Raw genomic sequence first — 42,054 nt, 5'->3', positions numbered from 1 at the left:
CTGCGTTTCAGTTCCGTGGGCCGTTCTCCCTCTCCCCCAGGCGCCGCTTTGCGCCCCTGCATGCCACAGGGTGTTCCAGCGGGCGAAGCCATGTTTCATTTTTCCGCCTTCGTCCCGCGAGGGGATAGGGGAGAAAAACACCGCTTGTTCGGAGGGGGCCGCTTTCTCCTTGCGCTCCGGCGTGTCCTGGCTCATCCCTTCTTCCCCACGGTTTGCAGCGCGTTCCGCGCCGCGGTGATGCGTGCGTCCAGCTCGGCCGCCCAGTAAACCTCGATGTGGTCGCGCAGCGGATTGCTCACCGGCGCCGCGGCTTCCTCGCGCGTTGCGCCCGGCGTGCGTTCCGGGAAGGCGAAGGTTAGGCGCAGGTCGGCGTCGGCCTGGGTGGCCTCCGGGATGGGGGGCGCGGAGAGCAGGGCGCGCGCTGCGCGGATGGCGGGATGCTGCTTCAGTCCGGCGGCCTCGGCGCGGTGCACTTCGGCCCACAGCCCGGCCAGTTCGGCGTGGCGGCGCACCAGGGCGCTTTCGAACAGCGCGGCGACCAGGCCGTGGCGGGCGCGGGCGAGCTTGCCGTCGTAGCCGAGGTTGCCGGCGGCGAAGGGCTGGGCGGGCAGTTCCGGGTGGGCGTCGTACAGCGCCTTGCGCACCGGCAGGCGGCGCACGTCCGGGTGCATCAGCAGGCCCTGGCCCTGGGCGGAGAGGACGAAATCGACGAAGGCGCGGGCGTTGGCCGGGTGCGGCGCGTCGGCGAACACCGCGACCTGGGCCGGGTTGTAGGCAGTCTTGCGCGGGTAGGCGAAGCCCATGGGCGCGCCGTTGGCGATGGCGGTGGCGGCGAAGAAATCGATGGTCATGCGCGCCGCCTTGCGGCCGCTGGCGACTTCGTCGGCGGCGGGCGTGTTGTCGCCGCTGCCGCCGAAATCGGCATTGCCGGCGATCTCGCTGAGCAGGGCCCAGCCGCGCTCCCAGCCGTAGCCCTGCAGCACGGTTTCGATCAGCACCGGAGCGAAGCCGATGCGGCCGGGGATGGGAACCTGGATGAGACCGGCGTAGGCGGGATGGGCGAGGTCCGCCCAGTCCCGCGGCGCCGGCAGGCCGAGGCGGCGCACGGTGTCCTTGTTGTAGGCGATGCCGTGGCCGGCGAGTTCGAAGGCGGCGAAGTAGTCCTCGGGATCGGAGATGGGGCTGCCGCCGATGTTGCCGGGCAGTGCCTTGTGGTCCAGTTTCAGGCGGGCGAAGCGGCCTTCCTCGCGCAGCGCGGCGAAGTTGCCCGGCGCCGGTGTCCAGTAGACATCCACCTCGCCCCGGCTGCGCTTGAGGTAGGCCATGGCGTCGGCCGACTGCCGCCACAGGATTTCCACCCGCTTGCCGGGGTACTGGCGCTCGAAGGCGGCCTGGAAGCGCACGGTGAGCTCTTCCGGGTAGCTGGTGAGCACCACCACCTTGTCGATGGCTGCGCCGGCGGTAGCGTGGCTGGCCGGATGGGTTACCGCCGCATCTGCCGCGATCGCGCCTGTCGCGCCCAGCGCCAGCCCGGCCGCGAGGGCCAGGCCGGCGAGGCAGCGAAGGGCGTCTTTAAATGAAATTCGCATTTCGCCCTCCGTGGATCAGAACTGCAGCCGGGTGGCGAGCACGAAGTTGCGGCCTTCCTGCGGGTAGCCATCGACCACTTCGTAGTTCTTGTCCAGCAGGTTGCGGCCGGTGAGGGAGACGTCCCAGCTCGGTGTCAGCTTGTACTCCAGCTTGAGGCCGAGCAGTTCGTAAGCGCCGGTCTGGGTGTAGCCGGTGCCCACCGCGCGGCTGGACCAGCGGCTGTCGCTGATTTCCAGGCTGGGAATCACCGTCAGCTTCTCGACCGGCCGCCACTTGGCATAGAGGAAGCCCTTGTTGCGCGGGGTGGTGGTGAGGCGGGCGGTGGAGTCGTTGGGATTGTCCACATCGGTGTCGATGTAGCTGTAGTTGCCGCCGACTTCGAGCTGGTGGGAAAGGCGGGCGGTGAGGCTGAGTTCCAGGCCCTGGAAGGTGGCCTTGCCGACGTTCTGGCTCTGCGAGTAGGTGTTGCCGTTGTAGAGGATGTTCACTGACTGGATGGCGTCATCCACTTCGCTGTGGAAGAGGGCTGCGCTGCCCTGTACGCCCGGCAGTATCTGGTCAGCGATGCCCAGTTCCAGATTGAGCGCGCGTTCCGGCTTCAGCCAGGGGTTGGAAAGGGCGCCACCGAAACGCGAGGAGAAGCGCTCGAACATGGTGGGGAAGCGGGTGCGGTCGGAGGCGGAGAGATGAGCCTTGCCGGTGTCGCTGTAGCGATAGATGACGGCGGCCTGGTAGTTGGTGGCCCAGCTATCCGAGCGCGGCTGGTCGAACAGCACGTTGCTCGCATATTCCTCTGCCTTGCGCGAGAGGCGCGCGTCGCGGCTGATGCCGGCGACTAGGTCCCATTTTGGCGTGATGTGCACCGTGTTCTCGAATGCGGCGGAGAAGACTTCCTCGGTGGTCTCCTGCTTGGGCTCGGTGAATCCACTGCTATGAGTCAGCTGCCATTCCTTATGCTGGTCACGCCGCCAGTACACCGCTGCTTTCATCGTGTTGTAGGGAACGAGGTCGGTGCCGAACTCCACGCTGACGCCGCTGGCGTTGTCGTCGTAGTAGCTGGTCCAGTTCTTCGCGCTCAGGCTGGCGTTGGTGTAGGCCACCAGGTCGTTCTCGAACTTGTTGTAGTAGGCCTTGGTATTGAGATAGCTCTTGCTGCCGAGCTGGGTGTGGGACAGCCAGTACAGGCTCCAGGTATCCCACGTCGGCCAGTCCCAGGTGCTGACGGGTGAAGTGCCGGTGACCGAACCGGCGCCGTGCTTCTCGCCGCTTTGCTTGACGAAGTTGAGGGAGTACTCGTCGGTGGCGTTCGGCGTGAGTGCCGCCTTGAGGTTTACGCGCCAGTCCTTCTTCGAGGTGTTGTTCCGCTCACCTTTGTCCTGTACGGCGGTGGGCTTGAAGTCGTCGGAGAGCGACCAGGAGCGCGAGTCGCGCTGCTCCACGCTGCCCTGCACGTAGTACATCTCTTGCCGGCTGCCGATACTGGCATAGGTGGTGTTGCCGTTGTAGTCGCCGTCGTTGGAGAAAGCGGCCGAACTGCGCAGCTCCGCTTCGAAGGGCTTGACCGGCTTGCGGGTGACGAGGTTGATCGCACCGCCCATGCCGTCCGGCCCGTTCAGCACCGAGACGTAACCCTTGGAGACCTGGATCTCGGCGAGATCGGGCGTCAGGAAGCGGTCGAAGTCGATGCGGTTGTCGGCCGGCAGGTAGAGGCGGATGCCGTCCATCATCAGCGGTACTTGCCAGCGATCGAAGCCGCGCACGCTGATGACCGTTTCGTTGCGCTGACCCGAGCCGGGAGTGGTGGCCACGCCAGGGATCAGGTTGAGCGCTTCCGGCAGGCTGTCCCGGTTGAAGTCCCACATCTGCTCGCTGCTGACCGTAGCGGTTCCAAGCGGGGTTTCGTCCTCCGGGGCCGCGGTTACGGTGATCTGGCCCAGGGTGAAGACTTTCTTGTCGGCGGCAGAAGTGCTTGCTTCGGCGGCAAGGGCCGAGCCGGAAAAGCCCAGGGCGATGGACAGTGCCAGCAGGCTGAGACAGGGGAGACGATTCATGCTTGTTGCTTCCTTGAGGAGGGTGGCCAACATTCGGGGCAGGCTGGTTGCGGGGCGTGCCACGGATTCAGTGCTGGTTGCGCAATATATGTACCAATACAGCGAAGGGCGAGTGCCTTCCCGACCGGATGTTGCCTGGTCGCATGTCGATTTCATTCTCATGAAGGCGCGGCGCTTTTCCGCCCTGGGCGGACGGTGATCAGCAATCCATGCAGGAGAGGCTGGTCGAATTCCTATGTCTTATGGACAGGTGTCGGCCTGCGCTCACGCCTGCGTCCGCAGCTGGCGGGAAGCTGACATTCTAATCACATCGTTGTTAACTTTGTTACATAACGATGGAGGTGTTCCTATCGGGAGTCGTAGCGGAAAGGTTGGGTTTCAGCGCGCTGGAATGGGTTTCGAGCGCGGCTTTCCGCTTTCCTTTGGCGAGATCAGGCGGCAAGAATGCAAAAACCCGCTGTCACCAGCAGGTAACAGCGGGCTAGGCAGAAGGCGGGGAGCCCCTGGCGAGCGGCCTTACTGACCCGAGATCTTGGGAAACACCGCCTCGCGGATCTTGGCCTCGGTGAGCGCGGGCGCGCAGCACTCGATGAAGCGCAGGGCGTAGCCGCGCAGGTAGTGGCCGCGGCGCAGGGCGACGCGGGTGGTGTTGAGTTCGAACAGGCCCTTGCCGTCGATCAGCGTCAGGCCGGCGTCGCGCTGGGGATGGAAGGCCATGGCGGCGATGATGCCGACGCCCAGCCCCAGCTCCACGTAGGCCTTGATCACGTCCGCGTCCAGCGCCGACATGACGATGTCGGGCACCAGCCCGGAGCGGGCGAAGGCGGCGTCGATGCGGTTACGGCCGGTGTAGCCCTCGTGGTAGGTGATGATGGGGTACTCGGCCACCGCGTCCAGCGTCAGCGGGTTGAGGCGGGTCAGCGGGTGGTCTTCCGGCACCACCAGGGCGTGCTGCCACTGGTAGAAGGGGAAGGTGACCAGGTCGTCCTCGTCGCCCAGCGCCTCGGTGGCGATGCCGATGTCCACCTGGCCGCCGCGCAGCAGGGAGACGATCTCCTTGGGGCCGCACTGGTGCAGTTCCAGGTGTACCTTGGGAAATTCCTGCTTGAAGCGCGTCACCACCGGCGGCAGGGCGTAGCGCGCCTGGGTGTGGGTGGTGGCGATGGCGAGGTGGCCCTTGTCCTTCTGCGCGAACTGCTCGCCCAGGCGCTTGATGTTCTGGGTGTCGAGCAGGATGCGTTCGACGAAGGGCAGCAGCTCCTTGCCCGGCTCGGTGAGGCCCAGCAGGCGCTTGCCGCGGCGGATGAAGAGCTCGATGCCGAGCTCGTCTTCCAGGTCCTTGATGTGCTTGGAAACGCCGGATTGCGCGGTATAGAGCGCGTTGGCCACCTCGGTGAGGTTGAAGTTGCGCTTCACCGTTTCGCGCACGATGCGCAGCTGCTGGAAGTTCATGATCAGGCTGCCTCGCGCGGGAAGACGCGCAGTTGGGAGGGCACCAGGCGTACCCGCTGGCCCTCGGTGAGCGCCAGCTCGGCCAGGCGCTCGCGGCCCAGCACCACCTCGTAGTGGCGCGGCTGGCCTTCGGTGCCGGCGATGGCGTCCAGTTCCACCCGCACGCTGGCGCCGAAGGCCAGCACGCGGGCAACGGTGGCCTCCACGCCCTGGGGCGAGGCGAGGTCGGTGACGATGTCCAGTTCATGCGGGCGGGCGAAGCCGACCACGTCCACGCCGTGGGCGGCGTCGCGGCCGTCGTGCGGCAGCACCGCCTCGCCGACGCGCACATGCTCGCCGTCCACCCGGCCGTGGAAGAGGTTCACCGCGCCGAGGAAGCCATAGACGAAGGGCGTCGCCGGATGCTCGTACACCTGCTGCGGGGTGCCGACCTGCTCCACCTTGCCCTTGTTCATCAGCACCACCCGGTCCGCCACTTCCAGTGCTTCTTCCTGGTCGTGGGTGACGAAGATGGAGGTGACGTGCAGCTCGTCGTGCAGCCGCCGCAGCCAGCGCCGCAGCTCTTTGCGCACCTGTGCGTCCAGCGCGCCGAAAGGCTCGTCCAGCAGCAGCACCCGCGGCTCCACCGCCAGCGCGCGGGCCAGCGCGATGCGCTGGCGCTGGCCGCCGGAGAGCTGGGCGGGGAAGCGGTCGGCCAGCCAGTCCAGCTGCACCAGCTCCAGCAGGCGATGCACCCGCTTCTTGATCTCCGCCTCGTTCGGCCGCTCCTTGCGCGGCTTCACCCGTAGCCCGAAGGCCACGTTCTCGAACACCGTCATGTGGCGGAACAGGGCGTAGTGCTGGAACACGAAGCCCACCTGGCGCTCGCGCACATGGGTGCCGGAGGCATCTTCGCCTTCCAGCACCACGCGGCCGGAGTCGGCGGTTTCCAGCCCGGCGATCACGCGCAGCAGCGTGGTCTTGCCGCAGCCGGAGGGGCCGAGCAGGGCCACCAGCTCGCCGGTGGGAAAGTCCAGGGAGACCTGGTTGAGGGCGGTGAAGGCGCCGAACTGCTTGTGGATGTTTTCGACCTGGATGCTCATGGCGGACTTCCTTATTCGCTTTCCCTGGACTGCTGGCCGGCCTTCCACTCGATGAAGGACTTCAGGCCCAGCGTCACCAGCGCCAGCAGCGCCAGCAGGGAGGCCACCGCGAAGGCGGCGGCGAAGTTGTATTCGTTGTAGAGGATTTCGACGTGCAGCGGCATGGTGTTGGTCTGGCCGCGGATGTGGCCGGAGACCACGCTGACCGCGCCGAACTCGCCGAAGGCGCGCGCGTTGCACAGGATCACCCCGTACAGCAGGCCCCATTTGATGTTGGGCAGCGTCACCCGCCAGAAGGTCTGCCAGCCGGAGGCGCCGAGCACGGTGGCGGCTTCCTCCTCCTCGCGGCCCTGGGCTTCCATCAGCGGGATCAGCTCGCGGGCGACGAAGGGGAAGGTGACGAACACCGTCGCCAGCACGATGCCGGGCACCGCGAAGATGATCTTGATGTCGTTGGCCGCCAGCCAGCCGCCGAACCAGCCGTGGGCGCCGAACAGCAGCACGTAGATCAGGCCCGCCACCACCGGCGACACCGAGAACGGCAGGTCGATCAGCGTGGTGAGGAAGTGCTTGCCGCGGAACTGGAACTTGGCGATGCACCAGGCGGCGGACACGCCGAACACCAGGTTGAGCGGCACCGCGATGGCGGCGGTGATCAGCGTGAGCTTGATCGCCGACAGCGCATCTTCGTCCGACAGCGCGGTGAGGTAGGTCACCCAGCCCTTGCGCAGCGCCTCGGTGAACACCGCCACCAGCGGCAGCAGCAGGAACATGGCAAAGAAGGCCAGCGAGATGCCGAGGAGGGTCCACTTCACCCACGGGGTTTCGCGGGTGGCGGCATTGTTTTCGTAGCGGCGGGCGTCGGCCCGGCCGTGCAATACGCCTGCGGCAGCCATCAGCGGTTCCTCCCGGTGCGCTTGGCGCTCCACGCCTGGAGCAGGTTGATGACGAGCAGCAGCGCGAAGGAGAACACCAGCATGACGGTGGCGATGGCGGTGGCGCCGACGTAGTCGTACTGCTCCAGCTTGGTGATGATCATCAGCGGGGTGATTTCCGACACCATCGGGATGTTGCCGGCGATGAAGATCACCGAGCCGTACTCACCCACCGCGCGGGCGAAGGCCAGCGCGAAGCCGGTGAGCAGCGCCGGCAGCAGGATGGGCAGGATGACCTTGGTGAAGGTCTGCCAGCGCTGCGCGCCCAGGCTGGCGGCGGCTTCTTCCAGCTCCGTCTCCAGGTCTTCCAGGATGGGTTGCACCGTGCGCACCACGAAGGGCACGCCGATGAACACCAGCGCCACCAGCACGCCTAGCGGGGTGAAGGCCACCTTGAGGCCCAGCGGTTCCAGGATGCTGCCGACCCAGCCGTTGCCGGCGTACAGCGCGGTGAGGGCGATGCCGGCCACCGCGGTGGGCAGGGCGAAGGGCAGGTCCACCAGAGCGTCGATCAGCTTCTTGCCGGGGAAGGTGTAGCGCACCAGCGCCCACGCCAGCATCAGGCCGAACACCGCGTTGATGCCGGCGGCCAGCAGCGAGGCGCCGAATGAGAGCTTGTAGCTGGCGACCACGCGCGGTGCGGTCACCACCGCCCAGAACTCGGACCAACCCAGCGTCGCCGTCTTGAGAAAGACCGCCGACAGCGGGATCAGCACCAGCAGCGACAGGTAGACCAGCGTGTAGCCCAGCGACAGGCCGAAGCCGGGCAGCACGCGGGTCTGCCGCGTCGGGTTGAACAAGGTGGCAGCGGACATCAGCGATTCACCACGATCTGGTCATAAACGCCGCCGTCGGCGAAGTGCTTCTTCTGCACGTCGTTCCAGTTACCCAGCAGCTGTTCCACGAAGAAAGCCTTGATCGGCGGGAAGCGGTCGGCGTTGGCCTTCAGCACCGCCTCGGAGCGTGGCCGGAAGAAGTGCTTGGCGATGATCTTCTGGCCTTCGTCGGCGTAGAGGAAGTCCAGGTAGGCCTTGGCCTCGGCGGCGGTGCCGCGCTTGGCGACCACGCTCTCCACCACCGCCACCGGCGGGCTGGCGTCGATGGTGATGGAGGGATAGACCACGTCGAACTTGCCGTCGCCCAGTTCCCTGGCGATCTGCGCGGCCTCGTTCTCGAAGGTCACCAGCACGTCGCCCAGGTCGCGCTGGGTGAAGGTGGTGGTGGCGCCGCGGCCGCCGCCATCCAGCACCGGCACGTTGCGGAACACCTTGGTGACGAAGTCGCGCGCATCCGCCTCGGAACCGCCCTTGGCGATCACGCTGCCCCAGGCGGCCAGGTAGGTGTAGCGGCCGTTGCCGGAAGTCTTCGGGTTGGGAACGATGACCGACAGGCCGGGGCGGGCGAGATCGTTCCAGTCCTTGATGCCCTTGGGGTTGCCCTTGCGCACCAGGAACACCGAATAGGTGGTGTAGGGCGTGGCGTCATGCGGGAAGCGCTTGCGCCAGTCGGCGGCGACCAGGCCGCCGCGCTCGACCAGGATGTCGATGTCGGTGGACTGGTTCATGGTGATCACGTCCGCCTCCAGGCCGGCCGCGACCGACAGCGCCTGTTTGCTTGAACCGCCGTGGGACTGGTTGACGGTGACTTCCTTGCCGGTCTTGGCCTTGTACCAACTGGTGAAGGCCGGGTTGATGTCCTTGTACAGCTCGCGGGTGACGTCGTAGGAAACGTTCAGCAGCGTGGTCTGGGCCTGCACGGCAGGCGCGATCAGCAGGGCGGCGAAGCCGGCGGCGGCGATCAGGGAACGGAGACGCGGTTTCATGCATAGCCTCTTTGTATGGGGTTCGCGCAAGGCTATTGCGGGGGGGAAAGAACAGGAATTGATATGGCGGAATTTCCATAGACTCAAATGGGAATAAGCCTTGGCGGGTGGTGGCGGAACTCCACCGCACGGCTTACGAACTTCATAGGAAACAGGGGCTTGTGGATCCCGCGGCGGCGGCGGGGTGGAAATGAAGAAAATCTGCGAAGAAAATCGCTTTCATTGATATGGGGCGATGGAGCCGGGCAAGGCGCTTCCTGGCGCGCAACTTGCACAGCCTTCCCGCAGGATCGTGAAAACGTGCTTGCCCGGCGGTCTGTGCGCGCGTGACCGCCCAGCTTCTCCGCACCTGCGTCCGCTTCACGACAACATCGCCCCTTGCCTCAGGAAACCGCCATGTCCGCAAAGCTCGAAACCCTGTCCGACGAGAACCTCAGCGAAGAAACCATCGCCCGCCTGGTGCAGGTCTTCTACGACCGCGCTCGCCTGCACGACGAGCTCGGCCCGCTGTTCAACGCCGCCGTCGGCGACTGGGACCACCACCTCGGCATCGTTGCCGACTTCTGGTCGCAAGCCCTGCTCGGCACAGGCCGCTACAAGCGCCACGCCTTCCCGGTGCACATGAACCTGCCCATACAGCGAGAGCACTTCGACCACTGGCTGGCGCTGTTCCGCGAAGCGGCGGAGGAAGTGCTGCCGCCCAACGCGGCACGCACCGCCATCGGCCGCGCCGAGTTCATGGCCGAGAGCTTCCGCGCCGGGCTGTTCCCTTTCGATACCCCGCTACCGCCCCGCAGCGGTGGCTGAGCGGCGCGGTGTCGGCAAACGGTGTAGGCAGCCGCCACTGGCGGGGCGCCCCCTCTCCCCAGCCCTTCCCCGCGACGGGGGAGGGAGCACGGCAAAACCCGCGGTGCGATCAACCCGAGCCTCCCCCTGCAGGAGGGAGCAAAGCAGCACCCGCGCTGCGATCAACCCATCTCAGCCGTTCTGCCGCAAGGGCGCCCTTCGCCCGCGAGCCGGCCCGGCAGGAGGCCTGACATGCTGAAAGTCGACAACCTCAACCAGTACTACGGCGGCAGCCACATCCTGCGCGGCCTCTCCTTCGACGTGCCGTTGGGCAGGGTCACCACCCTGCTGGGGCGCAACGGCGTGGGCAAGACCACCCTGCTGAAGACGCTGATGGGCCTGGTGCCCTCCGCCAGCGGCGCGATTTCCTTCGATGGCCGGGACATCACCCGCGCCCCGTCCTACAATCGGGTGCGCGCCGGCATCGGTTACGTGCCCCAGGGCCGGGAGATCTTCCCCCGCCTCACGGTGGAAGAGAACCTGCTGATGGGCCTGGCCACCCGGCCGCGCGGCGAAGCGGTACCGACCCGCATCTTCGAGATGTTCCCGGTGCTCAAGCAGATGATGGGGCGGCGCGGCGGCGACCTCTCCGGCGGCCAGCAGCAGCAGCTCGCCATCGGTCGGGCGCTGGCCTTCGGCCCGCGGCTGCTGATCCTGGACGAGCCGACCGAGGGCATACAACCCTCCATCATCAAGGACATAGAGCGCGCCATCCGCGCGCTGGCGGCCACCGGCGAGATGGCCATCCTGCTGGTGGAACAGTATTACGATTTCGCCAAGTCGCTCGCCGATCACTACCTGGTGATGGAGCGCGGCGAGATCGTCATGCGCGGCGAAGGCCGCAACATGGACGCCGACGGCGTCCGCGAGGCGCTGGCCGTGTAAGGCTCCCGGCGCTTCGCTCGACTAGGAGAAAGACGTATGGCGAGCGGATGCGCCTGGGATTCACTGGATGCCCACCTGTTGCGCGTGCTGCATGTGCTGCTCACCGAAGGCAGCGTGTCCCGCGCCGCCCGGCGCCTCAACCTCTCGCAGCCGGCGGTCAGCACCGCGCTGAAGCGGCTGCGCGACATCACCGGCGACAAGCTGCTGGTGCGCTCCCGCGGCGGCATGACGCCCACCGAGCGCGGCGCGTCGCTGCTGGAGCCGGTGCAGATCGCGCTGGAGCAGCTGGAGCGCATCGCTGCCGGCCCCACCGGCTTCGATCCCGCCACCTCCCGCCGCAGCTTCAACCTCGCCACGCCGGACTACCTCAACGCCCTGCTGCTGGGCGAGGTGGTGGCGGATGTGCACCGGCTGGCGCCCCATGTGCAGGTGGCCTTCCACTCCATGACCCGCAGCACCGACTACCCCGGCGCGCTGGAGGCGGGCGAACTGGACGTGGTCATCGGCAACTGGCCCAACCCGCCGGACCATCTGCGCACCACGCCGCTGTTCGATGACCGCCTGGTGGTGATGATGCGCGCCGGCCACCCGCTGTCCGGCGCACCGCTGACGATGGCGGACTGGCTGGGCGCCGAGCATGTGGTGCCCACGCCCTACTCGGTGGGCCAGCGCGGCGTGGTGGACGTCTTTCTCGCCCGCGAGCGCATGCGGCGCAACATCGTCGCCCAGGTGCCTTATTTCCACATGGCGCCCTACATGCTGCTGCAGTCCGACCTGGTGTTCACCGCGCCCAGCCGCTTCGCCGCCCAGTACGCCGAGTTCCTGCCGCTGGCGCTGGCCGCCGCGCCGGAGGAGCTCCCGCCCATGGCCTACTACCTGCTGTGGCACGACCGCAGCCACCATTCGGAGGAATGCCGCTGGTTCCGCGAGCGCATCGTGCGCATCGCCCGCGGCGAGGCGGTGCCGGCGCTGGGGAGGAAGGCCGCCTAGCGCAGCCGGGCGGCGTTTTGCTCTGCGGGGGCGGGGAGGGCGCTGCGGCGCCCTTCGTCTTTGCCGTCGCGGCAAGGCGGGGCCCGGCGGCTGGGCGCCGCCTTGCCCCGCACGCTCAGCGGCACAGCGCGGTCGCCGCCGCCTCCCAGGCGGCCTTCTCGGTCGCATAGTCGAAGGAGTACAGCACGGTGATGCCGTCCGGCAGCAGGTTCTGCAGCGCCGGGCCGCAGCGGCCGCAGGGGCTCATCTCGATATAGACGCCGACGATGGGCAGCAGCCCCGAGGTGTTGCCGCTGCGGGCGATCGCCTCTATCGCCTGGCACAGGCCGGACAGTTCGCCGTGGTACTTCACCCATTGGTTCTTGTAGGGCGAATACTCCAGGTCGTTCTTCATCTGGCTGAAGCCGGTCTGCAGGCCCATCTGCTGACCGGTGAAATAGGCCACCCCTGCCCAGCAGGAGTGCGGGCCTATGCCGGGATGGATCTGGCTCATCTTCTTGGTCTGCAGGGTGACCCGCACCAGCTCGTTGTCGGCGTTGAGGTCGTAGGGGACTTTGCTCAAGGTGATCATGGCGGCTCCTGAAGTTGAGGCAGGGGTTGTCAGCTCCAACATAGGAGGGGCGGCGCGCGATGTCGAATGAATGAAGGGCCGCCGGTCGGGTTGGCGGAGAGCGAGGCGGGGCGGGGGCTGGCTCCGGCTTGGGCTTGCGTGCGCCGGCGCGGCCCTGGCGGGCGGGCCGGAAAGCTGACAAAAGCTTACATCCGACGGGCTATGTGAGCGAGGTCACACCCAGGCGGTAAAAGGCTTTTAGCCTTGATTAGGCGCAGTTCCTGCCTATATCGCCGGTGTTAGGATTGCGCCCAACTCGCGGGCCTTTCGCTTCGCGGAAGTCTCGGAGAAAGCAGCATCGTGAAGCGTCTTTGGAACGCAATCTGTCAGCACATCGTTGCGCCCACCCAGTTGAGCAGCGACCAGTTTCCCCGCCTGCTGGCGCCCTTCAACCGCTCGCCGCAGCTGCGCCGGCATGCCGCCGCGGTCATCATCGCCCGCGTCCAGCTCATCTGCGCCCTGTTCGCGGTGCTGGTGCCGCTGTGGGCGGTGGTGGACCTGCTGGTGTTCGAGTGGCCGGTGGCCTGGCCGCTGGTGCTGATGCGGCTGGCTTCCGCCGCGGTGTTCGCCGCGCTCGCCTGGCCGCGTGGCATCTCGATGGAGCGCCCTTACCTGCAGGCGATGGCGATGCTGATCACCATGATGCTGGTGCCGCCATTGTTCTACCTCGCCTCGCTGCAGGTCATCGACGTCTCCCAGCTCACAGGCTGGCCGCGGCTGGTCGGCGAGCTGTACGGCTTCATGCCCACGGTGGTGCTCGGCGGCCTCGCCATCTTCCCGCTCACTGCGCTGGAGGCGTTGTTGCTGTCGCTGCCGGCGATCGCCATGGCGGTATTCGGCATGGCCGCCAGCGGCCTGGAGTTCTCCCTGCAGCAGCACGGCGCCGCGCTGTGGTTCATGCTGCTGATGCTGGGCGTGGCCATGTTCTCCGGCATGAGCCAGACCCACTACATGGAAAGCCTGGTGCACAAGGCGATGACGGACCCGCTCACCGGCGCCTTCTCCCGCCGCTCCGGCGCCGAGGCGCTGGAGCTGATGTTCCGGCTGTCGTCCATGTCCTCCCGCCCGCTCACCGTGGTCTTCTTCGACCTCGACCACTTCAAGGCCATCAACGACGGCTACGGCCATGACGCCGGCGACCAGGCGCTGATCGCCCTGGTGCAGACCCTGCGCGGCATTCTGCGCCGCGGCGACGTGTTGGCGCGCTGGGGTGGCGAGGAGTTCGTCGCCGTGCTGCCGGACATGCCGGTCGCCCAGGTGCCCGCCTTCCTCTCCCGCCTGCGCGCCGCCGGCCTGGGCATCCGCCCCGACGGCAAGCCGCTGACCGCCTCCATCGGCGTCGCCGAAAGCCTGGTTGACGGAGTCGGCGACTGGGCCAAGCTGGTCGACCTCGCCGACCAGCGCATGTACCGCGCCAAGCACGAAGGCCGCGACCGGGCGGTGCTGCCGGACGGGGCGGTGATCGGGTTTTCCGCCGCCTGAGCTTCATCGGCCCCGCCGCGGGCAAAGAAAAGGCCACCCAGGGGGTGGCCTTTTTCACGACCAGCGCTGCGGGCAGGCTTACAGCGCCCCGTTCGGATTCCGGTGTGCCCAGCCGGTCAGCCGGCGTTCGGCGAAGGCGAAGAGCTCGTACATCACCACGCCCATGATGCCGATGACGATCAGGCCGGCGAACACCAGCGCCATGTCCATCGACGAGCTGGCGGCCATCATCAGGTAGCCGATGCCGAGGTTGGAGGCGACGGTTTCCGAGATCACCGAGCCGACGAAGGCCAGCGTGATGGCGACCTTCAGCGAGGCGAAGAAGTAGGGCATGGCGCGCGGCAGGCCGACCTTCTTCAGGATGTCGAAGCGGGAGGCGCCCAGCGAGCGCAGCACGTCTTCCAGTTCCGGCTCCAGCGTCGCCAGGCCGGTGGCGACGTTGACCACCACCGGGAAGAAGGAGATGAGGAAGGCGGTGAGGATGGCGGGGATGGTGCCGATGCCGAACCACACCACCAGCACCGGCACGAAGGCGACCTTGGGGATGGAGTTGAAGCCCACCAGCAGCGGGTAGAGCGCCTTGTAGATGACCGGCGAGGAGCCGACCGCGGCGCCCAGCACCAGGCCGACGACCACCGCGATGCCAAAGCCGGCCAGGGTGGTGAGGAAGGTCTGGGTGGCGTGCATCATGATCGGGTCCCAGTGCGTCAGCGTGGAGCGCCACACCGCGGACAGGGAGGGGAACAGGAACTCCGGCACCTGGAAGCCGACGACCACCGCTTCCCAGATGAGGCCGAGCGCGAGGATGACCAGCCAGGGGGCGAGCCGGATGAGGGTTTTCTGCGACAGCATGGGGATGTCCTCCGGGCTCAGGATTCGCGGATGTGGCCGATGTGCTCGCGCAACTCGTGCACATAGGCGGCGAAGGGTTCGGTGTAGGTGACTTCGAGGTCGCGCGGGCGCGGCAGGTCGATCTCGCGCTTCACCAGGATGCGCCCCGGGCGCTTGCTCATCACGTAGACGGTGTCGGCGAGGAAGACCGCCTCTCGCAGGTCGTGGGTGACCAGCACCACGGTGAAGGGCTCTTCCTGCCACAGGTCGCGCACCATGCACCACAGCTCTTCGCGGGTGAAGGCGTCCAGCGCGCCGAAGGGCTCGTCCAGCATCAGCAGGCGGGGCTTGTGGATGAGGGCGCGGCAGATGGAGGCGCGCTGCTGCATGCCGCCGGAAAGCTCCCACGGGAATTTGTTCTCGAAACCGGCGAGGCCGACGCGCTTCAACAGCGCGCGCGCCTGCTCCTCGTACTCGGCGCGCTTGGCCCGCAGGGTGGAGCGATAGGGCTCGACGATCTCCATCGGCAGCATGACGTTCTGCAGCGTGGTGCGCCAGGGCAGCAGGTTGGAGGCCTGGAAGGCCATGCCCACGCACTTCTGCGGGCCGCCGACCTCGCGGCCGTCCACATAGACATAGCCCTTGCTCGGCGGCTTGAGGCCGGTGACCAGTTTCATCACGGTGGACTTGCCACAGCCCGAGGGGCCGACGAGGGAGATGAATTCGTTTTCGCGGATGCTCAGGCTGACATCCTCGATGGCGAAGGGGCTGCCCGGCTGGTAGGCGAGGCTGACGTTCTCGAAGCGGACAAAATCCATGATGTGTTCCGCCCGGCGCCGCGGGTGAGGCGGGCCGGGCGTCCTCCTTGTCGTTTCGGGTGACTTACTTGACGGCGCGGTCGGCGGCGGGCGGCAGGTAGGCGGAGGTGAACAGCGCGGCGGCGTCCGGCGTGGCGGGCAGGCCGAAGGCGGCAACCACATCGGCAACCGAGCGCTTCAGGCGGGCTTCGTCCACCGCGCCCAGGCCCAGCCTGGTGCTTTCGGGCGTGACCACCACCATGTCCATCGCCATCTTCAGGCGGCGGGTTTCCAGCGCCACGTTGATCAGCGGATCGCGTTCCTTCACGTAGGCGACCGCGGCTTCCGGGTTGGCCAGGGTTTCCTTAAGCGCCTTGTTGAAGGCGCGCACGAAGCCGGCCACCGCCTGCGGCTTCTCGGCCAGGAACTTCGGGCTGGCGATGATGGCGTTGCCGTAGAACTCGACGCCGTGGTCCGGGTACTTCAACGCCACGATGTCCTCGGTCTTCACGCCGCGGGCCTCCAGGTTGAGCACGCTGGTGAAGTAGAAGCCGGTGATGCCGTCCACATCGCCGCGGGCGAGCAGGGTTTCGCGGATGGCCGGCTCCACCGTCTGCCATTTCACCGCGTCCAGCGCCAGGCCGTTGGCCTTGGCGAAGGCCGGCCAGGCCTTGCGGCCGCCGTCGAACACCGGCGCCGCCAGGGTCTTGCCCACCAGGTCGGCCGGCTTGGTCACGCCGGACTTCTTCAGCAGCACGATGGCGGCCGGGGTGCTGTTGTAGACCATGTAGACGCCCTGGATCTTGGTGCCGGGCGTCTTGGCTTCCTGTTCGATCAGCGAGTTGAAGTCGGCGAAGCCCATTTCATAGGCGCCGGTGGCGACGCGGGTGACCGCGCCGGCGGAGCCGTTGCCGGCGTCGATCTCCACGTCCAGGCCCTCGGCGGCGAAGTAGTTCTTCGCCTTCGCCAGCAGGAAGGGGGCCGCCGGGCCTTCGAAGCGCCAGTCCAGGGTGAACTTGATCTTCACCGGGTCGGCGGCGTGCGCGGCGCTGCCGGCGAAGGCCAGCGCGGTGGCGGCGCAGAGGAAAAGGCGGCGGGAGATGGAGGTCTTGCGGGTCATGAGCTGCTCCGTTTGCATGGATGGATCGGTTTCGGCCAAGCAATTGGCAAGCGCCGTGCCACCGCAAAGGGGCATAAACCGTGGATTATCGCGCCCGATCGGGGTGCTTTGCGTTCCCTCCTGGTGCGTGCGCCGGGACGGTGCCCGTAACGACTTGTTTCAGCACGTTTTTGCAATGCACCGAAGTTGGGCGGCAATGGCATAAATGCGCCAACAAAGGGAATGCCGATTGAATATGGAGGAAAGGATATTTCTTTTATAAACAGAAGGATGTGTATTGGGTGTCTTATACGGCAAACGTAATACCCATTATTCGCCAAAGCCCTTTCGGCTCCTGTTAGCGTCTAAAAAAGCGCGGCAATCCGGTGCGCAGCAGCATTCACAGCAGACCACTCAGGAGTCCCATCAATGAAGTCCTCCCCCACCCGCGGCAAGAAGCTGGCGCTCGCCTGCGCCATCGCCGCTCTGCCCGCCCTCGTGCCGAATGCAGCCCAGGCCGCCACCTGGAGCGATACCTTCATCGGCTACCGCTTCGGCACCGATTTCCGCGAGCCGAACAACCGCGACGAGGTGCGCAAGCATGTGCTGCAGCTGACCCACTCCAGCGGCTACTCGATCGGCCAGAACTTCGTGAACCTGGACGTGCTGCAGTCCGACAGCAAGGACCCGGCGAGCGGCAGCGACAGCGGCGCCACCGAGTTCTACCTGACCTACCGCCACCAGTTCCACTTGGGCAAGATCTTCGAGAAGGACATGTCCTTCGGCCCGGTCAAGGAAGTGGCGCTGACCGCCGGCTTCGACCTCAACACCAAGAACACCCGCTTCGCGCCGCGCAAGCGCCTGCTGGTGGTCGGCCCCACGCTGAAGTTCGACGTGCCGGGCTTCCTCGACCTCAGCCTGCTGTACGGCCGCGAGCAGAACCACTGTGGCCTCGGCTCCCCCGCCTGCCCGAAGAGCGACATCACCTTCGATCCGCAGTGGATGGTGAGCGCCGCCTGGGGCATCCCTTTCCAGGCCGGCCCGGTGCCGCTGAAGTTCCAGGGCTTCATCAACTACAACAGCGAGAAGGGCAAGGACTACGCCGGCGTGAAGACCAAGGCGGAAACCCTGATGCGCACCTCGCTGATGGTGGATGTGGGCCAGATGGTCAGCGGCAAGAAGAACACCTTCCTGATGGGCGTGGGCTACGAATACTGGAAGAACAAGTTCGGCAACCACAGCAATGCCGCCGGCGTGACCAAGCCGGGCATAGATACCACCGCGCCGACCTTCCAGATGGAATGGCACTTCTGATTCTCCGTGCTTGAGCGGAGCTGGGTGCGCGGGCTGCGTACCCTCGCGCCGGACCGGCTCCCTCCCGCCGCGGAGGAGGGCGGTCCGGCGCCTTCTTTCCTGCTGGCGCGGCGGCCGCCGCCGGGCCGGGGCGCCGGCCGGCAAGGCTGCCGCATGCAATTGGGAAATCAGGAAATTTCCCCGGTTTGTACGGACTTTCCCCGATAAAACGTTAGCGGATAAACTGCCCGGCTTCTGTCGGCCGCAGGCGCAAGGGCGCGTCTGCGCAGCTGGTGCCGAACAGGGTGGGAGGGAGGCCTCCCGTTCACGAGGAATCCCGATGCACCGTCTAACGTTCCGCCGCCTGCGTTACCTCCTGGCCGGCGTGTTCTTCTTCTTCCTGCTGTTCGCCTTGCTGCGGGCAGGCTTCTATATCTGGTCGTCCGAAGTCACCCTGGGCGAGGGCACGCACGCCGCCGAGGTGCTGAAGACCCTGGGCGTGGGGCTGCGCTTCGACCTGCGGCTGGCCATCCTGCTGATGCTGCCGCTGGCGGTGCTCGCCATCCTGCCGCGCGTCAACCTCGCCACCTCGCGGCCGCTGCGCTGGCTGGGCCGGCTGTGGCTGCTGGTGGCCAGCCTGGCGGTGACGCTGATCTACATCGTGGATTTCGGCCACTACCAGTACCTCGGGCTGCGGATCAATTCCAGCATCCTGCGCTTCTTCTCCGATGCCCAGATCTCCGCCGACATGGTGTGGCAGAGCTACCCGGTGGTGTGGCTGACGCTGCTGTGGCTGGCGGCCGGCTTGTTCATCTTCGGCGTCATGCTGGCGCTGGAGAAGCGCACGCTGGACCGCCCGCCACGGTCGGTCGGCACGCTGCCGGTGGCGCTGGCGGTGGTGGCCACCGTGGTGCTGGGCTTCCTCGGCATCCTCGGCCGGCTGGAGGACATCAACCCCCGCAACCCGGTGCCGCTGCGCTGGGGCGACGCCTTCTTCTCCGGCAGCACCCAGGTCGGCGCTCTCGGCCTCAACCCGGTGATCTTCCTGTGGGACACGGTGCGCACGCCGCTGGAGCGCTACGACATGGCGGCGGTGCGCGAGTACTACCCGGAGGTGGCGAACTACCTCGGCGTGGAGGCTTCCGCTGCCGGCGCCGCGCAGCCGCGCTTCGACCGCCACATCGGCGTGCAGCCCCATCGCCTCCAGCGCGAGCGCCCGCCCAACGTCGTCTTCATCATGCTGGAGTCCTTCGGCGCCAGCGTCACCGGCATCCACGGCAACCCGCTGGACCCGACGCCGCACCTCGACTCGCTGGCGCGCCAGGGCTGGTTCTTCCCCAACCTCTACGTGCCGGTCACCGGCACCGCCAAGACGGTGTGGGCTACCGTCACCGGCATTCCGGACGTGTCCCGCGCCGAGAGCGCCACCCGCAACCCCTTCATCGTGCCGCAGCACACCGTGGCCAACGCCTTCCGCGCACATGACAAGTTCTACGCCATCGGCGGCAGCGCCGGCTGGGCCAACATGAACGCGCTCATCGTCAGCAGCGTCGATGGCATCAAGCTCTACGAGGAAGGCCACTGGAAGTCCAAGAACGCCGACGTGTGGGGCGTTTCCGACCTCAACATGTTCAAGGAAGTGGATGCGATGCTGCGCGACATGCCGCGCGACAAGCCCTTCTTCGCCTTCATCCAGACCGCCGGCAACCACCGCCCCTTCACCATTCCGCCGGATAGCGACGATTTCGAGGTGAAGCGCATCAGCGACGCCGAGGCCGATCCCGCCGGCTTCCGCAGCGCCGACCAGTACAACGCGGTGCGCCTGCAGGACTACAGCGTCGGCCGCTTCATCGAGATGGCGAAGAAGAGCGGCTACCACGACGACACCATCTTCGTGCTCTACGGCGACCACAACGGCCGCATCTCCCAGCTGCCCTTCATGCCGCCCGCCTACGAGGCGCTCAACCTGGAGAGCCTGAACGTGCCGGCGGTGATCTACGCGCCCAGGATGATCGCCCCGCGCGTCACCGCCGAGGCCACCAGCCTGCTGGACCTGCTGCCCACCGTGGCCGGCCTGGTCGGCGTGGAATACACCAACACCACCATGGGCCGCGACATCCAGCTGCCGGCGCCGGAAGGCGAGCGCGCCGTGCCGGTGGTGCTGCGCGAGGGCAATTTCCCGCTGATCGGCGTCGTCACCCAGCATTACCTGGTGCAGATGAACGCCGACGGCAGCAGCGCCTCCATGCACGAAATCGCCTCCAAGACGCCGCTGGACAACGTCGCCGAGGCCAACCCGGCGGAGTACCAGCGCCTCTACCGCCTCGCCCGCGGCCTGCATGAAGCTGCCCGCCTGATGCTCTACAGCAACAAGGTGGAAGACAGCTCGCAGGCGGTGCCGGTGCACAGCCCGCTGCCGGACGCGGCCCCGCACGGCGCGCATTGAGCGCCGCCCGATGAGCACTGGCACAAGAAGATGAGCCAAGGAGATGGCATGACGGACAGGCACGGCGCAGAGGCTTCGCCGCTGGGGCGCACGGTCAGCTACCGCGACACCTATGCGCCGGAGCTGCTGTTCCCCATTCCGCGCCAGTTGAAGCGGGACGAGCTGGGCCTGCGCGAGGATGCGCTGCCCTTCGTTGGCGCCGACCTGTGGAACGCCTACGAGCTGTCCTGGCTGAATCCGCGCGGCAAGCCGGTGGTGGCGCTGGCCCGCTTCCGGGTGCCGGCGGAAACGCCGCGGCTGGTCGAATCCAAGTCGCTCAAGCTCTATCTCAACGCCTTCAACCAGCACGTTTTCGCCGACCATGAAGCGGTGGCGGCCACCATCGCCGCCGATCTGTCCGCCGCCGCTGGCGGGGCGGTGGGCGTGGAGGTGGCGCCGCTGTCGCGGCGGCCGCAGCGCGCCTTCGGTTATCCGGAAGGCGTCTGCCTGGACGAGCTGGACGTCGCCATCGACCGCTACCAGCCGGCGCCGGAGCTGCTCTCGGCCGGCGGCGCCGAGGTGGCGGAAACGCTGTACTCCCACCTGCTGAAATCCAACTGCCTGGTCACCGGCCAGCCGGACTGGGGCATGGTGGCGCTGCGCTACCGTGGGCCGGCGATCGATCGCGCCGGCCTGCTGCGCTACATCGTCTCCTTCCGCGGCCACAACGAATTCCACGAGCAGTGCGTGGAGCGCATCTTCTGCGACGTGCTGGCGCGCTGCCAGCCGCGCGAACTCTCCGTGTGGGCGCGCTACACCCGCCGCGGCGGGCTGGACATCAACCCCTGGCGCGCCACCTCGCTGGCGCTGGCGGCGGATGAACGCATGGAAGTGCGGCAGTAAGAGGCCGCGGGCAAGGCAGCAAGCGCCGGCCGGGACGCCGGGGCATGGGCAAGGGCGGGGCATGAAAGGCCGCGCAGGCACCGGGCTGGTGCGCGCATCGCCGTCATCGAACCGCCATGTCTCCGGCATCACCATGCAAGTGCTGAAACCGTCGGGATAAAGCCGCCGGCAGCGAACTGGAATGCCAATTGCTAAAACGAAAGTCATGAACGCCGTCGTCGAATGCCCCAGCCTGACCCCGTCCGTGCGCGGCTGGCAGGCCGAGCTGCACCTGGGTTTCCGCCGCCGCGGCGACCGCAGCGTGCTGGCCGAGCGCCGCCACGTCGGTCCGCTGGTGGTACAGCGCGCGCTCTACCCCGAGGGCGACGAGGTGTGCCATGCCATCGTCGTGCATCCGCCGGCCGGCATCGTTGGCGGCGATACGCTGGCGCTGAACGTGGACGTGGGCGCCGGCGCCCACGCGCTGCTGACCACGCCGGGCGCCGGCAAGTGGTATCGCAGCGAGGGCCGCGTCGGCCGCCTCAGCCAGCGCATCGCGGTGGCCGAAGGCGGGGTGTGCGAATGGCTGCCGCAGGAGAGCATCGTTTATGAAGGCGCGGTCGGCGAGCTGCTGACCGAGGTGGCGCTGGCGGGCGACGCCAGTTTCATCGGCAGCGAGATGAGCTGCTTCGGCCGCACCGGCTCCGGCGAGAAATTCAGCCGCGGCCAGCTCGCGCTGGCCACCCGCATCCGCCGCGACGGCAAGAGCCTGTGGCTGGAGCGCGGCCGGGTGGAGGGCGGCGGCGGCCTGATGGAGTCGCCGGTCGGCCTGGGCGGCCATCCGGTGGCCGGCACCCTGCTGGCGGCGTCGCCGCGGGTGGATGGCGAGCTGCTCGCCGCCTGCCGCGAGATCGTGCCGGCGGTGGGCGAGGGCGCGGTCACGCTGCTGCCCGGCCTGCTCGTCGCCCGTTACCTCGGGCCGGGCTGCGAGCCGGGGCGCATCTGGTTCAACCGCCTGTGGGCAGTGCTGCGGCCGGCCCTCGCCGGGCGGCCGATGGCGATCCCGCGCATCTGGAATACCTGAATGGAACACACGAGGACTAGCGTATGGAATTGACTCCGCGCGAGAAGGACAAGCTGCTCATCTTCACCGCCGGCCTGCTCGCCGAGCGCCGCCGCGCCCGCGGCCTCAAGCTCAACTACCCGGAGGCGGTGGCGCTGATCACCTGCGCCATTCTCGAAGGCGCGCGCGACGGCCGCACGGTGGCCGAGCTGATGAGCTTCGGCACCACCATCCTCGCCCGCGAGGACGTCATGGACGGCATCGCCGAGCTGATCCCGGAGATCCAGGTCGAGGCGACCTTCCCGGACGGCACCAAGCTGGTCACGGTACACAATCCCATCGTCTGACAGCGCGGGCGGCGTCGCGCCGGCTGGCGCGGCCTGCACGCAAACGTTCGCGGCGCGGCCGCGGGAGGTTGCGATGCACGAAGCGGAAGTGGAACGGAAGGAGCTGGAACGGGCGAGCCTGCTCTCCCGCCTCAGATTGCAGCTGCGCCGGCGCGGTGCCAGCCTGGACCCGGCGGCGCTGATCGATCCCGCCCAGGCGGAGCAGGTGCTGGCCGCGCTGGAGGCGGATGGCGACGACATCGTGCGCGAGCTGGCCGGCCGCCTGCGCCAGCTGCTGCAGGCGCCGCAAGCGCAGCCCGCTCCGCCGCCGGCCGAAGCCGCGACCATCATGCCGCCGCCGGCAGACGCGCAAGCGAACAAACCCGCCGCCCGGACGCAGGTCCGGGACTACCGCTACGGTGCCCGTGGCGGTTGGGGCGTACAAGGATAAGAAAGGAGCAAGCACATGATTCCGGGTGAACTCATCCCCGCGGCCGGCGAGCTGGAGCTGAACGCCGGCCGCGTCACGCTGACCCTGTCGGTGACCAACACCGGCGACCGCCCGATCCAGGTCGGCTCGCACTACCACTTCGCCGAGACCAACGCCGCGCTGGATTTCGACCGCAAGGCCGCCCGCGGCTTCCGCCTCAACATCGCCGCCGGCACCGCGGTGCGTTTCGAGCCGGGCCAGGCGCGCACGGTGGAGCTGGTGGCGCTGGCCGGCGCGCGCAAGGTGTATGGCTTCAACGGCGACGTGATGGGAGCGCTTTGAGATGGCGAAAATAACCCGCCGCGCCTATGCGGAAATGTTCGGCCCCACCACTGGCGACAAGCTGCGCCTGGCCGACACCGACCTTGTGCTCGAGGTCGAAAAGGACCACACCATCTACGGTGAGGAAGTGAAGTTCGGCGGCGGCAAGGTCATCCGCGACGGCATGGGCCAGGGCCAGCAGCTGGCCGCCGAGATCGCCGACACCATCATCACCAACGCGCTGATCGTGGACGCGGTGACCGGCATCGTGAAGGCGGATGTCGGCCTCAAGGGCGGCAAGATCTGGAAGATAGGCAAGGGCGGCAACCCGGACATCCAGCCGGGCGTCACCATCCCGGTCGGCGCCGGCACCGAGGTCATTGCCGGCGAGGGCATGATCCTTACCGCCGGCGGCATCGACAGCCACATCCACTGGATCTGCCCGCAGCAGATCGACGAGGCGCTGATGAGCGGCGTCACCACCATGCTGGGCGGCGGCACCGGGCCGGCCACCGGCACCTACGCCACCACCTGCACGCCGGGGCCGTGGCACATCCACCGCATGCTGGAAGCGGCGGACGCCTTCCCGATGAACATGGGCTTCTTCGGCAAGGGCAACGCCAGCCTGCCGGGGCCGTTGAAGGAGCAGGTCGAGGCCGGCGTCATCGGCCTCAAGCTGCATGAGGACTGGGGCACCACCCCGGCGGCCATCGACAACTGCCTGACGGTGGCGGACGAGATGGACGTGCAGGTCGCCATCCACACCGACACCCTGAACGAATCCGGCTTCGTCGAGACCACGCTGGCCGCCTTCAAGGGCCGCACCATCCACACCTTCCACACCGAAGGCGCGGGTGGCGGCCATGCGCCGGACATCATCAAGGCGGTGGGCGAGGCCAATGTGCTGCCGTCCTCCACCAACCCGACCCGGCCCTACACGGTGAACACCATAGACGAGCATCTCGACATGCTCATGGTCTGCCATCACCTGGACCCGTCGATTGCCGAGGACGTCGCCTTCGCCGAGTCCCGCATCCGCCGCGAAACCATCGCCGCCGAGGACATCCTGCACGACACCGGCGCCTTCGCCATGATGTCGTCCGACTCTCAGGCCATGGGCCGGGTCGGCGAGGTGGTGATCCGCACCTGGCAGACCGCGCACAAGATGAAGGTGCAGCGCGGCCCGCTGGCGGAGGACGCCGGCAAGGGCAACGACAACTTCCGCATCAAGCGCTACATCGCCAAATACACCATCAACCCGGCCATTACCCACGGCATCGCCCATGTGGTCGGCTCCATCGAGGAAGGCAAACTGGCGGACCTGGTACTGTGGAAGCCCGCATTTTTCGGCGTCAAGCCCAGCCTCATCCTCAAGGGCGGCATGATCGCCGCCGCGGCGATGGGCGACGCCAACGCCTCAATCCCGACGCCGCAGCCGGTGCACTACCGGCCGATGTTCGGCAGCTTCGGCAAGGCGCTGAAGACCTCGGTGACCTTCGTCTCCCAGGCCGCGCTGGCCAACCCGGAGGTGGCCGCGCTCAAGCTCGACAAGCCTCTGGTGGCGGTGCAGGGTTGCCGCGGCGTGCAGAAGGGCGACATGGTGCACAACGGCGCCCGGCCCACGATAGAAGTGGACCCGGAAACCTACGTGGTGCGGGCCGACGGCGAGCTGCTGGTGTGCGAGCCGGCCTCGGTGCTGCCGATGGCGCAGCGCTACTTCCTGTTCTGACGGCACGCGCGACCGCCGGGCGCGGTGGCAGGCACGGGGTGGCTTTGGCTACCCTGTGTCACTTTCCATCGCGCCGGCCGGCGCGGCCCATCGATACCCGTACCCGGAGACATTCCATGACCACGGCCTCCTCCGCTGGCCCGACAGGCGGCGACATGCTGCTGATCGAAGCGCTCTACGAAGGCACCCGCAACGCCACCGACACGCTGGAGCTGGACTTCGGCTACCGCACCAAGAGCCGCCTGCGCGCCAGGCTGGGCTCAGGCGCAGAAGTCGGCCTCTTCCTGCCGCGCGGCACCATCCTGCGCGGCGGCAACCGCCTGCTCGCCAATGACGGCCGGGTGGTGGAAGTGGTGGCCGCCCCGGAAGATCTGATGGAGGTGCGCTGCGCCGATGCGCTCGAGCTGGCGCGCGCCGCCTATCACCTGGGCAACCGCCACGTCGCCGTCGAGCTCGGCGAGGGCTGGTTGCGCATCCAGGCCGACCATGTGCTGGAAGGCATGCTGACCGGGCTGGGCGCCGACGTCGAAGCGCTGCGCGCGCCCTTCGAGCCGGAAGCCGGCGCCTACGCCCACGGCCACCAGCACCCGGGTGACGGCAGCGGCGCTCGCATCCACATGATGGACGGGCAGTGAGCGAAACCGCTTCCGCTGCCGCGGTGCCCGCTCCGGCCGCGCTCGGCCAGCTGCAGTTGGTGCGCCTGCTGCAATTGGCCAGCCCGGCGCTGCCGGTGGGCGCCTACACCTATTCGCAAGGGCTGGAGTGGGCGGTGGAATGCGGCGCGGTACGCGACGAAGCCGGCGCCGGCCGCTGGATAGGCGACCTGCTCAGCCACGGTGCCGGCCGCTTCGAAGCGCCGCTGTTGGCGCGGCTGGTACAGGCCTGGGCGGTTGGCGAGGATGCCGAGGTCGCCCGCCTCAACGACGATTTCATCTGCAGCCGCGAGACCTCGGAGCTGCGCGCCGAGACGCTGCAGATGGGCTATTCCCTGGTGCGCCTGCTGACGGAGCTGGACGCTTTCGCCGGCCTGCCCGGCTGGCGCGAGCGCCTGCGCGGTATCGACTCCCCCGCCTTTCCCACCGCCTGGGCGGCGGCCGCCGCCGCCTGGAACATAGACGCCGGGGCCGCGCTGGCGGCCTACCTGTGGGCCTGGCTGGAAAACCAGGTGATGGCGGCGGTGAAGGCGGTGCCGCTGGGCCAGAGCGCCGGCCAGCGTCTGCTCGCCGGCCTGGGCGCGCGGGTGCCGGAGCTGGCGGCCGCGGCGCTGGTGCTGCCGGAAGCGGAATGGAGCAACTTCACCCCCGGCCTGGCCATCGCCAGCAGCCGGCATGAAACCCAATACACGAGGCTGTTCAGATCATGACATCCCAGACTTCCCACGCCCTGCGCGTCGGTATCGGCGGCCCGGTCGGCTCCGGCAAGACCGCCCTCACCCTGGCGCTGTGCCGCACGCTGCGCGAGCGCTACAACATCGCGGTGGTGACCAACGACATCTACACCGCCGAGGACGCCCAGTTCCTGGTGCGCAACGAGGCGCTGGCGCCGGAGCGCATCATCGGCGTGGAAACCGGCGGCTGCCCGCACACCGCCATCCGCGAGGACGCCTCCATCAACCTGGAGGCGGTGGATCGCCTCAACCAGCGCTTCCCCGGGCTGGAGATCATCTTCGTCGAGTCCGGCGGCGACAACCTGGCGGCCACCTTCTCGCCGGAGCTGTCCGACCTCACGCTGTACGTGATCGACGTTTCCGCCGGCGACAAGATTCCGCGCAAGGGCGGTCCCGGCATCACCAAGAGCGACCTGCTGGTGATCAACAAGATCGACCTCGCGCCCATGGTCGGCGCCTCGCTGGAGGTGATGGACCGCGACGCGAAGAAGATGCGCGGCGAGCGCCCCTTCGTCTTCTCCAACCTCAAGACCGGCCAGGGCCTGGACGAGATCATCGGCTTCATCGAGCGCCAGGGCCTGCTGCGCCCGGCGGCCTGAAGTCGGGCCGCCGGCGCGCCGCCTTGGGCAAGCCCCGGCGCGGTCGTTTAGTATCGCGGCGGTTCCGTCCCTTGCCAGAGGAGTAGGTATGAAGTTGCCCGCCGCCGCACTAAGCGCCGCACTCGCCGTCTGTACGCTGTCCGCCGCCCCGGCGTTTGCCGATGAGGCGCTGGCCAAGGCGAAGAACTGCACCGGTTGCCATGTGCTGGACCAGAAGCGGGTGGGCCCGGCCTTCAAGGACATCGCCGCCCGCTATGCGAAGCAGCCCGGCGCGGTGGACAAGCTCGTCGGCAAGGTGCTCAACGGCAGCGTATGCGAGTGGAGCGTGGTGCCGATGCCGCCGAACAAATACCACGTGAATGAAAGCGAGGCGCGCGAGCTGGTGCAGTGGATACTGGGCACCAATCCGGACGGCAGCGGCTGGGCCAAGGCGGGCACGCCGGTGGGCTGCAGCCCCAAGCTCAACTGAGCCCGGGGCGGATTCCGCGCCAGGTGCTTCAACCGGGTCTGGCGCTTCGCCCGTCTGGCGCCCGCGGCTTCAGCAGCTGCCGCAGGGCACCGTCTGCAGCCAGCCGCCGGCTTCCGCCGCCGGCGCCGGGCGGGCGAAGAAGTAGCCCTGCATCACGTCGCAGCCCAGGGTGCGCAGGGTCTCCACCTGTTCGGCGCGCTCCACCCCCTCGGCGATCAGCTGCAGCCCAAAGCCACGGGCGATGCCGGTGATGGCGGAGATGATGGGATTGGTGGCCGGGCCTTCGAGGTCGCGCACGAAGCTGCGGTCTATCTTCAGCGTGCTCACCGGGAATTTCTGCAGGTAGGCCAGCGCCGAGTAGCCGGTGCCGAAGTCGTCTATCGCCACGCTGAGGCCGGCCTCGCGCAGCTGGCGGACCTTGGCGGCGACGCCGGCGGCGTCCTGCATCATCATGCTCTCGGTGATCTCCAGCTCCAGCTGCGAAGGCGGCAGGCGGTGGCGGGAGACGCAGTCGGTGACCATGCCGACCACGTCGGCGCTGTCGAAGTCGTGCGGTGAGAGGTTGAGCGACATGCGCAGCTCGTCATGGCCGGCCTCGCGCCAGTGGGCGAGCTGGCGGCAGGCCTGCTCCAGCACCCAGCGGCTGATGTCGCCGATCAGCCCGGCCTCTTCGGCCACCGGCACGAAGGCCGCCGGCCCCACCATGCCATGCACCGGATGGTTCCAGCGCAGCAGCGCCTCCATGCCCACCACCCGCTGGTGATGCAGGCTGATCTGCGGCTGGTAGTGCAGCTCCAGCTCGCCGCGCTCCACCGCGCCGCGCAGGTCGTTCTCCAGCGCGATGCGTTCGCGGTAGTGGCTGTTGAGGTCGGGGTCGAAGAAGCGGAAGCCGTTCTTGCCCGACCGCTTCACCTGGTACATGGCGATGTCGGCGGCGCGGGTCAGCTCCTCGGCGTCGTTGCCGTCGCGGGGGAAGAGCGCGATGCCCAGGCTCGCGGTGGCGCGGAAGTCGCCGTGGCTGAGGCGGAAGGGCGGCGCCAGCACCTCCAGGATCTTGCGCGCGATGGTTTCGGCGTCTTCCGGCTGGGCGACGTCCGGCAGCAGCACGGTGAACTCGTCGCCGCCCAGGCGGGCGAGGGTGTCGCCGCGGCGCAGGGTGGCGGACAGGCGTTCGGCGATGCCGCGCAGCAGGGTGTCACCCTCGGCATGGCCGAAGGTGTCGTTCACCAGCTTGAAGCGGTCCACATCCACGAACATCACCGCCAGTGAGCCGCTGCGGCGCTGGGCCTGGGCGATGGCCAGCTCCAGGCGGTCCTTGAACAGCACCCGGTTGGGCAGGCGGGTGAGCTGGTCGTGGTAGGCCTGGAAGGAGATGATCTCCTCGGCGCGCTTGCGTTCCGAGATGTCGCGGGCGACGCCATAGAGGCCGCTGGCCTGGCGGCCGCCCTCGCGCCCCATCATCGGGATGCCGGTGAGGGAGACGGTGATGGATTCCGGGCCGTCATGGCCGTCCATGCCATCGGTGGCGCGGCGCAGCCGCAGCTCGACGTTGAAGCTCTCGGTGGGCATGCCGCGCGGCGACAGCAGCAGGGAGCGCATGCGCTCCATGTCTTCCGGCATCACCAGCGAGACGAAGGGGCGGCGCATCAGCGCGCTGCGCTCGTAGCCGAGCAGGGCCTGAACCCGCGGGTTGATGTAGTTGAAGCAGCCTTCCGCATCCAGCGTGAAGATGAGATCGGGCGAGCTTTCCACCAGGTAGCGGTGCAGCCGCTCCGAAGCCCGCAGGCGCTGGCTCATGGCGCGGTTGGCGCGCTCCAGCGAGGTCTTGTGCAGGGTGCCTTCCACCGCGCGCTGGAGCTGGGCGACATGGTAGGGTTTGCGCACGTAGTCATCCGCGCCGCGGCGCAGCGCGCCGATGGCGGCGTCGATGGCGTCTTCGCCGCTGATCATGATGACCGCCTCTTCGCGCTGGTTCTCGGACAGCCAGTCGAGCAGGGCGAGGCCGGTGGCGTCCGGCAGGCGGTAGTCCAGCAGGATGAGGTCGTAGTGCTGGTGCTGCAGCAGGGCGATGGCGTCGGCGACGCTGCCGCAGTCGTCGAAGCTGCGGCCGCCGCGGGCGAGGACGTGCGGCAGCGTTCGGCGCAACGACGCATCGTCGTCGACGACGAGTATCCGGCATGCAAGCTCCGGGTCGGGGCGGACCTCGGAAGCGGTGCCGAAAAAGGGCTGCTCTCCCGGGATAACCATGACCTCCCTGGTGGTCGGTGGTTGTCGTTTGGTCTTTCTTATAGGTCTTTCGACATAATGCAACAGTCAGCGGGATTGTTCCAGAGGGACGAAGACCTGGAAGCTGGTGCCGCTGCCCGGCTGGCTACGGCAAAGGATGGACGCTTTCCATTGCACCAGGATGTCGCGGACCACGCTCAGCCCCACGCCCTGGTGGCCGCCGCCCTTGCTGGAGGGGCGCGGCGAGAAGAGATCGGCGGCGCGCTCCGGCGGCAGGCCGGGGCCGTTGTCTATCAGGCGGATTTCCACGCAGTTGCGGCCATCCACGCTGACCTGCCCAACCAGGGCAACCGACAGCCGTCCGCCGGGCTGCAGCGCCTCGGAGGCATTGCGGAAAAGGTTCAGCAGCACCTGCTTGAGCGCCGAGGCCGGCATGGCGGCCGGCGCCACGCCGTCGGCGATGCGGAGCTCGAAATGGATGTCGCGGCTGGCGAACAGGGCGTCGCCGTAGACCGTGCGCATCTCCTGAAGCAACTCGCCGACGCGGCAGCGCGGCAGCTCGCTTTCGTCGGCCGGCAGATCGCCGGCGCGGCGCAGCAGGTTGCCGATGCGGTCCAGTTCGGCGTTCAGCAGGCCCATCTCGTCCTGCAGCGCCTCGTCTTCCGGCTGGTTCTGGGCCATCAGGCCCAGCCGTGTCTTGAGCACGGTGAGCGGGTTGGTCGCTTCGTGGGCGATGCGCCGCACATGCTCGCGGAAGCGGCCCTTGAGGGCGTCTTCGCGGGCACCGGCCTGTTCCTGGAGGCGGCGGGCGCCGACGATGGCGCGGGCGCCCGCCCCCAGCAGTTCGTTCAGCAGCCAGCGCTCGGTGGGGCTCAGTTCCTGCTCCCTGTCCACTGCCAGCAGGGCGACCGCATGGCGGCCGTCGGCCAGCGGCAGCGGCAGGCAGCAGAAGCCGCGCCGGCCCAGCCAGCGGCCGATGTGCCAGTCGGCCATGCTGCGGCCGGGAGCGGCGGCGGCCGGCAGGTAAGCGGCTGGCCGGCCGCTGCGCAGTGCCAGGGCGATGACGCTGCTTTCGTCTTCTTCGCGCAGCCGTAACTCCTGGATGCGGGCGGCGGCGGTGCCGGCGGGGCAGGGCAGCAGCGGATGCAGCAGGCCGTCGTCCGCCGCGGCGAGCAGCAGGAACTGGCGCTGGCCGGTGAGCAGCGGCGTGGCGATGCGCAGGCGGGCGGCGGTGGCTTCTTCGGACTGGTCGGCGAAGGCGGCGGTGACCAGCCCGTGCAGGGCGGCGCTGCGGAAAGGGTCGTCGGCGATGCCGGGGGCGCTGGCCGGCAGCGCTGGCAGCCGCGGCGCCGGTGGCGGGTAGGCGGCATGGCCGGAGACGATGTAGCCGACGTCGGTGCGCAGGCTGTGCAGGCTGCCGGTGGTGAGTCCGGTGAGGCTGGCGATGCGCTCGCCACGCGTCTCCCAGCCTTTGCCGGCGAGGGAGTCGGCGGCTTTCAGCAGTCGCACCAGCGGATGCGCGGCCAGGGCCTGTTCGTCCAGCAGCGGACCGAGCTCGACCGCGTCGGCCAGGGTGTCCGGCAGGCCACAGGCATGCACCAGACGGGCGAGGTGGCTGCGGCCGTCGTCGGCGAGGAAGAGCGGGCCGGGGTCTTCGCTGTCGCCGCTGCGCTGGCCGAGGCCCAGCGCCGAGGGCGTGAGCCAGAGGCCACCTAGGTAGGCTTCGTCCGGCCGCGGATAGCGGGTTTCCAGCGCCAGGTGCAGGGCACATTCGGCCACCAGCAGGGCACGCTGGCCGTCGCCGCCGTTATCCGTCTGCGGCAAGCCCAGCAGCCAGGCGCGCAGCAGGTCGGCGCCCAGGGTGGAGAGGCGCTGGCGCAGCGCCAGGTCCAGGCCGCCGTCCAGCTCGCCTTCCGCCAGCGGTGCGGCCAGCAGCAGGAGCAGGCACAGCGCCGGGTCGCGTGCGGCCACCAGTGCCGCCTCCGCCCAGTTGGGCGTTGCGGTGGCGAGCAGGCGCAGCAGCGTGGCGCTGCTTTCCGGCAGGGGCTGAGGGCGGAACGCGCTGGGCGCGGCGGGGGTCATCGGAGGCGCTGAGCCGGTCGTTGGTGTTTGGCCGGATTGTAACCAGCGCCCCCGCCGGGGGATGTGATCGAAGTCGCGTTGCCGCGGGGATATGCGACTTTAGTTGAATCCGGAGCGCGTTGCGCGTTCCGGGGTATGTCGCGCAAGCCTCAGTTAACACGGAAGAAACGTACCGTTTCCTGCAGCCGGTTGGCTTGGGCCTGTAGTTCCTCGGCGGTAGCAGCCAGCTCCTCGGAGGAGGAGGCATTGTGCTGGGTAGCCTGGCTGACCTGGCTCACCGCCACGCTGATCTGGGCGGCGCCGCCGGCCTGCTCTTCGGAGGCGAGGGCGATCTCCTTCACCAGTGCGGCGTTCCTCTGGATGCTGGGCAACAGCTCCTCGAACAGGCTGCCGGTGCGCTCGGCCAGCCTGACGCTGGAGCCGGCCAGCTCGCCGATCTCGCGGGCCGCGACCTGGCTGCGTTCGGCCAGCTTGCGCACCTCGGCGGCGACCACGGCGAAGCCCTTGCCGTGCTCGCCGGCGCGGGCGGCCTCGATGGCGGCGTTCAGGGCCAGCAGGTTCGTCTGGTAGGCGATGTCGTCCACGATGCCGATTTTCTGTGCGATGGCCTGCATGGCCCCCACGGTTTCGCTGACCGCCTCGCCGCCGGCCTGGGCGTCGGTGGCGGCGCGGGCGGCGATGGCTTCGGTGGCGCCGGCGTTCTCGCGGTTGTGGGCGATGGAGGCGGCCATCTGTTCGACGGAGGCGGTGGTCTCCTCGATGTTGGCCGCCTGCTCGCTGGCGGCCTGCGACAGCGACTGGGAGGTGAGGCTGACCTGGGCGGAGGCGTTGGCGAGCGAGGCGGTGGATTCCAGCACCTCGATCAGCGTGCTGCGGGTGCGCTCTATCATCCGCTCGGTGGCCTTCATCATGTGGCCGACCTCGTCGTTGCCGGTGCTCTCGGCATGCACGGTGAGGTCGCCCTCGGCCAGCGCTTCCATCACCGCCTGCATCTGCTGCACCGGCCGCGCCACGCTGCGCATCACCACCACGCCGAAGGCCACCATCAGCACCAGGGTGAGGGTGGCCAGACCGCCCTGGCTCAGCGCGCTGTCGCGGAACACCGCATCCACGTCATCCACGTATATGCCGGAACCTATCACCCAGTTCCACGGCTTGAAGCCGGCGACATAGGAGATCTTGGGCACCGGTTCGGTGCTGCCGGGCTTGTTCCAGTGGTACTCGACGAAGCCGGCGCCCTTGTCGCGCACCACCGCGGTCATGTCGGCGAACAGGCGCTTGCCGTTGGTGTCCTTGAAGTCGGTGAGGTCCTTGCCCAGCAGTTGCTGCGAGGTCGGGTGCATCACCATGCGGTTCTCGCCGCTGTGGATCCAGAAGTACTCCTGGCCGTCGTAGCGCAGCTCCTGCAGCGTCTTCATGGCTGCCTGCTGCGCCGCCGCTTCGCTCATCTCGCCGGCCTGGGCCTGGGCGTGGTAGCGGGTGACCACGCCCAGCGCCACTTCGACCACGTTGCGGGTCTTGAGCTTGCGGTCTTCCACCAGGTTGTCGCGCAAGCTGGTGAGGCCGATGACGATGTTGACCAGGTAGCCAAGCACCGCCAGGGCGATCAGCAAGCCGATCTTGTGACCGATCTTCAGATTCTTCATCACGCCTCCCCGGGCGTTGGTTGGGTGGAATCAGGCTTGCAGGCTGTCGGCGAAGCCGAGGGCGATCAGCTGGGCGCGGTTGAGCTGTTCGCGCTCCAGGTGCAACTCCTCGGCGGCGGCCAGCAGGTTGGCGGCGTCGAAGCTCTCGCAGTGGCGCGCCAGGCGCAGGAAGGGGGCGAACTCGCCTTGGTCGTGCAGCAGGGCATCGGTGACAGGCGCGGGCAGCAGCATTTCGTTGAGCAGGGTCTGCATCGAGGTGCCGAGCAGGACGTGCAGCAGGGAGAAGGCGCCAGTGATGAAGAGGTTGTCGCGCTCGGACTTGTCGAAGTAGGCGGAGCCTATCTCCTCCATGAAGCGGCCGCGGGCGATGGCGGTCTGCATCATCGCCGGCGCGCCGGGGTCGCGGCTGGCGGTGACCAGCAGCAGCGACAGCCACTTGTTGAGGTTGGTGTAGCCGAGGATGCTGACCGCGTGGCGGAAGGACTGGATTTCGCACATCAGGCCGAAGCCGGCGGAGTTGATGTAGCGCAGCAGCTTGTAGGACAGCGCCACGTCCTGCTTCAGCACCGCCTCGATTTCCTTGATGTCGCCGTTGTTGCGGACGAGGTTGAGCAGGCGGACGATCTGCGCATGGCCGGGTGACAGCGATTTCGCCACCGGGTTGCCGTTGAGGAAGAACCAGCCGGAGGCGCCGTCGTAGCCCTTGCCCACCGCCTCGCGGAAGGCCGGCACGTCGGGCAGGCCCCAGGCCAGCGCCAGGCCGGGGGCGCCATCCGGCGCCGGATGCTTGCGCGCATCCATCAGCGAGAAGCGCCAGTCGGCGCCGGCCGGCACCACGCCGCCCGGCGTATGCCAGGTGAGGCAGACGCTGTTGCGGGTTTCGCGCAGCTGCGGCAGCAGCGCCTGGGTCTGCGGATGATTCAGTGCCTGGGCCGGAATCTCGATCATGGCGTTGGCTGGAATCTGCCAGGCCAGCAGATCGGGCGTGGGCACGAGGCGGCCCAGGCTGACGAAGACGGTGTGGTGGCCCGGCCAGACGTCCGCCAGCTCGTTCAGGGTTTCCGCCACCGCCGCGATGTTGGGCCCGTGGGCGACCAGCCGGTTGGCGGTGATCGCCCGGTTCTTGTTGACCACGGGCTCGCGGGTGAGGACGGTCGTCTGGCTCATGCGTTTGGCGTCAGCTCGCTGGGTTGGCGAAGGTGAAGGCGTCGGCGTGGAAGGCGTCCTCAGGCAGGCCGCGGGTGCCGACGAAAGTCTGGCGGGCCGCATCCACCATGGCCGGCGCGCCGCAGACGTACACCTCGTGGCCGGAGAGATCGGCGAAGTCGGCCAGCACCGCTTCATGCACCAGGCCGCGGCGGCCGTCCCAGGCTTCATCCTTCGCTTCCGACAGCACCGGAATATAACGGAAGCCAGAGAGCATGGCGGCCCAATCTCGCGCCAGCGTGTCCATATACACGCCGGTGGCGTCGCGCGCCCCCCAGTAGAGCGTGATCGGCCGCTGCAGGCCGACATGGATGGCGTGCTCCACCATGCCCTTGATCGGCGCGAAGCCGGTGCCGCCGGCCACCAGCACGATGGGGCGCTGGCTGTCTTCGCGTAGCCAGAAGGTGCCCAGCGGCCCCTCGAAACGCAGGATCTCCTTCTCCTTCATGCCTTCGAAGACGTGGCCGGTGAAGCGGCCACCGTCGATCCGGCGCACATGCAGCTCCAGCCGGCCGGCGTCATGCGGCGCGTTGGCGATGGAGAAGCTGCGGCGCTGGCCGTCGGCCAGCAGGATGTCGATGTACTGGCCGGCGCGGAACTGGAAGGCCTCGCTGGCGGGCAGCTTGAGCTCGATGATCATCACGTCCGGCGCCGCCAGCTCCAGCTTCTGCACCCGGCAAGGCAGCTTCTTCACCGGGATGTCGCCAGCGCGGGTGACGTTGCGCGCTTCCAGCTCCAGGTCGGAACAGGCGCGGGCGCGGCAGAACAGGGCGTAGCCGGCGTCGCGGTCGGCGGGCGGCAGCGCGCCTTCGGAATACAGGCCGCGGTCCAGCTCGCCGCTCAGCACCTTGCCCTTGCAGGCACCACAGGCGCCGTCGCGGCAGCTGTAGGGCAGCAGCAGGCCGGCCTGCAGCGCCGCTTCGAGTATGGTCTGGTCGGGGGCGGCCTCGAAGGTCTGGCCACCGGGCTGGAGCGTGATCTGGAACGACATGGGCGTGGGATAGAATGGATCGATGAAAAGACTGTTGATCGTCGGCGGTGGCGACGTCGCCAGGCGGGCCATCCCGTGGCTGGTGCGGCGTTTCCGCGTGTATGTGCTGTCGCGCCGGCCTGAAGGCGCTGCCGCCCTGCGGGCGCTGGGCGCGCTGCCCATCGCCGGCGACCTCGACGACCGCCGCAGCCTGCGTCGGCTGAGCGGCCTGGCCGACGCGGTGTTGCACTTCGCGCCGCCCCCGGCGCATGGCGAGGGCGACCCTCGCACGGCGCGCTTGGCTGCGGCGCTGGCGGGTCGGCGGAGTCTACCACCACAGCGCCTTGTATACATAAGCACGACAGGGGTTTACGGCGACTGCGCGGGCGCCTGGGCGGACGAGTGCCGGCCCTGTAAACCCGCCAGCGCGCGGGCGCGGCGGCGGGTGGCGGCCGAGAATGCGCTGCGTGGCTTCGGTCGCCGCAACGGTGTTGCCGTCGGCATATTGCGTGCCCCTGGCATTTACGCCGCCGACCGTCTGCCGCTGGAGCGCCTGCAACGCGGCGACCCGGTGTTGAGCGCCGACGACGATGTGCATACCAACCACATCCACGCCGAAGACCTCGCCCGCCTTGCCTGTGCGGCGCTGTTCCGCCTGCGCGGCGGCCGGGTGGTGAACGCGGTGGATGACAGCGCGCTGAAGATGGGCGACTACTTCGATCGCGTCGCCGATGCCTTCGGCCTGGCGCGGCCGCCGCGCCTGGCGCGCGCGGAGATCACCCAAGTGCTGTCGCCGCTGACGCTGTCCTTCATGGCCGAATCGCGCCGCCTGTGCAACCACAGGCTGAAGCGCGAGTTGCGGCTGGCGCTGCGCTATCCCACGGTGGACGACGGCCTGCGCGCCGCCCTCGCCGAACGCTGAACATCCCTTGCCTGGAGTTTTTTCCCGATGCTGGTGCTGAAGTCGCTGCACATCATTTTCGTCGTCAGCTGGTTCGCTGGCCTGTTCTACCTGCCGCGCCTGTTCGTCAATCACGCCATGGTGGAGGACGCCGCCACCGCCGAGCGGTTGGCGCTGATGGAGCACAAGCTCTACCGCTTCATGACGCCGCTGGGCATCCTCGCCGTCGGCCTCGGCCTGTGGCTGTGGTTCGGCTACGGCTTCAGCGGCGGCTGGCTGCACGCCAAGACCACGCTGGTGGTTGGCCTCATTGCCTATCACCTCTACTGCGGCAGGCTGATGCGCGACTTTGCCGCCGGCCGCAACCGCCGCAGCCACCGCTGGTACCGGGTGTTCAACGAAGTGCCGGTGCTGGTGCTGTTCGCGGTGGTCTTCCTGGTGGTGCTGAAGCCCTTCTGAGCCGTTCAGGGCGCCGGCGGCCGGCTGGCGGCGGCCAGTTCTTCCATCGTATTGATGTTGCGGAAGGCCGCCGCCACATCGTCGAAATTCACTTCCACGGCTTTTACCGCCGCATGCCACTGCGACACCTTGCGGCCGCCGCCGTCGAGGAAGGCGCGCAGCGAGCCGGCCAGCTCGCGCCGGCACAGGCAGAACACCGGCTGGCTGCGGCCTTCGCTGCGCGCCACCGCCAGGTCGGCCTGGGTGGCGAGCAACGCGGCGGCGAGGCGGGCGACCAGGTCGGTCGGCAGGAAGGGCGAGTCGCAGGGCGCGGTCGCCACCAGCGGGTGGCGCGCCTGCAGCAGCGCCGCATGCAGGCCGGCGAGCGGGCCGGGCTGGCCGGGAATGTCGTCGCCGAATACCGGGTAGCCCAGCGCCGCATAGGCCTCCGCATTGCGGTTGGCGTTGATCAGCACCTCGTCCACCTGCGGCGCCAGCCGCGCCAGCGCCCAGGCTGCCATCGGCTTGCCGTCCAGCGTCACCAGCCCCTTGTCGACGCCGCCCATGCGGCTGCCCTGGCCGCCAGCGAGCAGTACGCCGGTGACGGCGGGCAGGGGGGAAGCGGGAGACGTGTCGGACATGGTGGCGGCGACGGCGTGAAGGGAGGGCGGTCCGGAGATTCTAGCCCGGTGCGGCAGCCAAGCCGGCGCGCGGCCATCCCGCGTCGCCCCCCGGGCGCCGCCAGCCGGCCTAACGCCGCCGCGCCACGGCGATACAATGCCGCCTTTTCGCGGGTCCGCCCGCCGTCACCGGAGTCCGCCATGGCCGAACATTTCTTTTCCCCCTGCCCGCGCGGCCTAGAGGCCCTGCTGGTGGAGGAACTGCGCGATTGCGGCGCGACCGCGGCGGAGGCAGTGCATGGCGGCGTGACCTGGCAGGGCGACTGGAGCGCCTGCTACCGCGCCAACCTGGAGAGCCGGCTGGCGACGCGGGTGCTGTGGCGGGTGGGCATGGGCCGCTACCGCGGCGAGATCGACATCTACAAGCTGGCCTACAGCGTTACCTGGGCGAAGTGGTTCACCCCGGACGACACCCTGCGCATCTACGTCACCGCGCAGAAGTCGCCGCTGAAGAGCCTGGAATTCATCACCCTGAAGATCAAGGACGCGGTGTGCGACCACTTCCGCACCGTGGCCGGCCGCCGGCCCAGCGTGGATACCGCCAACCCGGCGGTGCGCATCCATGCCTTCCTCACCGCCGACACCGCCACCCTCTACATCGATACCTCCGGCGAGCCGCTGTACAAGCGCGGCTTCAAGCCGGCCGCGGTGGAGGCGCCGCTGAAGGAGAACCTGGCCGCCGGCATCCTGCGCCTGTCCGGCTGGCAGCCGGGCGAAACCCTGCTGGACCCGATGTGCGGCAGTGGCACTTTCCTGCTGGAGGCGGCGCAGATGGCGCTGGATATCGCCCCCGGTCTCGGCCGCCATTTCGCCTTCGAGCGCCTGCGCCACTTCGACCGTGCCGCCTGGGCGGCGCTGCGTGGCGCGGCGGAGAAGCGCCGGCAAGCGGCGCGGCCGCTGCCCATCTTCGGCTCCGACATCGTCGGCGAGTTGGTCCGCCGCAGCCGCGAGAACCTGCAGGCCGCCGGCCTGGCCGAGTGCGTGACGCTGGACCGCGCCGACGTGCTGGAGCGCCAGCCGCCGGCCGCCGAAGGCGTGATGGTGAGCAATCCGCCCTACGGCGTGCGCATCGGCGAGGCGGAGGAACTGGCCGCTTTCTACCCGCGTCTGGGCGACGCGCTGAAGCAGCGCTGGAGCGGCTGGCGTTGCCTGTTCTTCAGTGGCGACACCGCGCTGCCCAAGCTCATCGGCCTCAAGGCCAGCCGGCGCACGCCGCTGTTCAACGGCGCGCTGGAGTGCCGGCTGTACGAATACCGCATGATCGCGGGCAGCATGCGGCGGCGCCCGGCGGAGGACGATTCAAGTTCCTGAGCCGGCGGCCGCAATACTTCTTTGCCACCAGAAAAAAGGAGAACAGCGATGGCGAAGTACCGGGCGACCCCCACCGCCCTGGAGCGGACGATGCGGGAGAACGATTTCATCGTCTCCAAGACCGACCTCAAGGGCCGCATCACCTACTGCAACCGCATCTTCATCGAGTTCGCCGGCTACGCCGAACACGAGCTGCTGGGCGCGCCGCACAACCTCATCCGCCATCCGGACATGCCGCGCGGCGTGTTCCAGTTCCTGTGGGACAGCCTGCACGCCGAGCGCGAGTGCTTCGCCTACGTCAAGAACATGAGCAAGGACGGCGGCTTCTACTGGGTGCTCGCCAACGTCACCCCTTCCTACGGCGAGGACGGTCGCGTCGAGGGCTACTTCTCGGTGCGGCGCAAGCCGCCCGCCGCCGCGGTGCAGGCCTGCACCGCGCTCTACCGCGACATGCTGGCGGCGGAGCAGAAAGCCGGCCCGCGCGACGCCATGTCGGCCTCGCTCGCCCTACTCACCGAGGTACTTGCCGCCAAAGGACTGAGCTATGAGCAATTCGTCCTTTCTTTCTAAGCTGCGGCTGCAGCTTCTCGCCCTCAACCTGCTGCTGGCCGGCGTTGCGCTGGCGGTACTGGCGCTGCGCGGCTGGCAGGGCGTGGACTTCGCCTGGACCGGCACGGTGCTGGTGGTCGCCATCGTCTCCAGCCTGCTCTACCTGCGCGCGGCGGCCTCCGCGCTGCGGCCGCTGGAGGCGGTGTCGCGGGTGCTGCGGGATGCGGCGGCCGGCAAGGTGGGCGGCCGCGTCACCGGCATGGGCGAGGGCGAGTTCGCCGCCTTGTGCTGGGACATGAATGACATGCTGGACCAGCTGGAAACCTGCTTCCGCGAACAGCGCAGCGCGCTGGCCAGCGCTGGCCGCGGCGAGTTCCACCGCCCTGCCCAGTCCGCCGGCCTGCACGGCGTGTTCCGCCAGGCGCTGGAAGACAGCAACCAGTCGCTGGCGGTCATGGAGCGTACCTGGCGCGAGGACAGGCGCAACCACCTGCTGTCGCGCACCGGCCAGCTCAACTCCGCCAATCTGCTGAACAACATGCGCACCAACCAGCAAGACATGCTGGGCATCGTTTCCGCCACCGAGGAGCTGGAGCGGCTGGTCGCGAGTACCGCCGGCGAGGCCGACAGCAGCCGGGAATCCATGCGGGTGGTGGTGGACGACCTGGCCGCCATCGCCGCCAAGGTGGAGCGCGTGGGCGGCGAAGTGGAGCAGCTCAACGCCCGCAGCGGCGAGATCACCCGCTCGGTGGACCTGATCAAGGGCATCGCCGACCAGACCAACCTGCTGGCGCTGAACGCCGCCATCGAAGCCGCCCGCGCCGGCGAGGCCGGCCGCGGCTTCGCGGTGGTGGCGGACGAGGTGCGCAAGCTGGCGGAGAACACCATAGGCGCATCCAATGAGATCGCCGGCGTGATGACCGCGCTGCGCGAGGAAGCCGCGCAGATGCAGGAGGACGCGGCGCAGATGCGGCAACTGGCCGAGGCCTCCCGCGGCAGCGTCGCCGAACTGGAGGCACGCTTCAGCGCTTTCGCCGACGGCGCCCGGCAATCGCTGGCGCGCATCGACTATGTGCACGACGTCAGCTTCACCTCGCTGGCCAAGGTGGATCACTTTGTGTTCAAGCAGAACGCCTACCTGACGCTGGACCACGGCACCGCCTCCGAGCAGGCCGCCGCGGTGCATGTCAGCGGCGACGACTGCCGCCTGGGCCGCTGGCTGGCGTCGGCGGAGGCGCAGCGCTTTGCCGGCCTGGAAGCCTACCGCCGCCTTGCCCAGCCGCACGGCGCGGTGCACAAGCGCATGGCCGATGCGGTGGCGCTGATGGACGGCGGCTGGGAAACGGACGCCCGGGTGCAGGAGGACATCCTCGCCGCTTTCCGCGACGCCGAGCAGGCCAGCGAAGAGGTGGTGGAACTGCTGGACCGCATGGTGGCGGAGCGGCACAGCAAGCCGATGGCGGGGTGAGCCCGGGGTGAGGGGCGAGGCCGCGCGCGGGTCTATCATCGGCGGCGCGCTTCGGCGCCGGGTCTGACCGCCGCCCGCCCGCCATCTGCCGGCTGTGCGCCGCCGCAGAAGCGCGCCAGAATGCGGACGCGGCCGGCTTGGGCGGGGCGGCCGTTCCGCTCAACCCGGCCCGGCCGCAACCATGAGGACTCTCCATGCAGCTCTACTACGCTCCGACCTCGCCCTTCGTGCGCAAGGTCATGGTCTGCGCCCACCTGCTCGGCGTCGCCGGCAGCATCGAACAGCTCGCAGCCGCCGCCCATCCGGTGAAGCGCGACAAACGCATCGGCAGCTTCAACCCGCTCGCCCAGGTGCCATCGGCGCAGACCGACGATGGCCTCTTCCTGTACGACAGCCGGGTGATCTGCGAATACCTGGATACGACCCACGGCGGCGGCTTGTTTCCCGCCGCCGGCCCGGCGCGCTGGCAGGCGCTAACCCGCCAGGCCCTGGGCGACGGCCTGCTCAACGCCGCGGTGCTGACCCGCTACGAGCGCGTCGCCCGGCCGCCGGAGCTGCATTGGCAACCGTGGGAAGACGGTCAGCTGGAGAAGGTGCGCGACGCCCTGGCAGAGATGGAGCGCCAGGCGGCGGCGCTGGGGGTGGAGGGCTGCGACATCGGCGAGATCACCTTCGGCTGCGCCCTGGGCTACCTGGATTTCCGCTTCCCGGAGCTCGATTGGCGTGGCGGCCATCCGCAACTCGCCGCCTGGTTCGCCCGCTTCGACGCGCAGCCTGCAATGGCGGCAACCCGGCCGCACGATTGAGGGGTTTCCCCTGCGGCGGCCTCTTGCGTCTGCGCCAATCGTACTCAGCCAAGCTGGCAGTGCCGCAAGCGCACCCCCTCTCCCCTCGTGGGAGAGGGTTGGGGAGAGGGGGCGCCCCGTCAGGGGCGGCTACGTGCGAGGTTGGTGAGCGCTTCCTCCCCTCGCCCATCCGGGTCGTGATCACCCACCCGCATGCCGGAACTCATCCGCATGCATGCCCAGGCGGGCGAGCTTGTCGTACAGGGTCTTCTTCGGCAATTGCAGGCGCTCGGCGGCGGTGGCGACGTTGCCGCCGCATTCCTGCAGGGCTTCGCTGATGAAGCGGCGCTCGGCCTGCTCCAGGCGGCGGGCCAGCGGCAGGGCGCGGTCGTCGCC

Annotated in this window: 41 protein-coding genes; 22 read left to right on the top strand and 19 right to left on the bottom strand. The window is 68.5% G+C overall.

Translation table 11 applies throughout. The features are described 5' to 3' along the window. The 8 genes from GRF61_RS24565 to GRF61_RS11770 form a co-directional block, all read right to left on the bottom strand. Positions 1-195 (bottom strand): hypothetical protein (locus tag GRF61_RS24565; protein WP_211165911.1); only part of this gene is annotated, 195 nt, incomplete at its 3' end. Beyond that, complete coding sequence (locus tag GRF61_RS11800; RefSeq protein WP_169150853.1) at positions 192-1,589, bottom strand: extracellular solute-binding protein; 1,398 nt, start codon at positions 1,587-1,589, stop codon at positions 192-194. The genes GRF61_RS11800 and GRF61_RS24565, both read right to left, overlap by 4 nt. A gap of 15 nt (positions 1,590-1,604) precedes the next feature. After that, the gene (locus GRF61_RS11795) at positions 1,605-3,641 is read right to left on the bottom strand and encodes a TonB-dependent receptor (RefSeq protein ID WP_169150852.1); all 2,037 of its coding nucleotides are present in this window, start codon (positions 3,639-3,641) and stop codon (positions 1,605-1,607) included. Between the two features lie 516 nt (positions 3,642-4,157). Then, positions 4,158-5,093 carry a CysB family HTH-type transcriptional regulator gene (locus tag GRF61_RS11790; protein WP_169150851.1) on the bottom strand — a complete coding sequence of 312 codons (936 nt, stop codon included), beginning with the start codon at positions 5,091-5,093 and terminating at the stop codon, positions 4,158-4,160. Between the two features lie 2 nt (positions 5,094-5,095). Then, positions 5,096-6,175, bottom strand: a complete 1,080-nt coding sequence (locus tag GRF61_RS11785) for a sulfate ABC transporter ATP-binding protein (protein WP_169150850.1) — start codon at positions 6,173-6,175, stop codon at positions 5,096-5,098. 11 nt (positions 6,176-6,186) lie between these two features. Continuing rightward, positions 6,187-7,071 carry a sulfate ABC transporter permease subunit CysW gene (gene cysW, locus GRF61_RS11780; protein WP_169150849.1) on the bottom strand — a complete coding sequence of 295 codons (885 nt, stop codon included), beginning with the start codon at positions 7,069-7,071 and terminating at the stop codon, positions 6,187-6,189. After that, on the bottom strand, positions 7,071-7,925 hold the full coding sequence (gene cysT, locus GRF61_RS11775; protein WP_169150848.1) for a sulfate ABC transporter permease subunit CysT: 855 nt from the start codon (positions 7,923-7,925) through the stop codon (positions 7,071-7,073). Before cysT ends, cysW begins: the two co-directional genes overlap by 1 nt. Next, a complete protein-coding gene (locus GRF61_RS11770; RefSeq protein WP_169150847.1) occupies positions 7,925-8,932 on the bottom strand; it encodes a sulfate ABC transporter substrate-binding protein in 1,008 nt (335 codons plus the stop codon). Before GRF61_RS11770 ends, cysT begins: the two co-directional genes overlap by 1 nt. A 396-nt stretch (positions 8,933-9,328) precedes the next feature. Between GRF61_RS11770 and GRF61_RS11765 the strand changes: the two genes are divergently transcribed. The 3 genes from GRF61_RS11765 (at position 9,329) to GRF61_RS11755 (ending at position 11,653) form a co-directional block, all read left to right on the top strand. Then, on the top strand, positions 9,329-9,739 hold the full coding sequence (locus tag GRF61_RS11765; RefSeq protein ID WP_169150846.1) for a group III truncated hemoglobin: 411 nt from the start codon (positions 9,329-9,331) through the stop codon (positions 9,737-9,739). A gap of 231 nt (positions 9,740-9,970) precedes the next feature. Continuing rightward, entirely contained in the window at positions 9,971-10,663 is a 693-nt protein-coding gene (gene urtE, locus GRF61_RS11760) for an urea ABC transporter ATP-binding subunit UrtE (protein ID WP_169150845.1), read from the top strand. 36 nt (positions 10,664-10,699) lie between these two features. Next, positions 10,700-11,653, top strand: a complete 954-nt coding sequence (locus tag GRF61_RS11755) for a LysR family transcriptional regulator (protein ID WP_169150844.1) — start codon at positions 10,700-10,702, stop codon at positions 11,651-11,653. 115 nt (positions 11,654-11,768) lie between these two features. Here GRF61_RS11755 and GRF61_RS11750 read toward each other — a convergent pair whose 3' ends face one another. After that, on the bottom strand, positions 11,769-12,224 hold the full coding sequence (locus GRF61_RS11750) for a hypothetical protein (protein WP_169150843.1): 456 nt from the start codon (positions 12,222-12,224) through the stop codon (positions 11,769-11,771). Positions 12,225-12,563: 339 nt separating this feature from the next. Between GRF61_RS11750 and GRF61_RS25180 the strand changes: the two genes are divergently transcribed. After that, entirely contained in the window at positions 12,564-13,745 is a 1,182-nt protein-coding gene (locus GRF61_RS25180; RefSeq protein WP_169150842.1) for a GGDEF domain-containing protein, read from the top strand. Positions 13,746-13,823: 78 nt separating this feature from the next. On the opposite strand, the gene GRF61_RS11740 is transcribed toward GRF61_RS25180, so the two are convergent. The 3 genes from GRF61_RS11740 to GRF61_RS11730 form a co-directional block, all read right to left on the bottom strand. Then, on the bottom strand, positions 13,824-14,597 hold the full coding sequence (locus GRF61_RS11740) for an ABC transporter permease (protein WP_169150841.1): 774 nt from the start codon (positions 14,595-14,597) through the stop codon (positions 13,824-13,826). Positions 14,598-14,614: 17 nt separating this feature from the next. After that, positions 14,615-15,394 carry an ABC transporter ATP-binding protein gene (locus GRF61_RS11735; protein WP_169150840.1) on the bottom strand — a complete coding sequence of 260 codons (780 nt, stop codon included), beginning with the start codon at positions 15,392-15,394 and terminating at the stop codon, positions 14,615-14,617. Between the two features lie 64 nt (positions 15,395-15,458). Then, the gene (locus GRF61_RS11730; RefSeq protein ID WP_169150839.1) at positions 15,459-16,493 is read right to left on the bottom strand and encodes an ABC transporter substrate-binding protein; all 1,035 of its coding nucleotides are present in this window, start codon (positions 16,491-16,493) and stop codon (positions 15,459-15,461) included. A gap of 408 nt (positions 16,494-16,901) precedes the next feature. Between GRF61_RS11730 and GRF61_RS11725 the strand changes: the two genes are divergently transcribed. The 12 genes from GRF61_RS11725 to GRF61_RS11670 all read left to right on the top strand — a co-directional run bounded on the left by GRF61_RS11725 (position 16,902) and on the right by GRF61_RS11670 (position 27,396). After that, positions 16,902-17,786, top strand: coding sequence for an outer membrane protein OmpK (locus GRF61_RS11725; protein ID WP_169150838.1), 885 nt, complete (start codon positions 16,902-16,904; stop codon positions 17,784-17,786). A gap of 319 nt (positions 17,787-18,105) precedes the next feature. Then, entirely contained in the window at positions 18,106-20,211 is a 2,106-nt protein-coding gene (locus GRF61_RS11720) for an LTA synthase family protein (protein ID WP_169150837.1), read from the top strand. Between the two features lie 48 nt (positions 20,212-20,259). Next, positions 20,260-21,093, top strand: a complete 834-nt coding sequence (gene queF, locus GRF61_RS11715; RefSeq protein WP_169150836.1) for an NADPH-dependent 7-cyano-7-deazaguanine reductase QueF — start codon at positions 20,260-20,262, stop codon at positions 21,091-21,093. Between the two features lie 205 nt (positions 21,094-21,298). Next, entirely contained in the window at positions 21,299-22,156 is an 858-nt protein-coding gene (locus GRF61_RS11710; protein WP_169150835.1) for an urease accessory protein UreD, read from the top strand. Between the two features lie 23 nt (positions 22,157-22,179). Continuing rightward, positions 22,180-22,482: an urease subunit gamma gene (locus GRF61_RS11705; protein WP_169150834.1), complete on the top strand. Its 303-nt coding sequence runs from the start codon at positions 22,180-22,182 to the stop codon at positions 22,480-22,482. A 73-nt stretch (positions 22,483-22,555) separates the two neighbouring features. Continuing rightward, on the top strand, positions 22,556-22,912 hold the full coding sequence (locus GRF61_RS11700; protein WP_169150833.1) for a hypothetical protein: 357 nt from the start codon (positions 22,556-22,558) through the stop codon (positions 22,910-22,912). Positions 22,913-22,927: 15 nt separating this feature from the next. Then, positions 22,928-23,233, top strand: coding sequence for an urease subunit beta (locus tag GRF61_RS11695; protein WP_169150832.1), 306 nt, complete (start codon positions 22,928-22,930; stop codon positions 23,231-23,233). Position 23,234: 1 nt separating this feature from the next. After that, a complete protein-coding gene (gene ureC, locus GRF61_RS11690) occupies positions 23,235-24,941 on the top strand; it encodes an urease subunit alpha (protein WP_169150831.1) in 1,707 nt (568 codons plus the stop codon). A gap of 155 nt (positions 24,942-25,096) precedes the next feature. Further along, positions 25,097-25,576 carry an urease accessory protein UreE gene (gene ureE / locus GRF61_RS11685; RefSeq protein WP_169150855.1) on the top strand — a complete coding sequence of 160 codons (480 nt, stop codon included), beginning with the start codon at positions 25,097-25,099 and terminating at the stop codon, positions 25,574-25,576. Continuing rightward, positions 25,573-26,304, top strand: a complete 732-nt coding sequence (locus tag GRF61_RS11680) for an urease accessory UreF family protein (protein ID WP_348982386.1) — start codon at positions 25,573-25,575, stop codon at positions 26,302-26,304. Before ureE ends, GRF61_RS11680 begins: the two co-directional genes overlap by 4 nt. Further along, positions 26,301-26,927: an urease accessory protein UreG gene (gene ureG / locus GRF61_RS11675; RefSeq protein ID WP_169150830.1), complete on the top strand. Its 627-nt coding sequence runs from the start codon at positions 26,301-26,303 to the stop codon at positions 26,925-26,927. The genes GRF61_RS11680 and ureG overlap by 4 nt, the downstream gene beginning before the upstream one ends. A gap of 88 nt (positions 26,928-27,015) precedes the next feature. Continuing rightward, entirely contained in the window at positions 27,016-27,396 is a 381-nt protein-coding gene (locus GRF61_RS11670) for a c-type cytochrome (protein ID WP_348982385.1), read from the top strand. A gap of 69 nt (positions 27,397-27,465) precedes the next feature. Here the strand turns inward: GRF61_RS11670 and GRF61_RS11665 are convergent, their stop codons facing one another. The 5 genes from GRF61_RS11665 to GRF61_RS11645 all read right to left on the bottom strand — a co-directional run bounded on the left by GRF61_RS11665 (position 27,466) and on the right by GRF61_RS11645 (position 35,547). After that, the gene (locus tag GRF61_RS11665; RefSeq protein ID WP_169150829.1) at positions 27,466-29,643 is read right to left on the bottom strand and encodes an EAL domain-containing protein; all 2,178 of its coding nucleotides are present in this window, start codon (positions 29,641-29,643) and stop codon (positions 27,466-27,468) included. 66 nt (positions 29,644-29,709) lie between these two features. Further along, positions 29,710-31,704, bottom strand: a complete 1,995-nt coding sequence (locus tag GRF61_RS25045) for an ATP-binding protein (RefSeq protein ID WP_169150828.1) — start codon at positions 31,702-31,704, stop codon at positions 29,710-29,712. A gap of 149 nt (positions 31,705-31,853) precedes the next feature. Further along, positions 31,854-33,350: a methyl-accepting chemotaxis protein gene (locus GRF61_RS11655; protein WP_169150827.1), complete on the bottom strand. Its 1,497-nt coding sequence runs from the start codon at positions 33,348-33,350 to the stop codon at positions 31,854-31,856. A 30-nt stretch (positions 33,351-33,380) separates the two neighbouring features. Continuing rightward, a complete protein-coding gene (locus GRF61_RS11650) occupies positions 33,381-34,517 on the bottom strand; it encodes an HDOD domain-containing protein (protein ID WP_169150826.1) in 1,137 nt (378 codons plus the stop codon). Positions 34,518-34,527: 10 nt separating this feature from the next. Then, positions 34,528-35,547 carry a CDP-6-deoxy-delta-3,4-glucoseen reductase gene (locus GRF61_RS11645; RefSeq protein WP_169150825.1) on the bottom strand — a complete coding sequence of 340 codons (1,020 nt, stop codon included), beginning with the start codon at positions 35,545-35,547 and terminating at the stop codon, positions 34,528-34,530. Between the two features lie 22 nt (positions 35,548-35,569). On the opposite strand from GRF61_RS11645, the gene GRF61_RS11640 reads away from it, so the two are divergent. Both GRF61_RS11640 and GRF61_RS11635 read left to right on the top strand, forming a co-directional pair. Continuing rightward, the gene (locus tag GRF61_RS11640; RefSeq protein WP_169150824.1) at positions 35,570-36,448 is read left to right on the top strand and encodes an NAD-dependent epimerase/dehydratase family protein; all 879 of its coding nucleotides are present in this window, start codon (positions 35,570-35,572) and stop codon (positions 36,446-36,448) included. 27 nt (positions 36,449-36,475) lie between these two features. Beyond that, positions 36,476-36,886 carry a CopD family protein gene (locus GRF61_RS11635; RefSeq protein WP_133590168.1) on the top strand — a complete coding sequence of 137 codons (411 nt, stop codon included), beginning with the start codon at positions 36,476-36,478 and terminating at the stop codon, positions 36,884-36,886. 5 nt (positions 36,887-36,891) lie between these two features. Here GRF61_RS11635 and mobA read toward each other — a convergent pair whose 3' ends face one another. Next, a complete protein-coding gene (gene mobA / locus GRF61_RS11630; protein WP_169150823.1) occupies positions 36,892-37,506 on the bottom strand; it encodes a molybdenum cofactor guanylyltransferase MobA in 615 nt (204 codons plus the stop codon). A gap of 180 nt (positions 37,507-37,686) precedes the next feature. Between mobA and GRF61_RS11625 the strand changes: the two genes are divergently transcribed. From GRF61_RS11625 to GRF61_RS11610, 4 genes are all read left to right on the top strand, one after another. Further along, a complete protein-coding gene (locus GRF61_RS11625) occupies positions 37,687-38,856 on the top strand; it encodes a THUMP domain-containing protein (RefSeq protein WP_169150822.1) in 1,170 nt (389 codons plus the stop codon). 48 nt (positions 38,857-38,904) lie between these two features. Next, on the top strand, positions 38,905-39,426 hold the full coding sequence (locus GRF61_RS11620) for a PAS domain-containing protein (RefSeq protein ID WP_169150821.1): 522 nt from the start codon (positions 38,905-38,907) through the stop codon (positions 39,424-39,426). Continuing rightward, a complete protein-coding gene (locus GRF61_RS11615) occupies positions 39,401-40,873 on the top strand; it encodes a methyl-accepting chemotaxis protein (RefSeq protein ID WP_169150820.1) in 1,473 nt (490 codons plus the stop codon). Before GRF61_RS11620 ends, GRF61_RS11615 begins: the two co-directional genes overlap by 26 nt. Positions 40,874-41,067: 194 nt before the next feature. Then, entirely contained in the window at positions 41,068-41,679 is a 612-nt protein-coding gene (locus tag GRF61_RS11610) for a glutathione S-transferase family protein (protein WP_169150819.1), read from the top strand. A gap of 180 nt (positions 41,680-41,859) precedes the next feature. Here the strand turns inward: GRF61_RS11610 and GRF61_RS11605 are convergent. Beyond that, positions 41,860-42,054 (bottom strand): helix-turn-helix domain-containing protein (locus GRF61_RS11605; protein ID WP_282447194.1); only part of this gene is annotated, 195 nt, incomplete at its 5' end.

This window comes from Azoarcus sp. TTM-91, assembly GCF_012911025.1.
Classification (GTDB): domain Bacteria; phylum Pseudomonadota; class Gammaproteobacteria; order Burkholderiales; family Rhodocyclaceae; genus Azoarcus.
Note: the sequence above shows the minus strand (reverse complement) of the source record. Positions and strands in the feature narration are given on the sequence as shown.

Excerpts from the sequence above, each read along its gene's own strand:
- cysW (WP_169150849.1), bottom strand. The coding sequence starts at position 7,071 with ATGGCTGCCGCAGGCGTATTGCACGGCCGGGCCGACGCCCGCCGCTAC.
- GRF61_RS11670 (WP_348982385.1), top strand. The coding sequence starts at position 27,016 with ATGAAGTTGCCCGCCGCCGCACTAAGCGCCGCACTCGCCGTCTGTACG.
- GRF61_RS11695 (WP_169150832.1), top strand. The coding sequence starts at position 22,928 with ATGATTCCGGGTGAACTCATCCCCGCGGCCGGCGAGCTGGAGCTGAAC.
- GRF61_RS11615 (WP_169150820.1), top strand. The coding sequence starts at position 39,401 with ATGAGCAATTCGTCCTTTCTTTCTAAGCTGCGGCTGCAGCTTCTCGCC.
- GRF61_RS11635 (WP_133590168.1), top strand. The coding sequence starts at position 36,476 with ATGCTGGTGCTGAAGTCGCTGCACATCATTTTCGTCGTCAGCTGGTTC.
- GRF61_RS11665 (WP_169150829.1), bottom strand. The coding sequence starts at position 29,643 with ATGGTTATCCCGGGAGAGCAGCCCTTTTTCGGCACCGCTTCCGAGGTC.
- ureC (WP_169150831.1), top strand. The coding sequence starts at position 23,235 with ATGGCGAAAATAACCCGCCGCGCCTATGCGGAAATGTTCGGCCCCACC.
- GRF61_RS11705 (WP_169150834.1), top strand. The coding sequence starts at position 22,180 with ATGGAATTGACTCCGCGCGAGAAGGACAAGCTGCTCATCTTCACCGCC.
- GRF61_RS11790 (WP_169150851.1), bottom strand. The coding sequence starts at position 5,093 with ATGAACTTCCAGCAGCTGCGCATCGTGCGCGAAACGGTGAAGCGCAAC.
- GRF61_RS11725 (WP_169150838.1), top strand. The coding sequence starts at position 16,902 with ATGAAGTCCTCCCCCACCCGCGGCAAGAAGCTGGCGCTCGCCTGCGCC.
- ureE (WP_169150855.1), top strand. The coding sequence starts at position 25,097 with ATGCTGCTGATCGAAGCGCTCTACGAAGGCACCCGCAACGCCACCGAC.
- GRF61_RS11800 (WP_169150853.1), bottom strand. The coding sequence starts at position 1,589 with ATGCGAATTTCATTTAAAGACGCCCTTCGCTGCCTCGCCGGCCTGGCC.
- GRF61_RS11645 (WP_169150825.1), bottom strand. The coding sequence starts at position 35,547 with ATGTCGTTCCAGATCACGCTCCAGCCCGGTGGCCAGACCTTCGAGGCC.
- GRF61_RS11750 (WP_169150843.1), bottom strand. The coding sequence starts at position 12,224 with ATGATCACCTTGAGCAAAGTCCCCTACGACCTCAACGCCGACAACGAG.
- GRF61_RS11625 (WP_169150822.1), top strand. The coding sequence starts at position 37,687 with ATGGCCGAACATTTCTTTTCCCCCTGCCCGCGCGGCCTAGAGGCCCTG.
- cysT (WP_169150848.1), bottom strand. The coding sequence starts at position 7,925 with ATGTCCGCTGCCACCTTGTTCAACCCGACGCGGCAGACCCGCGTGCTG.
- GRF61_RS11610 (WP_169150819.1), top strand. The coding sequence starts at position 41,068 with ATGCAGCTCTACTACGCTCCGACCTCGCCCTTCGTGCGCAAGGTCATG.
- GRF61_RS11720 (WP_169150837.1), top strand. The coding sequence starts at position 18,106 with ATGCACCGTCTAACGTTCCGCCGCCTGCGTTACCTCCTGGCCGGCGTG.
- GRF61_RS11795 (WP_169150852.1), bottom strand. The coding sequence starts at position 3,641 with ATGAATCGTCTCCCCTGTCTCAGCCTGCTGGCACTGTCCATCGCCCTG.
- GRF61_RS11655 (WP_169150827.1), bottom strand. The coding sequence starts at position 33,350 with ATGAAGAATCTGAAGATCGGTCACAAGATCGGCTTGCTGATCGCCCTG.
- GRF61_RS11785 (WP_169150850.1), bottom strand. The coding sequence starts at position 6,175 with ATGAGCATCCAGGTCGAAAACATCCACAAGCAGTTCGGCGCCTTCACC.
- GRF61_RS11650 (WP_169150826.1), bottom strand. The coding sequence starts at position 34,517 with ATGAGCCAGACGACCGTCCTCACCCGCGAGCCCGTGGTCAACAAGAAC.
- urtE (WP_169150845.1), top strand. The coding sequence starts at position 9,971 with ATGCTGAAAGTCGACAACCTCAACCAGTACTACGGCGGCAGCCACATC.
- GRF61_RS11640 (WP_169150824.1), top strand. The coding sequence starts at position 35,570 with ATGAAAAGACTGTTGATCGTCGGCGGTGGCGACGTCGCCAGGCGGGCC.
- GRF61_RS11755 (WP_169150844.1), top strand. The coding sequence starts at position 10,700 with ATGGCGAGCGGATGCGCCTGGGATTCACTGGATGCCCACCTGTTGCGC.
- GRF61_RS11620 (WP_169150821.1), top strand. The coding sequence starts at position 38,905 with ATGGCGAAGTACCGGGCGACCCCCACCGCCCTGGAGCGGACGATGCGG.
- GRF61_RS11735 (WP_169150840.1), bottom strand. The coding sequence starts at position 15,394 with ATGGATTTTGTCCGCTTCGAGAACGTCAGCCTCGCCTACCAGCCGGGC.
- GRF61_RS11765 (WP_169150846.1), top strand. The coding sequence starts at position 9,329 with ATGTCCGCAAAGCTCGAAACCCTGTCCGACGAGAACCTCAGCGAAGAA.
- GRF61_RS11700 (WP_169150833.1), top strand. The coding sequence starts at position 22,556 with ATGCACGAAGCGGAAGTGGAACGGAAGGAGCTGGAACGGGCGAGCCTG.
- GRF61_RS11710 (WP_169150835.1), top strand. The coding sequence starts at position 21,299 with ATGAACGCCGTCGTCGAATGCCCCAGCCTGACCCCGTCCGTGCGCGGC.
- GRF61_RS11740 (WP_169150841.1), bottom strand. The coding sequence starts at position 14,597 with ATGCTGTCGCAGAAAACCCTCATCCGGCTCGCCCCCTGGCTGGTCATC.
- GRF61_RS11770 (WP_169150847.1), bottom strand. The coding sequence starts at position 8,932 with ATGAAACCGCGTCTCCGTTCCCTGATCGCCGCCGCCGGCTTCGCCGCC.
- GRF61_RS11730 (WP_169150839.1), bottom strand. The coding sequence starts at position 16,493 with ATGACCCGCAAGACCTCCATCTCCCGCCGCCTTTTCCTCTGCGCCGCC.
- mobA (WP_169150823.1), bottom strand. The coding sequence starts at position 37,506 with ATGTCCGACACGTCTCCCGCTTCCCCCCTGCCCGCCGTCACCGGCGTA.
- GRF61_RS25045 (WP_169150828.1), bottom strand. The coding sequence starts at position 31,704 with ATGACCCCCGCCGCGCCCAGCGCGTTCCGCCCTCAGCCCCTGCCGGAA.
- ureG (WP_169150830.1), top strand. The coding sequence starts at position 26,301 with ATGACATCCCAGACTTCCCACGCCCTGCGCGTCGGTATCGGCGGCCCG.
- queF (WP_169150836.1), top strand. The coding sequence starts at position 20,260 with ATGACGGACAGGCACGGCGCAGAGGCTTCGCCGCTGGGGCGCACGGTC.